Consider the following 57,099-nt stretch of genomic DNA (forward strand, 5'->3'; position numbering starts at 1 on the left):
GGAAGAGTAAAGAAGCGGCCCCTCGCCCTTCAAATCCGCTCGAAGATCGCGGCGATACCCTGGCCGCCGCCGATGCACATCGTCGCGAGGCCGTAGCGCCCGCCGCTGCGAGCCAGTTCGTAGATCGTCTTGACCGCGATGATGGCACCGGTTGCGCCGATCGGATGCCCGAGCGAAATGCCCGAGCCGTTCGGGTTGACCTTGGTCGGATCGAAGTCGAGCTCGGCCGATACCGCGCAGGCCTGTGCCGCGAACGCCTCGTTTGCTTCGATCACATCGAGATCGCTCACTTGCAGCCCGGCGCGCTCGAGCGCCTGGCGTGTGGCCGGCACAGGTCCGATGCCCATGTAGGCGGGGTCGACACCCGCGTGCCCGTACCCGACGAGCCGCGCGAGCGGCGCGATCCCGCGCGCCTTGGCCGTGCCATGCTCCATCAGCACGAGCGCGCCGGCGCCATCATTGATACCCGATGCGTTGCCGGCCGTCACCGTTCCGCCATCTTTCTGATAGACGGGCCTCAGGCGCGCGAGATCGGCGGCCGACGTGTCATGACGGACGTGCTCGTCCGTATCGAAGATCGTTTCGCCTTTCTTGCCCTGCGATGCGATGGGCAGGATTTGATCGCGGAAGTAGCCTTCGCGGATGGCGCGCGAAGCGCGCCGGTGCGATTCGACCGCGAGCGCGTCCTGCATTTCACGCGTGATTCCGTACCGGCGGGCCACGTTTTCGGCGGTCACACCCATATGAAACGACTCGAACGGATCGTGCAGCGCGCCGAGCATCATGTCGACGAAGCGCGCGTCGCCCATGCGCTGTCCGAAGCGGGCAGCCGGCGCGATATAGGGCGCCCGGCTCATGCTTTCGGCGCCGCCTGCAACGGCAATCTCGGCGTCGCCGAGCAAGATGCTTTGCGCGGCGGATACGATCGCCTGCAGGCCCGAACCGCATAGCCGGTTGACCGTCATGGCCGGTGCATGCTGCGCCACACCGGCGTTGAGCGCCGCCACGCGCGCGAGATACATGTCCTTCGGCTCGGTTTGAATCACGTTGCCGAAAACGACGTGTCCAACGTCCTCGCCCGATACTCCCGCACGGCGAAGCGCTTCCTTGACGACGCGCGCGCCGAGCTCGGTCGGCGCAAAGTCCTTGAGGCTGCCGCCGAAATCGCCGATCGCCGTGCGTACACCGCTCACTATCACCACTTCACGTTGCATTGCTGTCTCCGTAGTCGAGGTTGTCGGTACGATGCCGATACATCAAGGCAGCGAAGTGCGGCGAATGTCGGGGATCGGCGGGGAGCCGCCGCTCAGACCTCTCCCCATAGATCGTGGCTGTCGGCGCCCGTGATCCGGACCGACACGAACTCGCCGACCTTGTAGCGCTTCGACGCCTTCGTAGCCGGCGCGACGTAGACGACGCCGTCGATCTCCGGCGCGTCGGCAGCCGTACGGCCGATCCCGCCTTCGGCATGAACTTCGTCTATGAGCACCTTGACCGTCTTGCCGACCTTGCGCGTCATACGCTTGGCCGACACTTCCTCGGCCACTTCCATGAAACGCGCGCGGCGCGCCTCGCGGACTTCGTCGGGCAGCGCGCCATCGAGCTCGTTCGCACTTGCACCCTCGACAGGAGAGTACGCGAAGCAGCCGACGCGATCGAGCTCCGCGGCCCGAATGAATTCGAGGAGCGTCTCGAATTGCGCTTCCGTCTCGCCGGGGAATCCTGCGATGAACGTGCTGCGGATCGTGAGATCGGGGCACATCCGCCGCCAGGCCGCCACACGCTCCAATGTGCGCTCGGCGTTGGCGGGGCGCTTCATGCGCTTGAGCACCTGCGGATCGGCATGCTGGAACGGCACATCGAGGTAGGGCAGCAAATGGCCCTGGTAGGGCCCCTCGGCCATCATCGGAATGATCTCGTCGACATGCGGGTACGGGTAGACGTAGTGCAGACGCACCCAGGCGCCGTACTGTGCGGCCAGTTCGCCGAGGGCGCCGACGAGCTCGGTCATGCGCGTCTTGAGGGGGCGGCCGTTCCAGAAGCCCGTGCGGAATTTGACGTCGACCCCGTAGGCGCTCGTGTCCTGCGAGATGACGAGCAGCTCCTTCACTCCCGACTTGAAGAGATTTTCGGCCTCGAGCATGACTTCGGCGACCGGACGCGATACCAGATCCCCGCGCATCGACGGGATGATGCAAAAGCTGCAGCGATGATTGCAGCCTTCGGAAATCTTCAGATAGGCATAGTGCCGCGGTGTCAGCTTGATACCGGCCGGCGGAACGAGGTCGACGAACGGATCGTGCGGTTTCGGCAAATGGCTGTGCACCGCCTGCATGACCTCGCCCAGCGCGTGCGGTCCCGTCACGGCCAGGACTTTCGGATGAACCTCTTCGATGAGGCCCGAGCCGCTCGCGCTCTTTTTCGCGCCGAGGCAACCGGTCACGATGACCTTACCGTTTTCCGTCAGCGCTTCGCCGATGGCGTCGAGGCTTTCCTGCACCGCCTCGTCGATGAAACCGCAGGTGTTGACTACTACGAGATCGGCTCCGTCGTAGGTGCCGGAAATCTCGTAGCCCTCCGCCCGCAGCTGCGTAATGATCTGCTCGGAGTCGACGAGGGCCTTCGGGCAGCCGAGCGAGACGAAACCGACCTTGGGGGCCGCAGGCGTAGGCATAGCCGCGACGGGAGAAGAACTCTGGGGCATGTGATGGATCCAGCGATAACAGGAACGAATGGCGCGTAGCGGGGAAAGGCTGCGAACGACGCGCGTTCCGGCCCGTTGTCCGATATGACGGAAAACCGCGTATTGTACCGCGTCGCACCGGCGCCGGCTCGGCCCGACGCAAGGCACTCATGCGCGCTCTGCGGTAACCTTTCTGAACCGCGCGGCCCCGGCCCGCCCCATCCTGCACGATTTTCCGCGGAGAAAAGCGATGCTCGATCATCCACGTCACGTTCGAACCGCCAAACTCGATATCGCCTACACGGACACGGGCCCGACCGACGGTCCGCCGGTTCTGCTGCTGCACGGCTGGCCCGATTCCGCGCGCGCCTGGCTCGGCATCGCCCCGCGGCTCAACGCCGCGGGATGGCGCACCATCGTGCCCGAATTACGCGGGTTCGGCGCGACGCGTTTCCTGCGCAACGACACGATGCGCGACGGCACTGGCGTCGCATTGGCACAGGACGCCATCGATCTGGCCGACGCGCTCGGTATCGCGCGTTTCGATGTGATCGGCCACGATTGGGGCGCTCGCGTGGCCTACACGCTCGCGGCGCTCCTTCCGGAACGCGTGAAGCGTATCGCGGCAATCGCCCTGGCCTTTCAGCCGAAAGGCGCTTTCGAGCTGCCGGACACGTTCGCTCAGGCGCGCCGCTTCTGGTATCAATGGTTCATGACGCTCGACGATGGCCCGGCCGCGGTGCGACGGGACCCGAAAGGCTTCGCCCGGATCCAGTGGGAAACGTGGTCCCCGCCGGGCTGGTTCGACGACGCGGAATTCGAGGCGACCGCACGCGCCTTCGACAATCCCGACTGGGCGGAAATCACGCTCAACGGCTACCGCACGCGCTGGTGCACGGGCGACCTGACCGACCCCGATTACGAGCCGCTACGGTTGCGGCTGCATGCAATCGAAACGCTGTCGACACCTACGCTGATGATCCAGGGCGGCGCGGACGGGTGCGACGAACCGGAGCTTTCCGCCGGCCAGGAGCGCCATTTCACAGGGGGCTACCGACGCCTCGTGCTCGACGGAGTCGGGCATTTTCCGCCGCGCGAAGCGCCCGAAGCCGTCGCCGATGCACTCCTGGGACATCTGGGCTGAGGCTGGCCGGACGTTCGGGCGTCGAGCGCGGGTTACTTTTTCTCGGGCTCGGGCCCGGCGCTGCCCGGCTTGTTGAACGGAAAGGTGCTGAACATGGTCTTCGCCTGGTTCTGCATCTGCTCTTGCAGCTGGACGAACATGTTCTTCGACTGTTCGATATAGCTCGTCATCATGCCCTGCATCATCGGCGCCTGCATGTTCATGAACTGGGACCAGACTTCGGGGTTGAGCGCGTTGCCTTCGTAAAGGTTTTTCGATTGCTCGGTGAGCTTGTTCTGAATATCGATGAAGGCCTGGATGTTCTTTTCCAGGTAGGTCCCCATCATGCCCTGCATCGCGTGCCCGTAAAAACGGATGATCTGCGAGAGCATCGATGACGAGAACATCGGTACGCCGCCGCTTTCCTCCTCGAGGATGATCTGCAGCAAAATGCTGCGCGTCAGATCTTCGTTGGTCTTGGCGTCGATGACCTTGAACTCCTCCTGCTCGAGCACGAGTTGCTTCACGTCACTCAACGTGATGTAGGTGCTCGTCTCCGTGTCATAGAGCCGGCGGTTCGGATATTTTTTGATGAATCGCTCGGCTGTTTTCTTTGTAGTCGACATGTACGCCTTCTTTATGAACGCAAACGCAAACGCAGCGCTGTAATGGCGCCCGCGCGCCTGCCCGCGCAACGCGGGCAGGCCGGACCCCCGAAACCGAAACGCTCTGATGCGAAAAGCGGCCGGGGCATGAAAGCCTGCCAGCCGCCCCCGCGTCAGCCCATGTGCAAACCGCCATTCAACGAGAAGTCGGCACCCGTGGCAAAGCCGGACTCGTCCGATGCGAGCCACGCGACGATCGACGCGATCTCGTCCGGCGTGCCGAGCCGGCGCACGGGAATCGTCGCAATGATCTTCTCGAGCACGTCCGAGCGAATCGACTTGACCATATCCGTTCCGATATAGCCCGGCGAAACCGTATTGACAGTCACGCCCTTGGTCGCCACTTCCTGCGCGAGCGCCATCGTAAAGCCGTGGATGCCGGCCTTCGCCGTCGAATAGTTGGTCTGGCCGAACTGCCCTTTCTGGCCGTTGACCGACGAAATGTTGATGACACGCCCGAATCCGCGCTCGACCATTCCGTCGATGACCTGCTTCGTCACGTTGAAAAGGCTCGTGAGGTTCGTGTCGATGACCGCGGTCCAGTCTTCATGCGTCATCTTGCGAAACACGACATCGCGCGTAATGCCCGCATTGTTGACGAGGATGTCGACTTCGCCGACTTCGGCCTTGACCTTGTCGAACGCATCCTTGGTCGATTCCCAATCGCCGACATTGCCCTCCGAGGCGACGAACTCGAAGCCGAGCGCCTTTTGCTGCTCGAGCCATGTCACGCGGCGCGGCGAGTTCGGCCCGCAGCCGGCGACCACCTTGAAGCCCTGTTTGTGAAGGCGCTGACAAATACCGGTGCCGATGCCACCCATTCCGCCGGTTACGTATGCAATTCGCTGACTCATGAATCACGCTCCATTTTCGTTTTCTGCGGGGCCCATGCGAGCCCCTCGTCTTCGCCGCCCGCCCAGGCGCGGCGCGCCGGCGGCCCTCATGCCGCCCGGCGTCAGACTCGCTCGACGGCCAGCGCGACGCCCATTCCACCGCCGATACACAGCGACGCGAGGCCCCGCTTCGCGTCACGCTTTTTCATCTCGTGCAGCAGCGTGACGAGAATACGGCAGCCGGACGCTCCGATCGGGTGACCGATCGCGATCGCACCGCCGTTCACATTGATCTTCGACGTATCCCAGCCCATTTGCTTGTGAACCGCAAGCGCCTGAGCCGCGAATGCCTCGTTGATCTCCATGAGGTCGAGATCGCCGACCGACCAGCCGGCGCGCTCGAGGCACCGACGCGATGCCGGCACCGGACCCATGCCCATTACCTTCGGATCCACGCCCGCGTTGGCATAGGCCTTGATGCGCGCAAGCGGCGTGAGCCCGAGCGCCTCGGCTTTTTTGGCCGACATGACGAGCACCGCGGCCGCGCCGTCGTTCAGGCCCGATGCATTCGCGGCCGTCACCGTGCCTTCCTTCGAAAACGCCGGCTTCAGGCCCGCGAGCGACTCCGCCGTGACGCCGTGACGCACGAACTCGTCGGTCGCGAAGCGCACGGGCTCGCCCTTACGCTGAGGGATGTCGACCGGCACGATCTCGTCGTCGAACCGACCCGCCTTCTGGGCCGCCTCGGCCTTGTTTTGCGAGAGCGCCGCGAACTTGTCCTGCTCCTCACGCGTGATCCCGTGTTCCTTGGCGACATTCTCCGCGGTGACACCCATGTGGTACTGGTTATACACGTCCCAGAGGCCGTCGACGATCATGGAATCCACGAGCTTCGCATCGCCCATGCGAAAACCGTCGCGCGAGCCCGGCAGCACATGCGGCGCGGCACTCATGTTTTCCTGGCCGCCGGCCACAACGATGTCCGCGTCGCCCGCGATGACCGCGTTGGCGGCGAGCATCACCGCCTTGAGTCCCGAGCCGCAGACCTTGTTGATCGTCATGCCGGGCACCGCGGAGGGTAGTCCCGCCTTGATGAGCGACTGGCGCGCCGGGTTTTGACCCGAGCCAGCCGCCAGTACCTGCCCCATGATCACTTCGCTGATCTGCTCCGGCTTCACCCCCGCGCGCTCCAGCACCGCGCGGATCACCGTTGCGCCGAGCTCCGGCGCCGCGATGCGCGCCAACGAGCCGCCGAATTTGCCGACCGCCGTGCGGGCAGCCGATACGATCACTACGTCTGTCATTTGAAGCTCCTTCGAGCGAGGCGGCTCAAAGAACCGCACCTCGTCCAGTTGAAAACGATCGCGCCGAACATGACGCGATACCCGTCGTCGAGTGCGCGTCAGTCGCGCTGTTGCACATAGCGCCCCGGCGCCGGCTCGATGACCGGATAACCGGCCGAGCCGAGCTGCGCACGGGGCTTCACTTTCTTGCCGCCGTATTGATCGAGCCAGGAGATCCATTCCGGCCACCAACTACCGGGCTTTTCGACGGCGGCACCGAGCCATGCATCGGGATCGGCATCGAGCTCGCGCTCCTTCGTCTCGTGCGCCCAGTAGCTGCGCTTGCCCTTCGCGGGCGGATTGATGACACCGGCGATGTGGCCCGACGCACCGAGCACGAACCGCTTCGGACCCGTGAGCAGCGGCGCGGACGCATAAGCGGTCCGCCACGGCACGATATGGTCGTCTCGCGAACCATAGATGAACGTGGGTACGTCGATGCGCGACAGATCGAGCGCCTCGCCGCATACGGTCAGCGCCCCGGGCTCGCGCATCTTGTTTTCCAGATACGTGTTGCGCAGGTACCAGACATACATCGGCCCCGGCAAATTCGTCGAGTCGCTGTTCCAATAAAGCAGATCGAACGAGGTCGGCGTGCGGCCCTTCAGATAGTTATCGACGACATAGTTCCAGACCAGGTCGTTCGGCCGCAGAAACGAGAATGCGTTGGCAAACTCGATGCCGCGCATCAGGCCCGGCGGCGTGCCGTTCGCCCCGCCGATCGTCTGCTCGCGCATGCGCACATGCGCTTCGTCGACGAAGACGTCGAGCACGCCCGTGTCGCAGAAATCGAGCATCGCCGTGAGCAGCGTCATCGACGCCGCGGGGTGCTCGCCGCGTGCCGCCAGCACGGCGAGCGCGGACGCAATCATCGTCCCGCCGATGCAAAAACCGAACGTATTGATCTGCTCGCGCCCGCTGACGGCCTTCACCACCTCGATCGCGGCGAGCACGCCGTCCGTCATGTAGTCGTCCCAGGTCTTCGCCGCGAGCGTCGTATCCGGATTGCGCCACGAGATCATATAGACCTGGTGTCCGCACTCGAGCGCATGGGCCACGAGCGAGCTCTCGGGCTGCAGATCGAGGATGTAGTACTTGTTGATGCACGGCGGCACCATCAAGAGCGGCCGCTCGAAAACGCTTTCGGTACGCGGCTTGTACTGGATGAGCTGCATCAGCTCGTTTTCGAAGATGACGGCACCTTCCGTCGAGGCGAGATTCTTGCCGACCACGAAGCGCGATTCGTCGCTTTGCGAGATCTTCCCGCGCCGCAGATCGGACAACAGGTTCATCACGCCCTGGCGAAGGCTCTCGCCGTGGCTCTCGAGCAGCGTCTTTTGTGCTTCGGGATTGAGCGCGAGAAAGTTGCTCGGCGAGGTGGCCGCGGTCCACTGCTGGACTGCGAAGCGAATGCGCTCGCGGGTCTTCGGATCGGTATCGAGCGCCTCGGCAAGCTCCTGCAGATAGCGTGCGTTGAGCAAATACCAGGCAGCCATGTACGCGAACGCCGGCGACGATTTCCATGCGTCGGACGAAAAACGCCGATCGGGCAATTCGGGCGCGGCCAGACCGGGCGCGCCGAATTGCTTCATGAGTTCGAGGCACTCGCGCGAATAGTCGGCCTGCAGTTGCTGCAATCGCTCCGGCGGCACCGAAGCGACAGGCACCTTCAGCGTATCGAATGCCGGCGCGGCCGCACTGCCCATTCCGGGCGCCGCCCCAGGCATCGGCGGCATCATGAACGGGAACGGCATCGCGGTGCCGTTCATGGCCGCGCCCGCTGGGCCCGCGCCCGGCCGCGGCATCTTCTCGGCGAACGCGCGCCACGCGTTCATCCATGCATCGAACATTCGCTGGGCCTCGGCGGGGCCGGTTCCGGCCTGCTGCTCGCTCGTCGAGGAGGGATCGGGATGAGAGGAAGCTGATGGACGTTTTGATGCAGACATACCCGCTTATGACCGGTGAGTCTCGGAAGACTGGTTGAAAGGCGGGTGTGAAGCGCGGTCGGGGCGAACCCTCATGACCTTCATGCGCTCACCCTTGCGAGCGGCCATTCTGTCTCCCAGGCGCAAAATATGTCAATGCTTGGGCCGATTTTGCCGCACCGCGATAAGTTTTTTATTATCGTTTTCCCGATATCGATTGATCGGGCCGAGCCTCCGGCCCGGCTTGGCGTTGCATGCGTCGGCCGCTCCCGGCCGTCGCCGGGCGTCCGCCAGCGCACGGACCGCCAGCGGCGTTTGTGCACTACATCTTTGTGCAGCGCATTGCTGCAGCCGTTCCGCTCAATCGGCAAGCCAGATCAACGCGGCCATGCGCCCCGTCCTGCCGTCGCGGCGAAACGAGTAGAACCGCTCGCGCTCGTTGACCGTGCACGCCCCGCCGCCGCCCACTTGCGCCAGACCGAGCCGGGCCAGCCGTAAGCGCGCCAACGCATAAAGATCCGCCCAATACTTGCCCGGCGCGTTCTCGCGGGGTACGAACGCTCGCACCGTGGCCTCCGCGTCTCGGGCATCGCCGGCACCCTGCATGAACGCGTCGCGCACCTCGGCGCCAACCTCGAAAGCCCGCGGGCCGATGGCCGGACCGAGCCAGGCCTGCAGCGAAGCCGTGGGAACCCCGGCCAGCTGGGCCACGCGCTCAGCCGCCTTTTCGACTACACCGGCCGCCAGACCCCGCCACCCCGCGTGTGCCGCACCGACCGCGCGGCCTGCCGGATCGCAAAGCAGCACCGGCAGACAATCGGCCACCATCACCGTACACGCCAGCCCCGTCGCAGCCGTGACGCACGCATCGGCGCGCAAGGGCTGCGCCGCTGCCACCGCGTCCTGCGCGCTCGCCACCGCATCGCCGTGGACCTGATCGAGCCAGGCCACGCGCGCGCCGGTCAGCGCCGCCAGCCGCGCGCGATTTTCCGCGACCCGCGCCGGATCGTCGCCGGTATGCAACCCAAGGTTGAGGCCGCCAGGCTGCTCGACGCCTTCGGCGAAGCGTCCATAGGGCGGCAGACTGACGCCGCCCGCGCGCGTCGTCACGAGTGCCCGCACACGCGGAGATACTTGCCACGAGGGCACCACGCAATCGGCCTGCGTCAATTCCGCGCGATTCATTGTGAGCCTTCCCTTGTCGTTTTCGTTAGCGATTGCGCATGGCGGGACCTCACTCGAGGTCATCGTCGGCGTCATCGAACTCGAACGCGCCGGACTCGCCCGCTTGCCAGGCCTCGTCGAATCCGGCGTCCGTTGCATCGAGCGGCACCTCGGCCTCGGCGCCGAATCCCAGTTCCCGTGCGAGCTCCGCCATATCGGCCGGCACTTCGGCGCGCCACTGCATTGCGCGCCCTGTTGCCGGATGAATGAGCCCGAGACGCCACGCATGCAGCGCCTGGCGCGCAAAACCACCCGGCAACGGAATGGTCGAACGCCTGCCGCGCGCGTTGCCGTAAATCGGATCGCCCAGCAGCGGATGCCCGATATGCGCGCAATGCACGCGAATCTGATGTGTGCGCCCCGTCTCGAGATCGCAATGCACCGCGGAGATGGGCTGCCGGTTCCAGAGCGTTTCATCGATGCGGCGAAAATGCGTGCGCGCGGGCTTGCCCGCCGCACCCGCAACCACGGCCATTCGCGTGCGCTCGCGCGGATCGCGTCCGATCGGCGCGTCGATCGTACCTTCGTCCGGGGTTGCGCCCCAGACCAACGCGACGTAACGCCGCTTGACCGTGCGCGCCTGCAGTTGGCGAACGAGGTCGGTCTGCGCTTCGAGCGTGCGCGCGACGACCATCAGTCCCGAGGTGTCCTTGTCGAGCCGGTGCACGATCCCCGCCCGGGGCAGCCCGGCCGCGGCCTCGCCGTAGCGATGCAGCAATCCGTTCAGGATCGTGCCGCTCCAATTGCCGGCGGCCGGATGAACGACGAGTCCAGCCGGTTTGTCGATGACGACGAGCGCATCGTCCTCGTAGACGATATCGAGTTCGAGCGGCTCGGGCGCAAAAGCCAGTTGCTCGGGCAGCAGATCGGGCTCGAGCTCGATCACCGCATCGAGCGGCACCGCTTGGCGCACCTTCGACGGCATTCCGTTCACGCGTACGCGACCGGCCTCCACCCACGTTTGCAACCGGCTGCGGGAAAACTCGGGGAATACCCGGGCGAGCACTTTATCGAGCCGTTCGCCGGCCAGCGCGGCCGGCACGCAGGCGCTGCGCGGGGCCGGCGCGGCGACGCTCGCCATCGGCTGCGTGCGCTCGCCGTCGGTGAGCGCCCCGCCGAGGGCGTCGGCGCGGTCAATGCTTCGGCTATAATCGGCGCTTCGATCTTTGGAGCCGGGCTCGGCGCCTGAAGGACTTTTGCGGGTCATTAAAACTGGGTCACTGAGTGAGACTGATAGCTAGGAAGCATGGAGAAATGCGGCAAGCCTCGAACACCATGATGCGATCGGCCATTCGCGCGGCCGGGCACGCACTCGAAAGCACCGCCCGGCGCGTCGTCCGGCCCGCGGCAGCGAGCCTCTCGCTGGCGGCTGCCGCATTGATCGTGACAGGTTGCCACGGCCTGCCCCAAAAGACCGACGAGACGGTGACCTGGTCGAACAACAAATTATACTCGGAGGCGCAAGACGCCCTCACGGGTGGCGACTGGGGCAAGTGCGCGAAATACTTCGAAGCGCTGCAAGGCCGCGATCCGTTCGGCCACTTCGCGCAACAAGCTCAGATCAACGTTGCGTACTGCAACTGGAAGGACAACGAAGCGGCGGCGGCCGATCAGGCCATCGACCGCTTCATCAAGCTGCACCCCGATCATCCCGATATCGCCTACGCGTACTACCTGAAAGGGATGATCCACTTCAATGACGATCTCGGCCTCTTCGGACGATTCTCCGGGCAGGACATGAGCGAGCGCGATCCGAAATCGCTGCGCGAGTCGTATGACGCGTTCAAGATCGTCGTCGACAAATATCCGGATAGCAAATACGCCCCCGATGCGGCGGCGCGCATGCGTTATATCGTCAATGCGCTCGCCTCGTACGAAGTCCATGCGGCCGACTACTACTACCGGCGCGGCGCCTATGTCGCTTCGATCAACCGTGCTCAGCGGGCGATCAAGGAATACAAGAACGCGCCGGCGATCGAAGATGCGCTGCATTTGATGATGCTGTCGTACACCAAGCTCAATGAGCCGCAGCTCGCCGAAGATTCGCGCCGGGTGCTGGCGGCAACGTTCCCCGACAGCCCCTACATCACGGGTCGCCCGCGTCCGGGTACGAAGAAGGCCTGGTGGCAAATCTGGTGAGATTCACGCGGGGATGAAACGAGCGCCGCCGCGCCCGCCGACTCAACGCGGCGCGCTCCCCTGCGTATATCGGATGGATGCAACCGAGCGATCCGGCAATGCCGGCAGAGCTATGACGCTTCGGCGTCGCGTACGGCATCCTGCGTTCGCTCGGCAAAGAACTCCCGCACGACTTCGATTTCACGCGTACGCTTGAACGGCGGAAGACTCTGCCAGATGCGTTTGCCATAGGGCTTCTCGACGAGGCGCGTGTCGCAGATCATCAACACGCCCCGATCGGTTTCCGCCCGAATGAGCCGCCCCGCCCCTTGCTTCAGGGTAATCACGGCCTGCGGTACCTGATGGACCGCGAACGGGCTCAAACCTTTCTTCGTCAGGACATCGAGCCGCGCCGACAACACCGGATCGTCGGGTGGCGCGAAAGGCAACTTATCGATGACGACGAGCGACAGCGCATCGCCGCGCACATCGACGCCCTCCCAGAAGCTTTGACTTCCCACGAGAATCGCATTGCCGTACGCACGGAAACGGTCGAGCAGTTCCGTACGGCTCGCATCCCCCTGAGTCAATAGCGGCGTCGACCAGCCACGTGTCTCGATGACGTCGCGCAGCTTCGCCGCGATGCGATCTACGGCGCGCAGCGTCGTGCAAAGCACGAAGACGCCGCCGCCGGCCGCTTCGATGGCTGGCAGCGCCGCATCGAAGACGGCATCGGTAAACGCCGGCGACGACGGTTGCGGCAAATTGCGCGGCACATAAAGCAGCCCTTGCGTGCCGTAGTCGAACGGACTCGGCAACGTCATCGAGCGCTTGGCATCGAGACCCATCTGCGCCGCATAGTGGGTGAAATCGCCGCGTACGGAAAGCGTCGCCGACGTAAAGATCCATGCCCTCGGCACCCCTGCGCGCTGCTTCGCGAAAATGGGCGCAACCGAAAGCGGGGTCTCGTGCAATTGAACGCTGTGCGAGAACACCTCGACCCAGTGAATACGATCGTCGGTATTCTCGGACGCGGCTCTCGGCTCAGGGCTCGCCGAAGCGGCTCGTTCGGCGTCGGCTGCAGGCCTCGGCGCCGCGATCCAGCGCGCCAATTGATCCTGCAATTCACGGGCGCGCCGCAGGCAGGCACCGAGCGATTCGGCGCGCTCGGCCTGTGCAGCCAGCGCCTGAGCCAGCGTCTCGAGCGCCGCATCCAGTGCATCGAGCGCCGCATAAAGCGGATGGGTCTCGCCGAGCTGGGCTGCCGAGACTCGCAGCGAATCTTCCCTGAAGGTTAGCCGGACGTCGCGCGCTGCGCGCTCGAGTGCGGCGCCGAGCTTGACCCATTCCACGGCATCGCGCGCATGGACGAGCCCTTCGGCGACCGTGTCGCGCGCGAGCTCGAGCAATTGCGCCGTGGAAAGCGTTTCGCCGAAAAACAAGGTGGCCGTCTCCGGCAATTGATGCGCTTCGTCGAAGACGATCGTATTGGCTGTCGGCAACAGCTCGGCCATGCCGGTATCGCGCAACATGATGTCGGCGAAAAACAGATGGTGGTTCACGACGACGATATCGGCCTGCTGCGCCTCGCGGCGCGCCTGCATGACGAAGCAGTCCTTGTAATTCGGACACTCCTGCCCGAGGCAGTTTTCGCGCGTGGAAGTCACCATCGACCAGACCTGAGCCGTCTCCGGCACGCTCGCGAGCTCCGCCTTGTCGCCGGACTTCGTGATCTTCGCGAAGCGGACGATGTCCTGCAAATAGGTCGTCTCCTGCCGCGAAGGCAGCCGCCCGTTATCGGCGGTACGCTGCAGGTAGTAGTGGCACAGGTAGTTGGCGCGCCCCTTGAGCATGGCGACGCTGACCGGTACCGCGAGCGCGTCGCGGACGGTCGGAATGTCGCGCGCGAAGAGCTGGTCTTGCAAGTGCTTCGTACCGGTCGAAATGACGACCTTGCCGCCCCAGAGCATCGCGGGGACGAGGTAGGCGAAGGTCTTCCCGGTACCCGTGCCCGCCTCGACGATCAGCGTATTCTCGCCGCTGTCTTCTCCGTGCGAAACGCTGCCGGTCTCGTCGACTTTGCCTGGGTCTTGGCCTTGCTGGTAGCCCTCGCCCGAGAGCCGCCTCGCCGGCCGGCGCTGCAACTCGAACATCGCCGGCTCGGGCAGCGCGCGAGCCGACGCTTCCATCGTCGCCGCCACGGCGCGCGCCATTTCGATCTGGGATGCTCGCGGCCTATAGCCGTCGATGGCGCGGGCGAGCACACCGTCGGCCGCGAAAATCGCGTCCAGCTCGGTCCCGCGCTTCGCGCTCAATGCGATGGAAGTGTCTCGCTGCGGTGCACCGGTGCGCCCCGCGGCGTTCGAAGATTGATCCGGCGATGAATTCAAGGCAAGCGATTCCTGCTCCGTCCGGCGTCAAGTCGCAGCGCCGGCGCCCGCCCGACGGTCGCTCATGCGTGCTTGTCCGGTTCAAGCTGCAATTGCAGCAGCATGATGTTGTCTTTGACCTTGAGCTTGCGCTTTTTCAGGCGCCGCAGCTCGAGGTCCGAAATATCCGATGAGTCCGACAGTCTGTCGATCATGCGATCGAGTTCACTATGCTCCCACTCCAACTGCACGATGCGGTCGCGTAAAGCGTTCGTGGTGATCGCGTGATGGCCGCGCATGGTCCGCCTCCTCGGTCGATAGGCGCTCGCCCGCCTCGCGGCGGTCTTCACCTGAGGTTGCCGTCCAGCAAAAACGCGTCGCGTCAGTCGCTCTCCTGCTGCTCCTTTTGCAACTGCTTTTGCTGCTCCTGCTGCTGCAACTGCTCCTGCTGTTTTTCCTGCGCTTTTTGCGCCGCCTGCTTCTGGCGCGCCTCGACGTCCGCCTTGTGCTGCGCGGCATCCGTCTGCTTCTGTTCGAAGCGCTGCGCGCGCTCGGCGCGCTCGCGCGCATCTTGCGCCGCCTGACGCCGCGCATCGTCGAGCTTGCGCTGATAGTCGGCCTGTTTGCGATCGTAGGCAGCCTGATTCGCGGTGCGCTCCGGCGCCTGCGCTCCGCGGCGCGCCTCGTCGAGCGCATGCTGGCGCTGCCTTTCCTCGAACGCCTGCGCATTGCGCGCATCCGCCGCGGCCCGTTGCGGCGCGTCGGCGGCGTCGCTCGCCGCCTTCAAGGCCTCGCGCTGATCCCGCTCCTGCGCGTGCGCCGCGCGCCGCTCGCCGTTGAGCGCGAGCTGCTCGGCCTGGATGCGGGCCTGCACGGCGCGCATCTTGTCGCGCGCGCGCCCGAGGCACGCGTTCACGAAGAATTTCGAATAGCAATCGTGCACGGCCACGCCGTACGCGTAATCGTTCTGAGCCCCGCGTTCATCGAGCGCCTTCTGACGCGCGTCGAAATCGCTCGTGGCCGCGGCATTCGCCGAGGCTTGCGCCTCGGGCTTGCCTGCCGTCCCATCGGCGCGTTGCGCCGAAGCACCCGCGGAAGGCCCTTCGGCCACCGACGGTTGCGCCGCCAGCGCCAGCGGACAAACGACGATCGCCGCGGCCAATCCGGCAGCGCGCACGAAGGCGGGAAAACGGGAGGTCTGCAACGTGTTGGACAGGGACTGGAACATGAGCGAAATTCTAACACTCGGGGATTCGCCGCCGATCATTTATGGCAAAATGCGCCGCTCCAGCAACCCGGCTTCGCATCCGCCTCGCAGCTGCTTCGGACCTATTTCGGCCCCGTTTCACGCGGCTCGGCGCGGCGCGCACGGCCCTGCAGCCCAACGCCTCTATGACGGACACCGTAGCACTCAAGATCGTACAGCGCATCGCCACCGAATTGACTGTTCAGCCGCGCCAGGTCGCGGCTGCCGTACAACTGCTCGACGAAGGCGCAACCGTCCCGTTCATCGCGCGCTACCGCAAGGAAGTCACCGGCAATCTCGACGATACGCAGCTTCGTCACCTCGAAGAGCGGCTGCTTTACCTGCGCGAGATGGAAGAGCGCCGCGCCACCATCCTCGCGAGCATCGAAGAGCAAGGCAAGCTGACCGACGAGTTGCACACCGCGATCGTCGCGGCCGACAGCAAGCAAGCGCTCGAAGACCTGTATCTGCCCTATAAGCCGAAGCGCCGCACGCGCGCGCAAATTGCGCGCGAAGCCGGGCTGGAGCCGCTCGCGCAGGCGCTGCTCGAGGACCCGCGGCTCGATCCGCAACAGGAAGCCGCCCGGTATGTCGATGCCGAAAAAGGCGTGGCGGACGTCAAGGCCGCACTCGACGGCGCGCGCGACATTCTGTCCGAGCAGTTCGGAGAGCGCGCCGAGCTGCTCGGCAGGCTGCGTGAATACCTGCAAGAGCGCGGCATCGTTTCGTCGACGGTCGTCGCCGGCAAGGAGAACGAAGAAGGCGAGAAGTTCCGCGACTACTACGACTACTCCGAGACGCTGAAAACTGTGCCGTCGCACCGCGCGCTGGCGCTTTTCCGCGGGCGCAACGCCGGCATCCTGATGGTCAAGCTCGGGCTCGGCGCTGAACTCGACGCCGAAGTGCCGCACCCATGCGAAGCCATGATCGCGCGTCACGTCGGCATCGCGAACCAGGGGCGCGCGGCCGACAAATGGCTCGCCGATGTCTGCCGCTGGTGCTGGCGCGTGAAAGTCCAGCCCCATCTCGAGAACGAACTGCTGACCCAGCTGCGCGAAACCGCGGAGCATGAAGCCATTCGCGTTTTCGCCCGCAATCTCAAAGACCTGTTGCTGGCCGCGCCGGCCGGCCCCAAGGCTGTGATCGGGCTCGATCCGGGTCTGCGTACGGGCGTGAAAGTCGCGGTCGTCGACCGGACCGGCAAGGTACTCGCAACGGATACGATCTACCCGCACGAGCCGCGCCGGGACTGGGACGGCTCGCTCGCGAAACTTGCGCGCCTTGCCGCCCAAACGCAAGCGGAGCTGATCAGCATCGGTAATGGCACGGCGTCGCGCGAGACCGATAAATTGGCGAGCGAGCTCATCAGCCGTCATCCCGAGCTGAAGCTTCAGAAAATCGTCGTATCCGAGGCGGGTGCGTCGGTCTACTCGGCCTCGGAGCTGGCGGCCAAGGAATTCCCCGATCTCGATGTCTCGCTGCGCGGTGCCGTCTCGATTGCCCGCCGTCTGCAGGATCCGCTCGCCGAACTCGTCAAGATCGAGCCGAAAGCGATCGGAGTCGGCCAATACCAGCATGACGTCAATCAGCGCGAACTCGCCCGCTCGCTCGATGCCGTTGTCGAAGACTGCGTGAACGCGGTCGGGGTCGATGCGAATACCGCCTCGATCGCCCTGCTCGCTCGTGTCTCGGGCCTGAATGCCACGCTCGCTCGCAACATCGTCGAGTTCCGCGATGCCAACGGTCCCTTTGCATCGCGAGAGCATCTGCGCAAGGTTCCGCGTCTTGGCGACAAGACCTACGAGCTGGCAGCCGGTTTTCTGCGTATCAACGGTGGCGAAAATCCGCTCGATCGATCGTCGGTGCACCCCGAGGCCTACCCCGTCGTCGAACGGATTTTGGCGAAGATTCGCAAGGACATCGACGTGGTGCTCGGCAATCGCGAGGCCCTCGCCGGTCTAAGCCCGACCGAGTTCGTCGACGAGCGCTTCGGCTTGCCGACCATACGCGATATCCTCGCTGAGCTCGAGAAGCCCGGCCGCGACCCGCGTCCCGAGTTCAAGACCGCCACCTTCCGCGAAGGCGTCGAGAAGATCTCCGATCTCGCACCGGGCATGGTCCTCGAAGGCGTCGTGACGAACGTCGCGGCGTTTGGGGCGTTCGTCGACATCGGCGTGCATCAGGACGGCCTCGTGCACGTCTCGGCCCTGTCGACCAGATTCGTGAAGGATCCGCACGAAGTCGTAAAAGCCGGCCAGGTCGTGAAGGTCAAGGTCCTCGATGTGGATGTGAAGCGTCAGCGCATCGCGCTGACGATGCGGCTGGCCGACAATGCGGCTCCCGTGCGCAGCGGCGGCCCGAGCGGCGAGCGCGGCGCAGGCCAGGCGAACGGCAACGGACGCAACGCGGGCGTGCGTGGCCAGCGTACGCGCGACGAGCAACCGGCCGGCGCGATGGCGGCCGCATTCGCGAAATTGAAGCCGCGCTGACGCGCTCAGGAAAAGCGCCGCGTCCCGCGCGGCGCCTAACGGAAAATGCCCGTGTCGAAGCCAGACACGGGCATTTTTGCATGACGAGCCCGCGCCGCCTTCGGCGTCGGGCAAGCCGCCGCTCAAATCTCGATCTTCGTGCCCAATTCGACGACCCGATTGGCCGGAATACTGAAGAAGTCCGTGGGCTTCGCCGCGTTCTGGTGCATCCAGGCGAACACGCGCTCGCGCAGAATCGACATACCGGGCAACTGTGTCGGCACAACCGTTTCACGGGCGAGGAAAAACGACGTATCCATGAGTTCGAACGTCATTCCATACAGCCTGCTGATTTCCGACAGCACCGCTTTCACGTCGGGCGTTTCGTTGAACCCGTAAGCGGCCTTCACCAAGAACAAGCCGCCGCCCTCGTCTTTGATCGCGACACGCTCGTCGTCCTTGACGTATGGGATGTCGCGCGTGACGAATGTCAGAAACAGCGTGCGCTCATGCAGCACCTTGTTGTGCTTGAGGTTGTGCAGCAGGCTGACGGGCACGAGCGTATCGCTGCCCGTCAAGTAGATCGCCGTGCCCGAGACCCGATGCGGCGGGTGCGCAAGCAAGCCCTGCAGGAACGGCGCGAGCGGGATGCCGTCCGCGGCGGTACGCTCCTTGACGAGCAACCGCCCCTTGTGCCAGGTCATCAGCAGGAAGAAGAGCAATGCGCCGATGCCGAGCGGCAGCCAGCCGCCCTCTGCCACCTTCAGCAGGTTCGCACCGAAAAACGCGAGGTCGACCACGATGAAGGTTGCGATGATGAGCGCAACGAGCAGCTTGTTCCAGTTCCACACTTTGACCATCACGACGCAAGCCAGCACCGTCGTAATGACCATCGTCGTCGTGACGGCGATGCCGTATGCCGCCGCGAGATTATCGGAGCTCTTGAACCCGATGACGATCATCAGAATCACGAAGAGCAGCATCCAGTTCACGACGGGAACATAAATCTGACCGATCGCAAGATCCGAAGTATGGAGGATCTTCATGCGAGGAACGTAGCCGAGCTGAATAGCCTGGCTCGTAAGCGAATAAGCACCTGAGATGACGGCCTGCGAAGCAATGACCGTTGCGATGGTGGAGAGTACGACGAGCGGCAGCGTGGCCCAGTCGGGCGCCATGAGAAAGAACGGATTCGCGAGCGCACTATGATCGTGCATGAGCAGCGCGCCCTGCCCAAAGTAGTTCAGTACGAGCGAAGGCATGACGATGCAATACCAGCCCACGCGGATCGGCTTCGCGCCGAAATGGCCCATATCGGCATACAGTGCCTCGGCACCCGTCAGCACGAGAAACACCGAGCCGAGCACCACATAGGCCTGCAGAAGATGGCGGCTCATGAATGTCATCGCGTAGTACGGATTGAGCGCGGCGATGATGCCGGGTTCGCGAATCACATGCGCCACACCGAGCACGGCAAGCGTGATGAACCAAACGATCATGATCGGCCCGAAGAGCTTGCCGACCAGCGAGGTGCCGTGCCGCTGAATCCAGAAGAGTGCGATGAGGATCACGATCGTGATCGGTATGACGAGATGCGAAAGCTGCGGTGTGGCAACCTCGAGGCCTTCGACCGCGGACATGACCGAAATAGCCGGCGTGATGACCGCATCGCCATAGAACATGCAAGCGCCGAAGATGCCGAGCATCAACAAGGTGGACGATGTCCGTCCCTTGCTCGTAAACGGGCGAAGCGAGAGCGCCATCAGCGCGAGCACACCGCCCTCGCCGTTGTTATCGGCCCGCATGACGAACAGGACGTATTTGATCGAGACGACAACGACTATCGCCCAGAAAAGCAGCGAAATAACGCCAAGAATCGACGCATCGGTCAATGGAATGCCATGCGACTCGCTGAATGCTTCTTTGAGCGCATACAGCGGGCTCGTGCCGATGTCGCCAAATACGACGCCAATGGCGGCCAGAGCAAGCGCAGGTAGGGAGTGCTGGCGGATATGATCGTGGCCGTTATCAGTCATAGGCGAAGAAATGTAGAGCGGATCAGCGGGCAGCGAGCGCTATTCTAGCGGTGCTTGCACGGCGCGCACATACAAAAAAGCGGAGTCGGTCGACTCCGCCGCCATGCGACTCGTCCGCATCCGCGATTTTTCGCCGCCGGGCACGTTATGTGCCGGATGGCGACCCGGCCGTGCCGCGTTTGATCCACGCGGCAAGATTATGGGGGCGCACGGTGTCCCACTCCTCGAACGGCTGATGGATCCACGGGTTCGTTGGCAGGTACTGCACGAAGTAATCGGGCTTCACCTGCGAGCAGCCCTTGTACCAGAGCACGGCCGAGCGCACGGCCGCCACGGCGGGATACCGCTCTTTCAGGTGTTGCTGAACCCGGGCAAGCGTCACGCCCGAATCGACGAGATCGTCAACGAGCAGCACGTTGCCCGACAATTCGCCGCGCGTCATCGTGATGTACTGCGCGATGTCGAGTTCGCCTTGCTGCGTACCCGCTGCCTCGCGGTACGAGCTCGTCGCAAGAATGGCCAGCGGCAAATCGTAGATGCGGGAGAGCTGATCGCCCACACGCAAGCCGCCACGCGCGAGACACAGAATCTTGTCGAATGTCCATCCTGAATCGTGCACCGCGAGCGCGAGCGTCTCGATCAGCCGGTGGTATTCGTCCCAGCTGACCCAAAGGTTCTTCTCGTCGTTGCGCGCATCCGCCATCGAGAATGTCGTCATGTCCCGCACCGCCCGTTACACCTTGAACGGATGACGCAGCAGGATCGTTTCGTCGCGGTCCGGACCCGTCGAGACCATATCGATCGGCACGCCCGCCACTTCCTGAACACGCGTCAGATACGCCTGCGCGGTCGCCGGCAGCTCGCTCCACTGCGTGATCCCGATCGTGCTCTCCTTCCAGCCGCCGAACGTCTCGTAGACCGGCTCGCAGCGCGCCACCTCGGCGGCACCCCGCGGAAGCAGATCGACATCCTTGCCGTCGATCTTGTAGCCGACACACAACTTCACTTCGTCAAGCCCGTCGAGCACATCGAGCTTCGTCATGCACAGCCCCGACACGCCGTTGATCTGGATCGAGCGGCGCAGCGCGGCGGCGTCCAGCCAGCCGGTGCGACGCGGCCGTCCCGTCACCGAGCCGAATTCCTTGCCGACGTTCGCGAGCGTCAGACCGACCGTCTCCTGCCGATTCGGATTGTCCGCATCGTAGAGTTCGCTCGGGAATGGCCCCGCGCCGACGCGCGTGCAGTACGCTTTCGTGATCCCGAGGATGTAATGAAGCTTTTGCGGCCCGACACCTGCGCCAGCGGCGGCGGCACCGGCCACGCAATTGCTCGATGTCACGAACGGATAAGTACCGTGATCGATGTCGAGCAACGTGCCTTGCGCACCCTCGAACAGCAGGTTGCGCCCCGCGGCGTTTTCGTCGTACAAGCGACGCGATACGTCGGTAACCATGGGCCCGATGCGTTCGGCGTAGCCGAGCATCGTATCGAGCGTTTGCTGGAAATCGACCGCCTGAGCACCCAGATACTGGGTCAGCACGAAATTATGGAAATCGAGGTTGTCCCGCAGACGTTCGGCGAAAGCCGCCGGGGCGAACAAATCTTGAACGCGCAACGCGCGCCGGCCCACCTTGTCTTCGTACGCGGGGCCGATGCCACGGCCCGTCGTGCCAATCTTGCCGGCGCCTCGGCGCGCCTCGCGCCCCTGGTCGATGGCAACGTGGTACGGCAGGATCAGGGTGGCGGCTTCGGAGATGAAGAGGCGCCGCCGCACATCGAGGCCGACTGCTTCGAGCTCTTCGATTTCCTTGAAGAGCGCCTCCGGCGAGAGCACGACACCGTTGCCGATATAGCAGGCCACGTCCGCACGCATGATGCCCGACGGGATCAGACGCAGGATGGTTTTTTTGCCACCGATGATGAGCGTATGGCCGGCGTTGTGACCGCCCTGGAAACGCACGACGCCTTGCGCGTGGTCCGTCAGCCAGTCGACGATCTTGCCTTTGCCTTCATCACCCCATTGAGTCCCGACGACGACGACGTTGCGTCCCTGGGCTGCGTTCACTGCACTGGCAGACATGTTGATTCTTGAGCTGGTTAAAAACGTATTCTACCCATGTTCGCCGGGCGTTCCGACTTTTTCGTTTCGCGTCAACGGCATGGGATTCCTGGACGATGCGGCACCGGTCGCGGTGCGCGCGACTTACGGCCGTCGCACCTCGACTACCCACGCGCCGTCGCGCTCGATGAGCACGCGATCGCAGGCGAATTCGTCGAGGTCGTGATCGTGGCCCGGCAACGCCTGAATGACGATTTCTCCCGCATCGCGCAGAGCGGCGACGCTGGCACGTAACGCGTCGTCATGCCGCCACGGTGCCAGGATCGCACTGCTGCGCGCCTGGGCCGGCAAAATCCGGGCAAGCTCGCGCAGATCGAGCGAAAAACCGGTGGCCGCGCGGGCGCGCCCATACGCCTGACCGACATGGTCGTAGCGCCCGCCCCGCGCAACGGCATTCGATACGCCATCCACGTAGGAGGAAAACATGACACCGCTGTGATAGGCATAGCCACGCAGATCGGCCAGATCGATCGTCACTTCGGCTCCCTCGACTTGCGCCGCGAGGAACGTCAGGTCATCGAGCGCCTGCGCAATATCGGGCCATTGCGGCAGACGCTGCCGCGCTAGCTCGAGCACCGATGCGTCGCCATAGAGCGAAGGCAACAGCCGCAGCGCGTCGCGGATGGGTGCGTCGAGCCCTTGCGTGAGTTCGTCGAGGCGCGCGACGTCCTTGCCCGCGAGCGCCTCGTAAAGCGTCTCGCCCATGGCCGCCGCGGCCGGTTCGCGCGCGAACAACGCGGCGAGTACGCCGGCATGGCAAAGATCGAGCCGGACCTTGTCGAACCCGGCCAGCCGCATGGCATCGAGCATCAACTGCTGAACTTCGACATCGGCTTCCAACCCCGCGTGGCCGTAGAGCTCGGCACCGACCTGAATCTGCTCGCGCGTCGCGTGGAGTCCGCGCGGCCGGGTATGCAACACACTGCCCGCGTAACAAAGCCGCGTAACGCCCTGCCGATTCAGCAGATGCGCATCGATGCGCGCCACCTGGGGTGTCGTATCGGCTCTGAGTCCCAGCGTGCGACCCGATAACTGGTCGACAAGCTTGAACGTGCGCAGATTGAGGTCCGCGCCGCCGCTCGTGAGAAGCGATTCGAGATATTCCAGCAGCGGCGGCATCACCAGCTCATAGCCGTAGGCGCGAAAGCGATCGAGCAGCGCGCGGCGCAACTCCTCGATCTTTCGCGCTTCCGACGGCAGCACATCGGCAATATTCTCGGGAAGCAGCCAGGTCGACATTCAGGTGAGTCCTACGACATTAATGGATAACGCACGGCCTCATGTGGCCACGAGAAGCAACACGAGACCCAACGCCATGACGATGAGCCCGCCGACGCGAATATGATGCGTCGGGCGTGCCGCAATTTTACGAAACGTCTCCCGCCACGCGGTCGGGAATACGAACGGGAACATGCCCTCGATAATGAGCATCAACGCGACCGCAAGCAGTAACGAGCCAGCCATGTCCATACGCTTTCAGCCGCGGCCCGATGAGCGCGGCGTCCCCTCTTGTCAGTGTTTTTTCGGCGCAGCCTCGGCGCGGGTGGCCGTATCGGCATTGCCGCCGGAGCTGCGCATGAAGCGGAAAAACTGGCTGTCCGGATCGACGACGATCACGTCGTTCGGCTTGAACACCGCCCGGTAGGCCTGCATGCTCTGATAAAACTGATAGAAACCCGGGTCCCGGCTGAACGCGTCCGCAGCGATTTCCGCGGCTTTTGCATCGCCTTGACCCTTGATCGTCTGGGCCTGTTTGTAGGCGTCGGCCAGCACGGTCTGGCGCTGCCGGTCGGCGTCCGCCTTGATCGCCTCCGCCTGCGCGGCACCGTCCGCGCGTGCCGCGCTCGCCGCCTGCTCGCGCTCCGCCGCCATGCGTTTGTAGACGGTGTCGGACATGTTCCCAGCGAAATCGACGCGCACGAGTTGCAGATCGACGACATCGATACCGAGCGAACGGGCACCGTTCGCCATCGCCTCGCGGGCACTCGCCGCAATCTGAGTCTGATGCGAAAGGGTATCGGTCAGCGTGCGCTTGCCGAGCGCATCGGCGAGCGCCTCGCGCGCGAGCGCGCTCAGACGCTCGGGTGCGCTTTGCAGGTCGCCCCCGGTCGTCGCAAACAGCTTGAGCGGTTCGACGACGCGATACTTCAGGAGCGGACTGACGAGCAGATCGCTTTTGTCCGACGTCGTGTAGCGATCGGGATTGCCGGCATCGACAGTCTGGATGCGCATATCCATGCGCGCCGCCGCTTGAAGGGGGGTGGGCAGCTTGAAATGCAGGCCTGGGCCGACGACCGTCGGGTCCGCGTGGCCGCGCGAATAGACGATGGCGACATGCCGCTGATCGACGACCACGAGCGTGGATGCGCCCGCGAACAGCAGCAAGACGACGACGATGACGAGCGCAACGATACGGTTCATGATCAGGCGCCCCTCATTGCTGCAAATCGTCTTCGCGCGAGCGGCTTCGGAACCCGTCGCGTGAACGTACCGCGTCGCTCGCGGCGGCCGCGCGGCTTGCGGGAGAGGCGACGGCCGGGGCGGCCGCCGAAGCGCCCTGCGCGGGCGCCGCGGCAGACGATGCGGGGGCTGGCGCCCCCGGCGCCGCCTGAGCATCGCCCGCGCCACGTCCCTTCGCCTCGATCAGCTTGTCGAGCTGTAACTGGACGACGCTCGACCCCGCTTTCGTGTCGACGAAAACCTTGGTCGTGTTCGAATAGATGTCACGCATGGTATCGAGATACATTCGCTCGCGCACGATGGCGGGCGCCTTGGCGTACTGCGCATAAACCTGAGAGAAACGATCCGCGTCGCCTTGGGCCTGCGTCACCACGCGCTCGGCATAAGCCTTCGCATCGTCGATCGAGCGGGCGGCATCGGCTTGCGCGCGCGGCAGAATTTCGTTCGCGTACGCCTGCGCTTCGCGCTTCATGCGCTCACGGTCGTCTTTCGCCCGAAGCGCATCGTCGAACGCCGCTTGCACCTGCTGTGGCGGCTCGATGCTCTGAATCGTCACGCCGGCAACGGTCAGCCCCGCGCGATACAGGTCGAGCGAGCGCTGAATCGCGGTGGCCAATTGCTGGCTCAGCTGATCGCGATTCTGATCGAGCAGGGCCTGCGTGCCGCTCGCGCCGACAATCGCGCGCGCCGCCGCCTGAGCGGCCTGCGTCACGCTGCGATCGGGGTCGACCGCGTGAAAGAGGTAGTCGGTCGGCGATTTGACCTGGTATTGCACACTGAAGCGCACGTTGAGGATGTCGCCATCCCGCGTGAGCATCGAGGCATCCATCAGGTTGCCGTCGTTCACGGCATTGCGCCGGCCCACTTCGACCGAGCGGATCTCCGATACGTTGACGATTTCGCTCGTCTCGAACGGATACGGCGAGCGCAGATGGACACCAGGCCCCACCGTCCTGCGCAATTTCCCGAACTGCAGCACGACGCCGGTTTGGCCGTCTTGTACGACGAAAACGCCACTGCCGATGTAGATCGCCACGAGTACGCCGATGACGATGCCGACACCCACGCGCGCTGCACGCCCATTATCGGGCCGGCGTTCGCCCGGCCCGGGGCCGCCGCCCTTGCCACCGAAAAGCCGCGAAAGACGCCGATTGAATTCGCGCCACATCTCGTCGAGATCCGGCGGCCCTTCGCCGTTGCCGCGCCCACGGTTCGGCTCGTTCGGACGCTGCCGGTCGCCGTTGCCGTCGCTGCGCCCCCAACGCGGATCGTTGATGGAAAGAATGGCGCGCGCACGCATCCAGAAACTCCGCTCGTTGTATTCGTTCACCTGTGTTCGTTCGCTCGAGTTGGGAGAGCCGGTCAATGCAGATCGGAACGGCGCACAACCGCCATTCCGTCCAGCCGCGGTACGTCGAAATCTTTGTGCTCGTCCGCCGCTGCCTGGGGTTCCGGCAGCGCCCGCCCGGTGTCTGGGAGATGTTCTGAGGTGGCGATCTCGGCGATGGCTGCGCGCAGAGAATCGAGTCCTTGCCCCGTGCGCGCGCTCAAAAAGACGCGCGAGATATTACCATACTCGTCGCGCTCGACCGCGTCCTTGCGAGCCTCGAGTTCCGGCACCGCATCGATCTTGTTGAAGACGAGGACTTGCCGCACGGTATCCGCGCCGATCTCGCGCAAGACCTCGTTCACTTGATCGATCTGATCGAGCCGCACGCCGCTCGACGCGTCGACGACATGCAGCAGCACATCCGCATGGATCGTCTCCTCCAGCGTCGCGCGAAACGCAGCCACGAGTTGGTGCGGCAACTCGCGAATGAACCCGACCGTATCGGACACCACGACCTGGCCGGCCTCGTCGCCGAGGAACACGCGCCGCGATGTCGTATCGAGCGTGGCGAACAGTTGATCGGCCGCATACGCCTGCGCCTTCGTCAACGCATTGAAGAGCGTGGATTTGCCTGCGTTCGTGTAGCCCACGAGCGAGACCGACAGTGTGCGGTTACGCTGGCGCTGGCGGCGCTGCGTGCCATGCTGGCGCTGCAGCTTCGCGAGGCGCGTCTTGAGCATCTTGATACGGTCGCCGATGAGCCGCCGGTCCGTCTCGAGCTGCGTTTCGCCGGGCCCGCGCAGGCCGATACCGCCTTTTTGCCGCTCGAGGTGAGTCCAGGCGCGCACGAGCCGCGTTGCGATGTACTGCAGCTGAGCAAGCTCCACTTGCAGCTTGCCCTCGTGGCTGCGGGCGCGCTGGGCGAAGATGTCGAGAATCAGGCTTGTCCGGTCGATCACGCGCCGATTAAGCGCCCGCTCCAGATTGCGTTGCTGTGCCGGTGCGAGCGAATGGTTGAAGATGACGATTTCGATATCGTTCGCCTCGCAGGCGAGGCGCAACTCCTCGGCCTTGCCGCTGCCGACGAACAGCGCGGCATCGGGGCTGGACCTGCGCCCCGTCAACATCACGGCGGGATGGGCGCCCGCGCTTTGCGCGAGCAGGCTGAGTTCTTCGAGACTGGCTTCGAAGTCGATCTTGCCGAAATCGATGCCGACGAGCGCTGCGTTGATCAAATTGGTGGACGTCAAATTGGAGGGGCCGGCACGGCGGCGCGGTGCGAACGCCGCCATGCCGGCCGCAATGATGGGTTCAGGACGTCTCGGCGTCCGGATGGAAATTGACCGGACGGGCGGGAACGACCGTCGAAATAGCGTGCTTGTAAACCATCTGAGTAACGGTATTCCGGAGCAACACGACGTACTGGTCGAACGATTCGATGTTCCCTTGCAGCTTGATGCCGTTGACCAGATAAATCGAGACAGGCACGTGCTCTTTGCGCAGTGCGTTCAAAAACGGGTCTTGTAACAATTGCCCTTTGTTGCTCATAGCAAACTCCGTCGTTTTTTTGCAGGTTGGATCCACATCGACGCCGAAGAAAAAGAGATCCGGCGTCAATCGCTACACTATAGCCGATTTTCGTTGGCGCACGCGGTGCCCGGCCGTCCGGCCGATCCTTCGTCGGAGCCGGTCAGCTCTTGTCCGCGTAGGGGTTCGCCGATGAGCGAAACTCTATGCGCAATGGAGTTCCGGTCAGCGAGAAAGTTTCTCTGAAGCGGTTCTCGAGGTACCGTTTATAGGTATCCGTCACCGCATCGAGCGCATTACCGTGAATCACGATGATCGGGGGATTCTGCCCCCCCTGGTGCGCGTAACGCAGTTTCGGGCGCACGGGTCCGCGACGCCGCGGCTGCTGGAACTCGACCGCTTCGATGAGCGCACGCGTGAGCTTCGGCGTCGGCAGTTTTGCCATGGCCGCGGCATACGCCGCGTCGACGGAGCGCATCAACGCGCCAATGCCGGACTTCTCCGTGGCGGAAACGAAATGGAATTTGGCGAATTCCAGGAATTTCAGCTTGCGCTTCAGATCGGCCTTCGTGCGTTCGCGCACGTGTTCGTCGAGTCCGTCCCATTTGTTGACACCGACCACGAGCGCGCGCCCCTGCTCGACGACGAATCCCGCAATATGCGCGTCCTGATCGGAGATATCCTGACGCGCATCGAGCAGCAAAATGACGACGTTTGCATCGGCAATCGATTGCAGTGTCTTGACGACCGAGAACTTCTCGACGGCCTCGAATACCTTGCCCCGACGGCGTAACCCAGCCGTGTCGATGAGCGTGTAGTGGCGGCCCTGTCGCTCGAAGTCCACATAGATCGAATCGCGCGTCGTGCCGGGCATGTCGAACGCAATGACGCGATCCTCCCCGATCAGTGCATTGACCAGGGTGGACTTGCCCACGTTCGGGCGCCCGACGATGGCGATCTTGACGCCGTGCGCAGCCTGGTCCGCCTCCGCTTCGTCAGGATGGCCCGAATACGCGATCTCGAGCGCATCGTTGATCATTTCGGTGACACCGTCGCCGTGCGCGGACGAAATCGCCCGCGGATCGCCGAGTCCGAGCTCGTAGAAATCCGCCGCGACGGCGGTGTACTTCATGCCTTCCGCCTTGTTGACGACGAGCATGATCGGCCGCCCCGTCTTGCGCAGGTATTCGGCGATCGACTTGTCCTGCGGTGCCAGGCCGTTGCGGCCGTCGACGATGAAAACCACGACGTCGGATTCCTCGACCGCTTGCCGCGTCTGGCGAGCCATCTCGTGAAGGATGCCGTCCTTCGCCACGGGCTCGAAGCCTCCGGTGTCGACGACGAGATAAGGTCTGTCGCCCGCGCGCCCTTCACCGTAATGGCGATCGCGCGTGAGACCCGGCAAGTCGGCGACGAGAGCGTCCCGTGAGCGAGTGAGCCGATTGAACAGCGTGGATTTCCCCACATTGGGGCGCCCAACGAGGGCAATAACGGGTTTCATGAGATGTCATCAAAGTAAAGCGCCGGTGCCGTGATCGGCACCGGATGGCGCGCGCGTTGCCTGAAGCGCCGGCGCCCGGGCAGCGCGGCTTCGCACGGCGCGCGCCGTAAAAGGCCTGTCGTCTTGCCGCACGTTATCACGATCGCGTCATGACGCCCATGCGGGGCGCGACCGACGGGCCGCGCCGTGCGAAACCGGCGGCTGCCTCATCGATAGGGAAAGGCCGACACGGAGCGGCCCAGGGCGGCTAGCCAGGCGCCGCCCGCTTTTGCGCTCAGCGCGGGCGGAAACCGAATAAGTTGCCGTCCTTCGTCTGAACGACCAGCGTATCGCCCGCTACCACGGGCGGCGCGCTGATACGACTGCCGTCGGTCGGTACGCGCGCCACGAACGAGCCGTCGTCGCGCGAGAGGAAATGCACAAAGCCCTTGTAATCGCCAAAGACGGCCGACGGCCCGAGCAACAGCGGTGCGCTCAGATCGCGATTCTTGAGCTTGTCGTTACGCCAGAGCACGTGGCCGTCGCTGGCGCCGAATGCCTCCGCGACGGACCAATCGTCGCTCGAGATCACCGTGGTGCCGTCTTGCGCCACCCCGGTCGTGCTCGAGAACGGCTGTTCCCAAATCGGCCGTCCCGAATTCGCATCGAAGCAGCCGATGCGCCCCTGGAACGTCGCGGCGCAAGCTTCGGCGCCCACGAGAACCGGCGCGCCCGTCACGTCGTTGATCCGCTCGACTTCGGTGACGCCCTTCGGGAACGACACGGGCGCCTGCCAGTAATCGTCGCCCGTCTTCAAGTCGATCGCGGCCAGCCCGCCGCCCGGGAATCCGGCCAGCACCGCCGCGTCGCCCGCGAAGGTCATTCCGGCCGACACGCGCAGATTGAGCGGCACCGCCCGGTTGTGATAGACCCACTTGAGCTCGCCGGTCTGCGCATTGAACGCATTGATCTGTCCGTCGATCGTGCGCACGAGCACGAGCCCGTTGCCGACGAGCGGCGGCGAGATGACCTCGCCCGGTACATCGGATTTCCAGAGTTGCTTGCCGTTCGCATCGAGCACATAGACGCCGCCGCGCACCGCGCCGACCGCCGTCAACGTGCCGTCGCTGCCGACGCCGGCCGTCAGATCGGTGTGAAGCTTGGTGTGCCAGATTTCCTTGCCCGTCTTGGCGTCGATCTTCGCCACGGCGCCGCCCGCGCCAGCCGCATAGACCGCGTCGCCGACCGCAATCGGAGAAAACAGGTAGCGCCCCGCCTTGCCGACGCTCGCGCGCCAGACGCGCTCGACCGTGAGGGCGGGCTTGAACTCCGTGAGCGGTGTCGGCACGCGACGCTCGTCCTTGGAAGACGAGCAGGCTGTCATCGCGAGGACGGTCATCGCACAAGCAACGGGCACGGCGAAACGTTTCAGCAAATTCATTGGAGGGCGAAGCATCGTCTAGGGTTGATCAATCGAGGCGAGCGGCGCTGCCTATGCGGCAACCGCCCGACGGCGAACCGGCGCCATCGCTGAGCCGGCTCAGCTGCCCAGCGCGTCGAGCTTGAATTGAATCAGCTGACGCGCGGACGTGTCGCTCTTCGCCAGTGAATCGAGTGCGACCTGATAGGCGGCACGCGCGTCGTCGCGTTTGCCGCCAGCGGCCAGCAGATCGCCGCGACGGTCGGCTACGACGCCCTTGAACCCCTCGGGTGGCGTGCCGGCCAGTAATGCAAGCCCCGCATCGTACGACTTCTCGTCGAGCAGGACGCCCGCGAGCCGCAGCTTCGCGATTTCCTTGTATTCGTCGTCCTTCGCGTGGTCGATCGCCCATTGCAGCTGGGTTTTTGCCGCCGCGATATCGCCGGCCTCGTACAACGCCTTGGCCGCGGCGAGCGCGGTCATTTGGGCATACGCCGTGCCGTCGTACCGCGATTCCATGTCGGCGGCATCCCGCACCACGTTCGCCTTGTTCTTCGAGGAAACCGCCTGCTGAACTTGCTCGTACAACACGGCCGCTTGAGCCGCCTCGCGGCGTTGCCAGAAATTCCAACCGTTCCAGGCGGCAGCGGCGAGAAGCGCAACGAGGACGATCCAGGTCGCCGCGTTACCCCACTGCGCCCACCAGGCCTTGAAGCTCTCTATCGATTCTTGTTCGTCGTGATAACTCATCGCCAAGCGATTCCTTCTTTCCTGCGTCTTGTGAGTGTCGGGTCGCCGTCATGCGCCGCACGGGGCGTGCATCAATCCTCGCCGTCTTCGGCGGTTGCAACCATCGCATTGATTAGAAATTCGGTCAAGTTTTCGACCTGAACGCTGCGTTGTTCGCTTTTCTCGCCCGCAGCGCCCGTTTCGCGCAACGGCTTGACCGCCACCGTCCCGCTTGCGACCTCGTCTTCGCCGAGGATGACGGCGAACGCGGCTCCGCTCGCATCGGCGCGTTTCATCTGCGATTTGAAGCTCGCCGACGCGCCGTCGGCGCTGCAGTGCAAGACGACGTCGAGGCCCGTATCGCGCAACCGCTCGGCGATCACGAACGCCTGCTCGCGCGCGGCGTCGCCCTGGTGGACGACATAGACATCGCAACCTTCTTCCTGCGGCACGAGCCCGTCTTCCTTCAGCAGCTCGAGAATGCGCTCCACGCCCATCGCCCATCCGCACGCTGCCGTCGGCTTGCCGCCCAGTTGCTCGATGAGCGGATCGTAGCGGCCACCGGCGGCCACGGTGCCTTGCGCGCCGAGCTTGTCGGTGACCCACTCGAATACGGTCAGGTTGTAATAGTCGAGCCCGCGTACAAGCCGCGGATTGATCGAGAACGGTAGGTTGTTGGCCTTCAAGAGCCGCTGCAGTCCTTCGAAGTGCGCACGCGAGCCCTCGCCGAGGAAGTCGATGAGCTTCGGCGCATTTTGCGCGATTTCCTGCAGCGCGGGGTTCTTCGTATCGAGCACGCGCAGCGGGTTCGTGTAGAGGCGGCGTTTCGCGTCCTCATCGAGCGCATCGACATGCTGTTCGAGATACCGGATCAGTTCGACGCGATGCGCGGCACGCTCTTCGGCCAGGCCGAGCGAATTGATTTCCAGCCGGATGCCGGTCAAGCCGAGGTCATCCCACAAGCGCTGGCACATGAGGATGATCTCGGCATCGGTGTCGGGGCCCACGAAGCCCAGCGCTTCCACGCCGACCTGGTGAAACTGCCGGTAACGCCCGCGCTGAGGCCGCTCGTGACGAAACATCGGACCGACGTACCAAAGCCGCTTCGGACCGTCGTAAAGCAGATTGTGCTCGATGCAGGCGCGCACGACGGCCGCGGTGTTTTCCGGGCGCAGCGTCAGATTTTCGCCGTTCAGCGCGTCGACGAAGCTGTACATCTCCTTCTCGACGATATCGGTCACCTCGCCGATACCGCGTGTGAACAGCTGCGTGTGCTCGACGATGGGGGTACGGATGTTCTGATAGCCGTACGCACGCAGCATCGACTTCACGGTGGACTCGAAAAACTCCCAGAGAGCGGCATCCTGCGGGAGGATGTCGTTCATGCCTTTCACGCCGGTCAGTTTCTCGAGCTTCTTTTTCGGTTCAGTCATTCTGGATTGTGTTGGCGATTGACGCTCAGTTCGCGACGGCAGCGCGGCCATACCGGCGCTCGACGTAGTCGCTCACGATTTGCTGGAATTCCTCGGCGATGCGCTCTCCGCGCAGCGTCTTGACCTTTTCCCCGTCGATGAAGACAGGCGCGGCGGGGTTTTCGCCCGAGCCCGGCAGGCTGATGCCGATATTCGCCTGCTTCGATTCGCCCGGACCGTTGACGATGCATCCCATCACGGCGACATGCATCTTCTCGACGCCGGGGTACTGCTCGCGCCAAACGGGCATCTGCGCGCGCAGATAGGACTGGATCTGCGCGGCCAGTTCCTGGAACAGCGTGCTCGTTGTACGTCCGCACCCCGGGCACGCGATGACCATCGGCGTGAACGAACGCAGTCCCATGGTCTGCAGAATCTCCTGGCCCACGATGACTTCGCCGGTACGCGACGCACCGGGCTCGGGCGTGAGCGAGATGCGGATCGTATCGCCGATGCCTTGCTGCAGCAGCACGCCCAGCGCGGCTGTCGAAGCGACGATGCCTTTCGAACCCATCCCGGCCTCCGTCAGCCCGAGATGCAGCGCGAAACGACAGCGGCGCGCAAGCTCGCGATAGACGGCGATCAGATCCTGCACGCCGCTCACTTTGCACGACAGAATGATTTTCTCGCGCGCGAGGCCGAGTTCCACGGCGCGCTCCGCGGAGCCGATGGCCGATTGGATCAGCGCCTCGTACATGACGCTTTGCGCATCCCAGGGTGAGCTGCGCGCCGCGTTTTCATCCATCATCCGCGCGAGCAGATCCTGGTCGAGGCTGCCCCAATTGACGCCGATGCGCACGGGCTTGTCGTAACGGATCGCGGCCTCGATCATCTGCGCGAACTGCGTGTCGCGCTTGGCGCCCTGCCCGACGTTGCCGGGGTTGATCCGATATTTCGACAGCGCCTCGGCGCAACCCGGATAGTCACGCAGCAACAAATGGCCGTTGTAATGGAAATCGCCGACGAGCGGCACGAACACACCCATGCGATCGAGCTGCTCGCGAATGGCCGGTACCTCCCGTGCGGCTTCCGGCGTATTCACGGTGATACGGACGAGCTCGGAGCCGGCCTGCGCCAGCTCTTTCACCTGGATTGCCGTGCCGATCGCGTCGGCCGTATCCGTGTTCGTCATCGATTGAATGCGCACGGGAGCATCCCCGCCGATCGTCACCAGCTGACCGCCCCACCGGACGTCCACGGCATGCGAGACGCGGCGCGGAGCGGGGCCGCCGAAAATCGGCTCGGACGAACAAATCTGGCTGCTGCTGTCGGATTGCATCGAAAGACCTATTGTTGCTGATTACGCTACGTGCCCCGCCGCGCTCGTGAGCGGCGGTTCACCCATGTAAGAGGCGCCACGGCGGCGGCGCCGGCGCCCACGCTCATACTCATGGCAGCGTGAAGCGCGCGACATTGCCTTTGATCGGACCGTACTTCGCGGCCTCGACAGGCTTGCCATCAACCGTGACGGACTGAAGGCCCGCCCGATTGCCCGCGATCACCTTCAAAGGCGCTTGGCCCGTCACTTGTTTGGTATCGCCGGCGTGCACGATACCCGAGAACACTTCCTTGCCTGCCTTGTCGCGTACGCTGAACCAGCTGTCCTGCGTCACGGCGAACGAAAGCGTCGTGGCACCCGCCGGAACGGCCGACGCCTCGGCCGGCGTTGCCGCGCTCGCCGCGGCGAGCGCTGGCGCTTGCGCGGCCGGTGCCGGTGTTACCGCGGCAGCCGAAGCCGGCGCCTCCCCCGGCGGCAAGGGCTGCTGCTGCGCCGAAGCCGGAGTGGCGGCGGAAAGCGATGCAAGCGGGGTGGGCGTGAGCGCCTGTCCTTCGCTTGCCGCGCCGGCAACCGCGGCCGGCGCGCTGGCCGGCGCGAATCCCGTATCCGCGGCGGCCGCGGTACCCGAAGCGATCGTCTGTCCTTGCGCGGTCGTCGTCGACGGACCGCTCGAATTCGCCGCCGCACCGTTCGCGCTCGCTTTCAGGCGCGCGAGCCAGGCCGGCGGTTGACCGCCGCTATGCCACATGACGAGCGCAACGAGCCCGACGGCGACCGCGGCAACACCCCACCACCACGAGCGGTGCCTCGGCGTGCCGCCCAACGAAACCGAGACGCGACCGCGCGGCAAATCGGTGCCCGTCGATGCCGGCATCGAAAGATCGGGCTCCGGCTCGCCTTTCTCGCGGCGCAACGCCTGCACGAACGGCGCCGCGTCTACGCCCAGCATCTTGGCGTAGCTGCGCACGACCCCGAGCGCGAACGTCGTGCCCGGAAAATGGCTGACGTCGCCCGACTCGAGCGCCCGCATCTTGGCCGGCGGTACCTTCAACCGTGCCGACACATCGTCGATCGACCATCCCTTCGCCTCGCGCAGTTGCGCGAGGCATGCCCCCGCCGCTGCAAGCGAGCCGAACGAGGCCGCGATTGCCGCCTGCCCCGATTGTGACGCGGCACGATGCCCGGTCGAAACCGGCCCCGATTGTCCCTCGCCCGTCTGAGTGCCCTCTGTATGCGGATGCTGCGGCTCACTCATCCCTGATCCTCGCGTCGATTCTTTTTCACCTGTGCGCCCCGGTTCGACTTTTCGTCCGCCGGATTCGCAGACCGTTTATAACAAAATGCGCTGCACCACGTATCGCTTCCGTGCTTCTTGCTGCTTTCTGCCGCTTCCTGCCGCTTCTTGACACTTCGTGTCCCGTCGTGCCGACAGGGGTGTTGCCGCTTCGTATTGCCGCCCCGTATCGCCGCCCCCCCCCCTCCGCTCGCATGCGCCCGATACGGGCATTCACTGAGCGCGCCGCAGCTCGATGACCCGGCTTGACCGCCCCATCCGCTCGGCTACGCGCGTGCGATCCTTGACGGCCCCCGCGAGCTGACCGCAGGCGGCATCGATGTCGTCTCCGCGCGTCTTGCGCACGGTCGTCACGACCCCCGCATCGATGAGAATCTGAGCGAACCGTTTGATGCGCTCGGCTTTCGAGCGCAGGAGCCCCGACTCCGGAAACGGATTGAACGGAATGAGGTTGAACTTGCACGGCACGTCGGCGGTCAGCGCGAGGAGCTCCCTTGCGTGGGTCTCGCTGTCGTTGACGCCGTCGAGCATGCAGTACTCGAATGTGATGAAATCGCGCGGCGCCACGGTCAGATAGCGCCGGCACGCGGCCATCAACTCGGCGAGCGGGTATTTCTTGTTCAGCGGCACCAGTTCGTCGCGCAATGCGTCGTTCGGTGCGTGCAACGATACAGCGAGCGCCACCGGCACATCGGCGCCGAGCCGGTCCATCATCGGCACGACTCCCGAAGTGGAGACCGTGACGCGCCGGCGCGACAACCCGTAGGCGTTATCGTCGAGCATCAGCCGCAACGCCGGCACGAGCGCATCGTAATTGAGCAGCGGCTCGCCCATGCCCATCATCACCACATTGGTGATGACGCGCTCGCCCTTGCCCGTTTCGGCGCCGCCCGAGGCCGCGCGCAACGCGAACTCGGCCATGCGCAACTGCCCGATGATCTCGCCTGTCGTCAGATTACGCGAAAAACCCTGCTTCCCAGTGGAACAAAAACGGCAGTTGACGGCGCATCCCGCCTGTGACGACACGCACAGCGTGCCGCGCGTTTCCTCCGGAATGAAAACGGTCTCTACCGCGTTCCCGTTGCCGACGTCGACGAGCCATTTGCGCGTGCCGTCGGCCGAGACGTGATCGCTGACGACGGCCGGCATCGTAATCGTCGCACGGCCCTTGAGCTTTTCGCGCAGCGACTTCGCGAGGTCGGTCATGCCGTCGAAGTCGGCGGCGTTGTATTGATGGATCCAACGCTGCAACTGCTTGGCGCGAAACGCCTTCTCGCCCAGGCTGCCGCAATAGGCGACGAGACCCTCGGCGTCGAGATCGAGAAGGTTGACGGATGAACTGCTCGTCATATCGAATCCTGCTGTTTCACTGCGTCAGCACCGGTCGTGCCAGCGCCCGCATCGCGTGCGAAGCCGACCGGTGCCGTTCGCGCCCTATCGGGCATTGCGCCCGAGCGCGCTCGTCAGCGCGAATAAACGTTGATCTCGGGGAAGAAGAAACCGATTTCCACGCGAGCGGTTTCCGCCGCATCCGAGCCGTGCACCGCATTGGCGTCGATGCTGTCGGCGAAGTCCGCGCGAATCGTTCCCTTGTCGGCCTTCTTCGGATCCGTTGCGCCCATCAGATCGCGGTTCTTGAGAATCGCGTCTTCGCCTTCGAGCACTTGCACCATGACGGGGCCCGAAATCATGAATTCCACGAGATCCTTGAAAAAGGGACGCGCGGCGTGCACGGCGTAGAATTTCTCAGCATCGGCGCGCGAAAGCTGCGCCATCCGGGCCGCCACGATCTTGAGGCCCGCATTCTCAAAGCGGCTGTAGATCTGCCCGATCACGTTTTTTGCCACTGCGTCAGGCTTGATAATCGACAGGGTACGCTCGATCGCCATAAAAACTCCAAAAAATTAAGGGGTTACGATTTCTAACGAATCTGCAATTGTAGCATGTTCCGGTGTATGATTGCGATTGAACCCTTACGAGGGTGAAAGGTTCGAATGAATAGGATGCCGGGCGCATGCGCGGCCGTTGAAACTCGCGGCGCCCGTACCTATCTTAGTGTCGGGATGGCCTGGAAAAACGCCCTGTCGCGTGTTCGAGCCTGCCCAACGTCACTGCGTCTTACGCAAGGAGAAAGCATGAACGACTATCCGTACAACTTCGGCCGCGGCGGCGCCATCGCCACGGCGGAAACCCGCAACCGCGTGCTACGGAACACTTATTGGCTGCTCGCGCTGTCGATGGTGCCGACGGTGCTCGGGGCTTGGGTCGGCGTCGTGTCGGGCTTCTCGCTCTTTGCCGCGACGAGCCCCGCCATGAGCCTGCTCGCGTTTTTCGCGATCGCATTCGGCTTCATGTTCGCGATCGAGCGGACGAAAAACAGCGGCGTCGGCGTTGTCGTGCTGCTCGGCTTCACGTTCTTCATGGGCCTCATGCTGTCGCGACTGCTGAGCTTCATCCTCGGCTTCTCGAACGGCCCTTCGCTGATCATGCTGGCCTTCGGCGGTACCGGCGTCATCTTTACGGCCATGGCAACGATCGCCACGGTCAGCAAGCGCGATTTCTCCGGCCTGGGCAAGTGGCTCTTCATGGGCGTGATCGTCTTGTTGCTCGCAATGGTCGCGAACATGTTCCTGCACCTGCCCGCACTGATGCTGACCGTCTCGGTGCTCGCCATCGCGATCTTTTCGGCCTACATGCTGTTCGATGTGCAGCGCGTCGTGAACGGCGGCGAGACGAATTACATCACGGCCACGCTGGCGATCTACCTGGATCTTTACAACGTGTTCGTCAACCTGCTCTCGCTGCTCGGAATTTTCGGCGGTAACCGCAACTGATCGAGCGCTGCCAGCCACAAAAAAACCGGCCCTCGGCCGGTTTTTTTTCGCCTGGTCTATTCGGGCTCAGTCCCGCTCGAAAAGCGCGATCGATTCGACGTGCGAAGTGTGCGGAAACATGTTGACGACGCCGGCGCCCTTGAGCCGATATCCGGCTTCATGCACGAGGAGCCCCGCATCGCGCGCGAGCGTCGCCGGGTTGCAGGACACGTAGACGATCCGGCTCGGCAGCGGTCCTTGTCCGCTTTGCGCAATCTCGGCGAGCCCCTTCGCAACAGCCAGCGCGCCCTCGCGCGGCGGGTCGACGAGGAATTTGTCGAATGGCCCGAGCACGCGCAGATCATCGGCAGTGATCTCGAAGAGGTTACGGCAGGCGAATGACGTATGGGCATCGACGCCGTTCGAGCGCGCGTTCTCGAGCGCTCGGGCCGTCAGCGTCTCGCTGCCCTCGATGCCCACGACTTCGCGTGCGCGACGTGCCAGCGGCAGCGTGAAATTGCCGAGTCCGCAAAAGAGATCGAGCACGCGATCGCTCGGTGACGGCGCGAGCAAACGTACCGCACGACCGACGAGCACGCGATTGATCGCATGATTGACCTGAGTGAAGTCCGTCGGCTTGAACGGCATGCGGATGCCGAACTCGGGGAGCGTGTAATCGAGCGCGACGTCGAGCGGGTAAAACGGCACGGCGGTGTCCGGACCTTTCGGCTGCACCCAGAACTGGACACCATGCTGATCCGCGAACTGCCGCACCTGCGCTTCGTCCTCGGCATTCATCGGTTCGAGCACGCGTAGCACGAGTGCGGTCACGCTCGAGCCCACGGCCACTTCGATCTGCGGCAGCCGCTCGCGAATCGACAGGCTTTCGACGAGCCGACGCAGCGGCACGAGCAGCGCCGAGACGTGCGGGGGCAGCACTTCGCAGCTCGTCATATCGGCGACATAGCTGCTTTTTCTTTCATGGAAACCGACGAGCACCCCGCCCTTTTTCACCACATGGCGCACCGTGAGCCGCGCCCGGTAGCGGTAGCCCCACGTCGGCCCGTGGATCGGCCGGAACACCGTTTCCGGGCGAAGCTTCGCCAGATGCCATAGATTGTCCTCGAGTACGCGTTGCTTCACGGCCACCTGCGCGCGGGCATCGAGGTGCTGCATCGAGCAGCCACCGCAGGTGCCGAAAAACGCGCAGCGCGGCGAGGTACGCATCACGCTTTCGCGCAGAACGTCGACGACCTGGGCCTGCTCGTAGCTCGGCTTTCTCCGATAGCTCGAGTAGGTGACACGCTCGCCAGGCAAGGCCCCTTCGACAAAAATAACTTTCCCGGGCTCGCCGTTCTCATCGACGAGGCGTCCGACGCCTCGCGCATCCATGTCGAGCGAGTCGATCTCGATCATTGGGGCGGGAGCAGAAACAGTATCCGGTCTGGCAGACTTGATGCGCGGCACGATGGGGCGGGAAGATTCAGACACCGGCTTTTTCCTGGCGGAAATCGAATGAAAGGCGAGATTGTAGACGAACGACGGGGGCGAACGGCACACCGAAGGAGTCCATGATGCGGTTACTCAGCTGGAACATTCAATGGGGACGCGACGCACACGGCGTGGTCGATCTTGCGCGCACCGTCGATGAAGCCCGCAAGCTCGCGGATTTCGACATCCTTGCCCTCCAGGAGGTCACGCGCGGCTTTCGCGCCTTACCGGGCGGCCCGTCGGACGATCAATTCGCCGAACTCGCGGCCGCACTGCCCGGTTTTACCGTGCTCGATGCGATCGGCGCAGACCTGCCGCCCACCGCCGAGGGCCTTCCCCGTCGTCAATTCGGAAACGCGCTGGCCACCCGCTTGCCCGTCGAAAAGGTCATTCGCCACAGCTTGCCGTGGCCGGCCGACGCGAGCGCACCGTCGATGCAGCGCGTCGCGCTCGAGGCCGTGTTGCAGGCACCGCGCGGCCCGTTGCGCGTTATCGTCACGCATCTTGAATTCTATTCGCTCAGTCAACGCCTCGCCCAAGTCGACGAACTGCGACGCCTGCAGCGCGAAGCGGCCGACCATGCACGCCATCCGGCACCGGCCGAAAATGCCACCGGTCCGTTCGCTCCCTCAGGCCGGCCAGTCAGCGCGATCGTCTGCGGCGACTTCAACAGCGAATTCGGATCGCCCGCGTATCGGCGCTTCATCGAACCGATCGATGACGGACCGGGCTTCGTCGATGCATGGACGTTTCTTCATCCCGGCCGTACGCCGCCGCCCACGGCGGGTGTCTATGACAAAGCGCAGTGGTCTTCGGGCGCGATTCCCTGCGACTTCGTATTCGTGACCGCCGATCTGTGCGATCGCCTCGTGCGATGCGAGATCGATGGCGCTACGCAGGCTTCGGATCATCAGCCGATCGTTCTCGAGCTGCGCTAGGCGCCGCGCCATGAACGGCCAAACCGCGGACTAGGTGCTTTCGAATGCCGCCAGGTACTCGGGCCACTGCGCGCCCGGTTCCTGCGCGAGCGCATTCTTGACGAATGCGATCTCGTCGGCGTACTCGTCAGCCGAAAATGCGCCGCGCATCAATTGAAAGCGGCAATAAAGCAAGTAGGTGTTGACCACATCCGTCTCGCAATATTGGCGGATCTCCTCGATACGCCCGTCACGGAAGGCCGTCCAGACCTGAGCACCGTCCATCCCGAGCTTGCCCGGGAATCCGCACAGCTTGGCGAGCGCGTCGAGCGGTGCATTCGCGCGGGCCTGATACATTGCGAGCACGTCCATCAAATCGGTGTGACGCGCGTGGTAGCGGCTGATGTAGTTATTCCATTTGAACTCGCGATCGTCTTCGCCCAGATCCCAATAGCGCGGAGCCGAGACGCCGTGCACGAGTGCGCGATAGTGCAGGACCGGCAGATCGAAGCCTCCGCCGTTCCATGAAACGAGTTGCGGCGTGTACTTTTCGATGACGCGATAGAAGGACTGAACCAACGCGGCTTCGCCGTCCTCGGGCGTACCGAGCGAGCGCACCCGAAAACCGCCGCGGTCGCGAAACACGCAGGAGATCGCTGCGACACGCTGGAGGTAGTGCGGTAGGAAATCGGTGCCGGTTTTTTCGCGGCGGGCTGCGAAGGCGTGCTCCGCCACCTCGACGTCGCTCATCGACTCGGGAAGGCCATCGAGCCGGCGAATGCCGGCGACATCGGGAATGGTCTCGATGTCGAAAACGAGAATCGGTGTCATCCAGGTCTGAGTCTTGTCTAGAGCACGGCGTCCTTGCGCACGCCGTTGGAAGCGAAAAAGCGTTTGAGCCTGACGAGCGCCTCTTGCTGGATCTGTCGGACGCGTTCCCGCGTGAGTCCCATTTCGTCGGCCAGTTCTTCGAGCGTGGCGGGTTCGATGTGGTTGAGTCCGAAACGGCGCTCGATGACGTGCCGGTGCTTGTCGGACAGACGAGAAAGCCAGGCGCGGGTCAGCGTTTCGAGTTCCCGGTGCTGAACCTCCGCGTCGGGAGACTGGCTCTGCTCGTCCGAGAGCAGATCGAGCAAGCTGCTCGCGGGGTCGAGGTCGAGCGGAGCATCGAGGGAAGCCGTATGCTCGTTCAACGCCAGAATGTCGGTGACTTCGTCGGTCGTCTTTCCGGTCAGATAGGCGATATCGTCGATGCTCGCGTCGCGCCGCTCGCTCGCGTCGCCCGAATTCATCGAATTTTTTTCCAGATGGCGCTTCGCGCGCAGCACCTGATTCAATTCGCGGATCACGTGCACCGGTAAGCGCACCGTGCGCGCTTGATTCATGATCGCGCGTTCGATGCTTTGCCTGATCCACCACGTCGCGTAGGTGGAGAAACGGAACCCGCGCGTGGGATCGAATTTCTCGATCGCATGCATCAAGCCCAGATTGCCTTCTTCGATCAGATCGAGCAGCGGCACGCCGCGATTCAGATAGCCCTTGGCAATGCTGACGACGAGCCGCAAATTGCGCTCGATCATGACCTGCCGCGCTTCGAACTCCCCCGCCTTCGCGAGCCTGGAGTAGCGCTGCTCCTCCTCCACCGTGAGAAGCGGCTTGACGCTGATGCGATTCAGGTAATGCTGAATGGTATCGGCCGTCAGCTCGGCCTGCAGCAACGCACGGAAATCATCGGGGTCGGGGGCGGCCGCCCCCTCCCGCGCCTCGGGTTCGGCATCGTCCGCCTCGCCCTCGCCCGCCGCTCCCTGCGCCTCGAATTCCGCTTCGGCTTCGGGGGTGTCGTCATCCGGCTCGCTCGTCGAAGCGCCCGTCTCCGGTGCTACTTCCTCCGCGATACGGGTAAGCGTTTCCGTCTCGGCTTGTTGCTTGCGGCGCTTCGATTTCGGCATGGTCGTATCGCTTATTGCGGCGGCAAGTATTTCATCGGGTCAACAGGTTTGCCTTGCTGGCGGACTTCGAAGTGAAGCATGACTCGGGGTGCATCGGTCGAGCCCATCTCGGCGATCTTCTGGCCTCTGGTCACCGAGTCCCCCTCTTTTACCATCAAAGCGCGGTTGTGTGCATATGCGGTCAAATACGTTGCGTCGTGCTTGATGATAATGAGATTGCCGTATCCGCGCAGCCCATTTCCTGCATAAACCACGCGACCGTCGGCAGCGGCCCTGACCGGATCGCCCGCGGCACCGCTGATATTGATGCCCTTGTTGGTCGAATCGTTGAACGACGCGATGACGGGCCCCTTCACGGGCCATGCGAAACTGATTGCACCGCCGGCGGGTGCGGGAACGCTCGAAGAACTCGGCGCGGCCGGCTGCGGCGGGATCGTCGTGGCCGCCGAGGCGCCTCCGACCATCGGCGGCATCGCGCCGCCGGCACTTGCGCCATTGCCTCCGCTCGGCGTGTTCGGGTTGGCCGGCGACGGCGGATTGCTCGAAAGCGGTGCGGCCTGAACCGCCCCGCCCGTGATCGGTGCCGTCGCGACGCCCGGCGTGACGGCCGCGGCATTGGCGCCCGGCGGCACGACACGCAGCAGTTGATCGACTTCGATCTGGCTCGGATTCGCGAGATTGTTCCAGGCCGCTATATCGCGGTAGTTTTGGCCGTTTTCGAGCGCGATACGATAAAGCGTATCGCCCGGCTTCACGCGGTAGTAGCCGGGCGGCGGCGGCCCGAGCGGCACGGCCGGTTGCGCTGCCTGCGCCGATGATTGAGTAGCGAGCGTGCCGGAACGGTCGACGACCGGTGCCTGATCCATCCTTGTCGCGCAGGCTGCAAGCGACGCAAGGGCCACCGCACACATCACGCGTTGGGCGGCAACCAGCCCGCCGTTTCTGTTGATTGTTCGCATCGCGCTCAACGTAAACATCGGTGTCAAATCACTCCGGATTTTAAGGGGACAAAGAAAACGCTATCAAGCTGCGACTCCCGCCATTGGCTCGGCCCGAGCCGCTCGACGAGCGTGAGCACCTGCGAGTGCCCGCCCAGCGCGGCGACAGGCGCGACGAGGCGTCCGCCGACCGCAAGTTGCTCGGCGAGCGCCTGCGGCACGTCGAAGCCCGCCGCGGCGATCACGATCGCATCGAAAGGCGCGGCCGCCGGCAAGCCGAGTCGGCCGTCGCCATAATGCAGGCGGATATTCGGTACCCGCAGCGGCCGTAGATTCTGCTTGGCGCGCTCATAAAGCGGCTTGACCCGTTCGATCGAATAGACGTCGCGCGCGATCTGGCTCAGCACCGTTGCCTGGTAACCGCACCCCGTTCCAATCTCGAGCACCCGGTCGAGCGTTCGCCCGGCCGCGGCGAGCTCGAGCATGCGAGCCACCACCGATGGTTTCGAAATCGTCTGCTGATGACCGATCGGCAGCGCCGCATCTTCGTAAGCCTGAGGCGCCAGCCCCGGATCCACGAACAGGTGGCGCGGAACCGCCGCCATCGCATTGAGCACGCGCGCATCGCGGATTCCGTTCGTTCGAAGGCGTTCGACCATGCGCTCGCGCACCCGTTCCGAAGTCAGCGCGTGCGCGCCCGAAAACGGCACATTGGGCGCGCCCATTTTGTCGACACCTTGCGACGGCTGCGTGTCAGTGCGCCGGGCACCCGGCTCGGTCGAACGCAGCGGCGCCTTGCCGTCGGCGCGCGCGCGCGGCTTGCGCTCGAGATCGGCGAGCCCGAGCGGAAAACGCCTGGCGCGCTCGCTCGTCATGAGGCGCCGCGCCCCGCAAGCGACCATTCGCGCGTGGCGGCGAGCATCTGAGTATGCGTGAGATCGAGTTGCAGCGGCGTAATGGAGACGCGCCCATTGGCAAGCGCGTAAAAGTCCGTGCCCTCGCTCGCATCGAGCGCCTCGCCGGACGGACCGATCCAATAAATCGGCTCGCCTCGGGGATTCGTTTGCCGAATCACCGGCTGCGACGGGTGACGCTTGCCGAGCCGGGTCACCTCCCATCCGCGCATCTCGTCGTAGGGCAGATTGGGAATGTTCACGTTCAGCAGCGGATGGCCGGGAAGCGGATTCGACAGGAAGTGCTCGACGATATCGAACGCGACACGCGCGGCATCGTCGAGGTGAGCCCAGCCTTTGTCGACGAGCGAGAACGCAATCGCCGGCACCCCGAACATCACGCCCTCCGTCGCGGCCGCCACCGTACCCGAATAGAGCGTGTCTTCGCCCACGTTCTGGCCATTGTTGATGCCCGAGACCACCAGGTCGGGCTTGTCGTCGAGCATGCCGGTGAGCGCGATATGCACCGAATCGGTCGGCGTTCCGTTCACGTAGTAAAAACCGTTAGCCGAGCGCAGTACGGACAGCGGACGCGCCAGCGTAAGAGAATTTGATGCGCCGCTGCAATTTTGCTCGGGTGCCATCACGGTGATGTCGCCGAGCGGCTTCAGGGCGCCATAAAGCGCGGCGAGACCCGGCGCCAGATAGCCGTCGTCGTTGCTCAGTAAGATTCGCATGCGGCGATTGTAACCGAGGAGTCCGCGCCGCTGATCGCCTGGGCCGGCGTATTCGCGCCCAATTCCCACGTCACGCCGTTAGACGATCTTACGCTCACGCAGGCTCGCAATCGCTTCGTCGTCATAGCCGAGCCCGTGCAGCACTTCATCCGTGTGTTCCCCGAGCTCGGGGCCGAGCCAGCGCGTGCCGCCCGGTGTAACCGAGAGTTTGGGCGTCACGTTCGGCAAAGCGATGTCGAGCGCCCCTTGCCACTTGAAACGCTGAATCATCTCTCGCGCCGCGTATTGCGGATCGTCGAACATGTCGGCCACGCTGTATATCCGGCCGACGGGCACGTCGGCCGCATTGAGCACCTCGAGCGCTTCGTCGATCGTGCGCCCGGCCAGCCACGCGCCGATCGCCTCGTCGATTTCCTGTGTGCGCGGAACCCGGCCGTCGTTTTGCGCAAGCGCGGGATCGTTCGCCAAGTCGCTGCGCCCGATGGCCGTCATGAGGCGCTTGAAGATCGGATCGCTGTTGCCGCCGATCACGATCTGGCCGTCCCTGCATGCATAGGTGTTCGAGGGCACGATGCCCGGCAGCGCAGCCCCGGTGCGCTCGCGCACGGCGCCATATACGCCATACTCCGGCACGACGCTTTCCATCATGTTGAAAACCGCTTCGTAAAGCGCGACGTCGACGACCTGCCCTTTACCGCCCGATGCCTGCCGATGATGCAGCGCCATCATTGCACCGATGACCGCATGCAGCGCCGCGATGGAATCGCCGATCGAAATACCGATCCGTGGCGGGGGAAGATCGGGAAAACCCGTGATGTGCCGCAAGCCTCCCATCGCTTCGGCGATCGAGCCAAAGCCCGGCCGGTCACGGTATGGACCGGTTTGCCCATAGCCGGAAAGGCGGACCATGACGAGGCCCGGGTTCTCGGCGCTCAGCACGTCGTAGCCGAGCCCGAGCTTCTCGAGCAGGCCGGGCCGAAAATTCTCGACGACGACATCGGCATCGCGCGCAAGCTCGCAGACGATTTTTTTGCCTTCCGGTGCCTTCAGGTTGACCGTCACCGATTTCTTGTTGCGCGCCTGCACTGCCCACCATAGCGAGGTACCGCCCGCTTCGGGGTAGAGCATGCGCCACTTGCGCAGCGGATCGCCCCCGTTCGGGTCTTCCACTTTGATGACCTCGGCGCCGAATTCGCCGAGAAACCGGGCGGCAAACGGGCCAGCGATCAGGGTGCCGAGTTCGAGCACCTTGATGCCCGCAAGCGGGCCAGGAGTTGCGGTCATAGCGTTCCTTTCAGAAAGGCGGCGAGCGCCGCCCGGTCAAAGCGAGCGCCGGTCGAGCATGGCACGGGCGATCGTTCCGGCATCGACATATTCGAGTTCGCCGCCGACCGGCACGCCGCGCGCGAGCCGCGTGACCGCAAGCTGGCGCGCCTTGAGCATTTGCGCAAGGTAGTGTGCCGTGGCTTCTCCCTCGTTCGTGAAGTTCGTGGCCAGCACGACCTCCTTGACGACCCCATCCGAGGCGCGTTTCACGAGACGGTCGAAATGGATCTCTTTCGGACCGATTCCGTCGAGCGGACTCAAGCGCCCCATGAGGACGAAGTAAAGACCGCGATACGTCATCGTCTGCTCGAGCATGATCTGATCGGCGGGCGTTTCGACGACGCACAGCAGCGTCGGGTCGCGCGCTTCGTCGCTGCATACGTCGCAGATGCGAGCCTCGGTGAATGTATTGCACTTTTCGCAGTGTTGCAGATGCTCCACCGCGAACAGCAGCGAGCGTCCGAGCCGCTCGGCGCCCTGCCGATCGTGCTGCATCAGGTGGTACGCCATGCGCTGCGCCGACTTCGGACCGATGCCGGGCAACGCGCGCAGCGCCTCCACGAGCGCGACGAGCGCGGAAGGCTGTTTCATGGCGATAGCGCGAGTCGTGCGCTCGGCATGTGCATGAACGGCTCCGGCCTCAGAACGGCAGCTTGAAACCCGGCGGCAACGGCAAGCCGGATGTCATACCACTCATTTTCTCCTGCGCCGTGGCCTCCGCCTTGCGGACCGCATCGTTGAATGCGGCGGCAACGAGGTCTTCGAGCATGTCCTTGTCGTCGGCGAGCAGGCTCGGGTCGATCGCCACGCGACGGACCTCGTTCTTGCAAGTCATCGTGACCTTGACGAGACCGGCGCCGGACTGCCCTTCCACTTCCATCTGGGCGAGTTGCTCCTGCATCTTCTTCATGTTTTCCTGCATCTGCTGGGCTTGCTTCATCAACCCGGCGAGTTGGCCTTTCATCATGGACATGCTCCTTGATCGTGTGGATAGGTGGACGACGTGCGGCTCAGCCGGGCGTCGTCGATGTGCGTGGCTGCCCGGGATGCGCTCAGTGGACCGTCGCCCCCGCGTCGGGCGCGATGGGCCTGATCGAGCCGGGTACGATGCTCGCGCCGAAATCGCGAATCAGCGAGCGCACGAACGGATCGGCGCCAATTTCCCGTTCCGCGTCGCGCTGACGTTGCGCGCGTGCGGCCGCTTCGATTGCCGCAGCGGTACGCCGCGCGGGGCCGACCTCGACGCGCACGTCGACAGGCCTGCCCAACCGCTCGTGCAGGGCGGACTTCAGCTTCGCGACCTGCGCGGTGTCGGCATATTGCGGCACCGGCACGACCAGCTTCAGGGTCTCGCCGTCGAGCATCGTCAATTCGCTATTGAATGCGAGCTGATGCGCCACGCCTTTGAGCGGAAGCTCGGCGGCAAGCGCCGGCCAATCGCCGGCATAACCGAGCGCGTCGAGCATGACGGGCGGCGGCAGCGAGGCGAGATCGATGGCGGGCGCAGCTTCCGACGCCGCTTGGCTCCCATTGCGGGTATCGGCTTGCGCATCGTCGAAACGCTCCGCGGCGAAATACGCGTCTTCGGCGCAAAAGGGCGCGCCATCGTCGAACGGTGCGTCGGCAAGCGGTGCATCATCCCAGGGCGGCGATTCGGTCGCCGGCGCGCTTGCCGCGCTGGCGTCCGCACCGCGGGCACGCGGCACCGGGACGACGACGGGTGTGCGTGGTGCGGCCGGTTTCGCCGCCGGCGTGGGCGTCGAAGACTTTGCCGCGCCGGCCGGGCGATTGCGATCCGCCGATACGCGCAACCCCGCGCCGCGCAGCACTTCGAGCGCGGCGCTCGCGCCCGTGGCGCGAGACTGGGCAGCCGGCTCGGGCGCCGATCGTGGTGGCGCGCCACGCGCCGACGCAGCGCTCTCGCGCGCGACGGGCGGAGAACGGTCTGGCGGCGAAGCCTCCAACGGGGCGGGCGGGCGGGCGGGCGCCGCAAATGCTTCGCGATGCGGTGCCGGCTCGCCGCTAATAGCTTGCGTTTCACGTTCGGGCGGCGCCTCTTTCATCACCGCGCTGTCCTGCGCAGTCGCGTCGGTGCGAGCCAGAATGCCGGCCGTTGCGCGCCGGCTCCCCGCCGATGCGGCGGGCGCAGCCGAACGCTCGCCGGGGCCGGGCGCACCGCCGGCGCCCCGAACCGTCGGCTCGAATGCCAGCATGCGAAGCAGCGTCATCGTGAAGCCGGCATACTCGTCCGGCGCGAGGCCGAGTTCGTTGCGTCCGATCGTTGCGATCTGATAGAAAAGCTGGACTTCTTCCGGCGTGAGGGCATCGGCGAAACGCCGCACGTCGTTCGCTTCGGGCCAATCGTCGAGCACCGAGGCCGGCGCGAACTGCGCCCAGGCGATGCGGTGCATGAGGCTCGCCAGGTCTTGCAGCGCCGTCGAGAACGAGAGACTGCGCAGCGCCATTTCGTCGGCGATTTCGAGCACTTGCGCGCCGTCACCGGCAACGAGCGCATCGACGAGCCGGATCAGATAGCTCTGGTCGAGCGCGCCCAGCATGCCGCGCACCGCCTCCTCGGAAACCTGATTGGCCGAATAGGCGATCGCCTGATCGGTCAGCGACAGCGCATCGCGCATGCTGCCGTCCGCCGCGCGCGCCAAAAGCCGCAATGCCTGCGGCTCGAACGCAACGCCTTCCGCGCCGAGAATGCGCTCGAGGTGCCCGACGATGTGGCCCGCCGGCATCTGCTTCAGATTGAATTGGAGACAGCGCGAGAGCACCGTCACCGGGATTTTCTGAGGATCGGTCGTCGCAAGGATGAACTTGACGTGTGGCGGCGGCTCTTCCAGCGTTTTCAACATCGCGTTGAACGCATGGTTCGTGAGCATGTGCACTTCGTCGATCATGTACACCTTGAAGCGGGCGTCGACCGGCGCATAGACGGCGCGTTCGAGCAACGCCGCCATTTCGTCGACGCCGCGGTTGCTCGCGGCATCCATTTCGACATAGTCGATGAAGCGTCCCTCATCGATTTCGCGGCATGCACGGCACACGCCGCAAGGCGTCGCCGTGATGCCGGTCTCGCAGTTCAGGGCCTTGGCGAAGATGCGCGAAAGCGTGGTCTTGCCGACCCCGCGCGTACCGGTGAACAGGTAGGCGTGGTGCAGACGTGCGCCGTCGAGCGCGTGCGTGAGAGCACGCACGACGTGCTCCTGGCCGACGAGCGAAGCGAAATCCTTCGGCCGCCACTTGCGTGCGAGAACTTGATAGGTCATCGCCAAATTGTATCAGCAACGATGCGGCGCAAGACGAGGCGAGTAGCGGCGCGGAGCGACTACACGAAACCGCTTGGCGGGGGAGAGAAAGAGAACAACGAGAACAACGAGAACAAAAGGAAGGTGACGAGCCTGACCCTCGGCACTGGCGGAAAACGGCTGTGGCTGCTTCGTTCCCGACCTGACCAGGTTGACCGCCCCTCCATGCGAGGAGGCCCGTCACGGCGCATTCTATCATCGTCGCGCGCACGGCGCGACCCTTCTTGCGCCCCACTCTTCTTCTTGTCCCGCCGCGGCGATCGAACGGGGGCCGCGGTGCCGGGCCGAACGCCCGTGACCGCTTGGCTATCGGCCTCGTACGACAGATAGCGATTTGGGCTAATATGGCATTCGGACGACTCGCCGCCGAAAGCGCTGCCGCACCTGGCTCATGCGATCCGTGCGGCTCGCTCGACTAGTTGCATGCAGTGGACGCAGCGCATCGCGCCAGCCGCATTTGCGCATCGGCACCAACAGTGCGTTTCCCCGTTTTGGTGTATCGTGGCGGGCAATTGAGGCTCGGGTCCCGGAACCCGATGAGGTAAATCTAAATGAGCGAACAAATCAAGCACATCAGTGACGCATCGTTCGAGCAGGATGTCGTGAAGTCCGACAAGCCCGTATTGCTCGATTTCTGGGCCGAATGGTGCGGCCCCTGCAAGATGATTGCCCCCATCCTCGACGAGGTGGCCAAGGATTACGGCGACCGTCTGCAGATCGCGAAGATCAACGTCGATGAAAACCAGGCTACCCCGACGAAGTTCGGCGTGCGCGGCATTCCCACGCTGATCCTGTTCAAGAATGGCGCTGTGTCCGCGCAGAAGGTCGGCGCACTGTCGAAGTCGCAACTGACCGCATTCCTCGACAGCAACCTGTGATCGTCATGCCAGGCCTGTTGTCCTCGTGCAACAGGCCTTTCAGCCGCGCGAGCGTCCGCTGAACGGTAGCTGGCGTGTGCTATGCTAGAATGACAAGACGTCAAGAAAACGTATAAGTCCTTGAGCGGTTCCGCTCATCCTCCTCCCAGATTCTTTCGTCGCACCTTCTCTTCCCCGGCGGGATTTCCGTATGCATTTATCCGAGCTCAAGTCTCTGCACGTTTCTCAATTGATCGAAATGGCCAACGGCCTCGAGATCGAAAGCGCGAACCGCCTGCGCAAGCAGGAACTGATGTTCGCCATCCTCAAGAAGCGCGCCAAAACCGGCGAGACCATTTTCGGCGACGGCACGCTCGAAGTCCTGCCCGACGGATTCGGCTTCCTGCGCTCGCCGGAAATGTCGTATCTCGCGAGCACGGATGACATTTACATCAGCCCCTCGCAGATCCGGCGTTTCAATCTGCACACGGGCGACACGATCGAAGGCGAAGTCCGCACGCCGAAAGACGGGGAGCGGTACTTCGCACTCGTGAAGGTCGACAAAGTCAACGGGCAGCCGCCCGAGGCCTCGAAACACAAGATCATGTTCGAGAACCTCACGCCGCTGCACCCGAACAAGCCGCTGTTGCTCGAACGTGAAATGCGCGGCGAGGAAAACGTCACGGGCCGCATCATCGACATGATCGCGCCGATCGGCAAAGGCCAGCGGGGCCTGCTCGTCGCGTCGCCGAAGTCGGGCAAAACGGTGATGCTTCAGCACATCGCGCATGCGATCAAGCAGAACCATCCCGATGTCGTCCTCTTCGTGCTGCTCATCGACGAGCGTCCAGAAGAAGTGACGGAAATGCAGCGCTCGGTCGCGGGCGAAGTCGTCGCCTCGACGTTCGACGAGCCGGCCACGCGCCACGTGCAGGTGGCCGAGATGGTGATCGAAAAGGCCAAGCGCCTCGTGGAGATGAAGCACGACGTCGTCATCCTGCTCGATTCGATCACGCGTCTCGCGCGCGCTTACAACACCGTCATTCCCGCGTCGGGCAAGGTGTTGACGGGCGGCGTGGACGCCAATGCGCTGCAACGTCCGAAGCGCTTTTTCGGCGCGGCGCGCAATATCGAGGAAGGTGGCTCGCTTACGATCATCGGCACAGCCCTGATCGAAACGGGTAGCCGCATGGACGACGTGATCTACGAAGAGTTCAAGGGCACCGGCAATATGGAAGTGCACCTGGAACGCCGTCTGGCTGAAAAGCGGGTCTATCCGTCCCTCAATCTGAACAAGTCGGGTACCCGGCGCGAAGAGTTGCTCATCAAGCCCGAGATCCTTCAGAAAGTCTGGGTACTGCGCAAGTTCATCCACGATATGGATGAAGTCGAAGCGATGGAATTCCTGCTCGACAAGGTCCGCCAGACGAAGAGCAATTCCGAGTTCTTCGATATGATGCGACGCGGCGGCTGAGCTCAGATTGGCATAACGTTGCGCAAAGCGCGCCGACTGGGCGCGCCGGCAGCCGATGCCGGCGCGGATCGGTCCCGGCGCCAATCCGTCCCGCCCCGCCCAACCGGGCACTGCATCATGCTCACGAAGCTCTCCCGCTGGCTCGACACGCGCCGCCGCGAACGCGCACTGCGTGAGTACGGTATTGCCGACGATGTCTGGCAAGCGACGCTCGACGGCCTGCCGTTCCTCGGTTATCTCGATGCGGCCGATCTCGCTCGCCTGCGAGAAACCGCTAGCCTCTTCATCGCTCAAAAATCGTTCTCCACGGCCCACGGCCTCGAGTTGACCGATCGGATGATCGCCGGCATCGCCGTGCAAGCCTCGCTGCCCGTGCTCAATTTGGGCCTCGAGTTGTATCGCGGATGGGTCGGCATCGTCGTCTACCCCGGCGAATTCGTCATTCGCAAAACCGTCGAGGATGAAGACGGCGTGGTGCACGAAGTGGAGCACGACGCGAGCGGCGAAGCGTGGGAGGGCGGCCCCGTCATCCTCTCGTGGGAAGATGCGCAGATGACCGATGCGCGTGACGCCTACAACGTCGTCATCCACGAGTTCGCCCACAAGATCGACATGCTGAGCGGCGAAACCGATGGCCACCCGCCGCTCTTCAAGCGCTGGCACGCGCCGCTCACCGCCGACGAATGGGCCAGCGTCTTCGATTCCGCCTACGACCGGTTCTGTGCGCAGGTCGATGCCGTGCCGACGCGGCGCTGGGCGCGTTTCGAACGCGAATCGCTGATCGATCCCTATGCGGCAGACCATCCATCCGAATTTTTCGCGGTCTGCAGCGAGGCGCTCTTCGTCCAGCCGCGTGCATTCGAGGCCGAATATCCGGAACTCTATCGTCTGCTCGCGCGTTATTACCGCCAGGATCCTGCGCGCACGGGCGTACTCCTCGAAACGCAGAGCGGCGGGCCCGATTGATTGGCGATTGGCGATTGGCGCGGCCCGACGACGAGCAAATCTTTTCGCCAACAGCATGATTTTCTGGCATAATCGCCGTCTTTCGACCTTGGGCAAGTGGCTCGCGGTTCGATGGCGTCGCGACTACGGCGGCGGCCGTATCGGCATCGCAGCGGGCTGGCTACCGCCACATTAAAGGAAGCACCATGAAGGAAAATACTCACCCCAATTACCGCGAAGTCGTTTTTCAAGACGTGTCGAACGGCTTCACGTTTGTAACGCGCTCGACGATCCAGACGCGCGAAACCATCGATTTCGAGGGCAAGTCGTACCCGCTCGCCAAGATCGAAGTGTCGTCGGAGTCGCACCCGTTCTATACGGGTCAGCAAAAGATCATGGACACGGCGGGTCGTGTCGAGAAGTTCAACAAGAAGTTCGGTGCACGCGCAGCCGGCAAGGCCGCCGCAAAGTAAGTCGCCGCGCCTTTGTACGAGCGTGCAAAGGTACTGCAAGAAAAAGGGCAGCCCGCGCTGCCCTTTTTTCATCGTCATGCCGATCGGCCAGCGGCGTGGCGTCACGCGCCGCATGAGCGCGGCTACAATGCCGATTCGCTGCGATGGCGATCGCCCCCGCCATTAGCCGAATAACGATAACGATCGCCGTTCATCCGCATGAGACCCGTCGTCCGACTCACCGCCTCCGCCACGCGTGCGCTGCCCCGCTGGCTGCTGCTGACGATCTGCATCGTCTATGCGGCGTTCGGCCTGTTCGGCCGCGACCCGTGGAAGAACGAAGATGCGGCTGGATTCGGCGTCATGTGGACGATGGCTGGTGGCGACGCCCGGGATTGGCTGCTGCCGAACCTCGTCGGCAAGTACGTCACTGACACCGGCCCGCTCGGCTACTGGCTCGGCGCGGGGTGCATCCGGCTGCTCACACCATGGGTCGACGCGGCCGATGCGTCGCGGCTGTCGACCGGCATACTCTTTTGCGTGACCTGTGCGTTGGTCTGGTATACGGCCTATCTGCTCGGGCGCCGTGCCGAAGTTCAACCGTTCAAGTATGCCTTCGGCGGCGAACCCGCGCCGCGCGACTACGGACGGGTGCTCGGCGACGGCGCCTTGCTGATTTTGCTCGCGTCGTTCGGACTCGCCGAGCGAGGCCACGAAACGACACCCCAGCTCGGCCAGTTGATGAGCATCGCGCTCATCGTGTACGGACTCGTGCGCACGCTCGACAAGCCATTGCAAGGGGCCGTCTGTTGGGGCCTCGGGCTCGGACTCGTCGCGCTGAGCGGCAATCCGCTGCTGGTTGCCGCCCTCTTCGCCGGTACGCTCGTTCTGCTGGCGCTGGTACCGGAAGCGCGCTCGATCTGGCTGCTCGTCGTCGGCATGCCGATCGCGGCGGCGTTGTCGGTGGCGTGGCCGCTCGCGGTGCTCAAACTCTACGGCGACGACGCGCGGTGGTTCATCCAACAGTGGGTCAACGGCAGCATCAATCGTTTTTCGGCGCCGCCGGGGCACGTCGTGCGTTACGCCTTCAAGAACCTGCCGCTTTTCACTTGGCCCGCGTGGCCCCTGGCGGTGTGGGCCTGGCTCAGTTGGGGCGGTCTGCGCCGCAAGCCGCATATTGCAGTGCCGCTTTCGGTCGTCGCACCTGTGCTGGTCCTCGTCGTGTTGCAAAGCCACCAAACGAACCGGCTTTACATGCTGCTGTTGCCGCCGCTCGCCGTGCTGGCAACGTTCGCCTTACCGACGCTCAAACGTGGCGCCATCAACGCGATCGACTGGTTCGCGCTGCTCAGCTTCACGATTCTCGGCACATTCGTCTGGCTGGTCTGGCTGGCGTCGCAAACGGGTTTCCCCGCCCCGCTCGCGCGCAACCTCGCGCGGCTCGTGCCGGGCTTCGTGCCGCATTTCGATGTGCTCTCCTTCGTCTGCGCCATCGGCGTCACCGCGTGCTGGCTTGCGCTCGCGCGCTGGCGTCTGGCACGGCATCCGAACGTGCTCTGGCGCAGTGTGGTGCTCTCTAGCGCCGGCACGACGTTGATGTGGGTGCTGCTGATGACGCTGTGGCTGCCGATCGTCAACTACAGCCGGACCTATCGCGATGTCGCGATGCAGATCGCCGAGCATCTGCCCGACGACTACCGCTGCATTTCGCCGGTTCGCCTCGGCGACGCACAGCTCGCATCGTTCGCTTACTTTGGCGACATGCAATTCTCGTTCAGCGGGGACTGCGACGTGTTGCTGCGCCAGGATGCGCAAGACTTCATCGCGCCGAGCCCGATGCCGAGCTACGTTTGGAAGCTCGTATGGGAAGGCCGCCGCGCAGCGGACCGTGACGAACGCTTCCGCCTCTATGTGCGCGTCGATCGTCCGACGCCGCCCGCACCGCGGCGCAAGCATCCGATTCACCGGCGGTAGCCATGTTCGCGGACATCCGCAATATCGCGGGGCTCGCATGGCCGGTGCTCGTCGGGCAACTCGCCATCATCGCATTCGGAGTCATCGATACCGCCATGGTGGGCCGCTTCTCCGCGGTCGATCTTGCCGCGCTCGGACTCGGCTCATCCATCTATGTGTCGGTCTACGTCGGTCTGACGGGCGTCGTGCTCGCGCTGCAGCCCATCGCCGGTCAGCTTTTCGGCGCGCGCCGTCACGCCGAAATCGGCGAGGAGGTTCGCCAGGCACTCTGGCTTGCGGCGGGACTTGCCGTGCTCGGCTTCGCGGTCATGTACTTCCCCGCGCCGTTGCTCGCCATTGCGCGCGTTCCCGCGGCGCTCTACGAACGAACCGAGCTTTACCTGCGCATCGCCGCGTTCGGTCTGCCAGCCAGCCTCGCCTTTCGCGTCTATTCGGCACTCGCCAACGCGGTGGGCAAGCCACGGCTCGTCATGATGCTGCAAGTCGCAGCGCTCCTGGCTAAAGTCGCGTTGAACCTCTGGTTCATCTTCGGCGGCTTGGGGCTCCCGCCGTTGGGCGGCCCGGGCTGCGCACTCGCCAGCACACTGATCAACTTCGCGCTCGCGGGCATTGCTCTGACCTTGCTCGCCAGGCTGGAGCTTTTCGCCCCGTTCGGAATCTTCGCGCGCTTTTGCTGGCCCAGCGTCCAGCGGCTCGCGGCGCTCCTCAAGCTGGGGCTGCCCATGGGGCTCTCGTATCTGATCGAGGTCACCTCATACACGTTCATGGCGCTTTTTATCGCGCGCTTCGGCACGACCACCCTCGCCGGGCATCAGATCGTCGGCAACTTCGGCGCAGTGCTCTACATGACACCGATGTCCATCGGCATCGCCACCTCCACGCTCGTGGCCCATGCCCTCGGCGGCGGGCGCCACGATGCCGCGCGGGCGCTCGCACGGCACGGCATCGCCCTGGCCTGCGCGATCGGATGCGGCTACGCCGCTGTCTCCTGGCTGCTCCGCCCGTTGATCCTCGCGGGCTACACGCCCGACGCGGCCGTCATCGCTGCGGCCATGCCGCTTTTGCCGATCATGCTCGTCTACCACATCTTCGATACCTTTCAGACGGCCACGGCGTTCGTGCTGCGAGCCTATAAGGTTGCCGTTGTACCAACCGTGATCTACGCCGTGGCGCTTTGGGGGGTTGGACTCGGCGGCGGTTATCTGCTCGGCTTCGATATCGGCGGCGCCGTACCCGAATGGCTGAGAGGCGCGCGCGGATTCTGGGCGGCCAATGCCGCGAGTCTCGCGGCGGCCGGCGCGAGCCTCTTCGTCCATTGGCGCTCGGTCAGCGCGCGCCTCGCGCGTAATGCTCAGGCCACCTCAGGCGCATCGACCGGGTCCTGACGGCCCTCGAACACCTCCCGGGCCGCGAAGAGCGCGTTGAGCGCCGCTGGAAAACCGGCATAGACCGCCATCTGCATGAAGACTTCGACGATCTCGGTCTGGGTCACACCGACATTGAGCGCGCCTTCGATGTGTACTTTCAATTGCGCCGTCGCATTGCCGAGCGCCGCAAGCGCCGCGATGGTCGCAATCTCCCGCGACTTCAGATCGAGCCCCGGGCGGCTATAGATATCGCCGAACGGGAATTCGATCAAGAGACGCGCGAAGTCAGGCGCGATCGGCGCCAGCGCGGCAATCACGCGCTCACCGGCTTGCCCGTCGATTTCCCTCAGCTTGTTCCATCCCCGCGCGTAGCGTTGTTCGGCGGCCGGGGCGTTCGTTTCGGTGTTTTGCATGGCAAGTCCTTTCGTCGTTGAGTCGTCATGGCCCGGCTGGCATCGTCGGCCGACCGGATCCGCGTCATGTCGTGCGCGAGTACCTCGTAGTGGCGA

51 protein-coding genes and 1 other RNA gene (1 of these 52 only partly in view) are annotated in these 57,099 nt (G+C 64.2%); 11 read left to right on the forward strand and 41 right to left on the reverse strand.

Translation table 11 applies throughout. The features are described from left to right. Positions 1 to 29: 29 nt before the first annotated feature. Together bktB and rimO are read right to left on the reverse strand one after the other, a co-directional pair. Positions 30 to 1,214 (reverse strand): beta-ketothiolase BktB, encoded by a 1,185-nt coding sequence (gene bktB / locus ACO1XS_RS16000; RefSeq protein ID WP_486391161.1) that lies wholly within the window; start codon positions 1,212 to 1,214, stop codon positions 30 to 32. Positions 1,215 to 1,306: 92 nt separating this feature from the next. Further along, a complete protein-coding gene (gene rimO / locus ACO1XS_RS16005) occupies positions 1,307 to 2,704 on the reverse strand; it encodes a 30S ribosomal protein S12 methylthiotransferase RimO (protein WP_331569748.1) in 1,398 nt (465 codons plus the stop codon). A 229-nt stretch (positions 2,705 to 2,933) separates the two neighbouring features. On the opposite strand from rimO, the gene ACO1XS_RS16010 reads away from it, so the two are divergent. Next, positions 2,934 to 3,827 (forward strand): alpha/beta fold hydrolase, encoded by an 894-nt coding sequence (locus tag ACO1XS_RS16010; RefSeq protein WP_331569750.1) that lies wholly within the window; start codon positions 2,934 to 2,936, stop codon positions 3,825 to 3,827. 32 nt (positions 3,828 to 3,859) lie between these two features. Here the strand turns inward: ACO1XS_RS16010 and phaR are convergent, their stop codons facing one another. From phaR to ACO1XS_RS16040, 6 genes are all read right to left on the reverse strand, one after another. After that, complete coding sequence (gene phaR, locus ACO1XS_RS16015) at positions 3,860 to 4,432, reverse strand: polyhydroxyalkanoate synthesis repressor PhaR (RefSeq protein WP_331569752.1); 573 nt, start codon at positions 4,430 to 4,432, stop codon at positions 3,860 to 3,862. Positions 4,433 to 4,584: 152 nt separating this feature from the next. After that, positions 4,585 to 5,325, reverse strand: coding sequence for a 3-ketoacyl-ACP reductase (locus tag ACO1XS_RS16020; protein WP_331569754.1), 741 nt, complete (start codon positions 5,323 to 5,325; stop codon positions 4,585 to 4,587). Positions 5,326 to 5,426: 101 nt separating this feature from the next. Then, entirely contained in the window at positions 5,427 to 6,608 is a 1,182-nt protein-coding gene (locus ACO1XS_RS16025) for an acetyl-CoA C-acetyltransferase (protein WP_331569756.1), read from the reverse strand. 98 nt (positions 6,609 to 6,706) lie between these two features. Further along, complete coding sequence (gene phaC / locus ACO1XS_RS16030) at positions 6,707 to 8,593, reverse strand: class I poly(R)-hydroxyalkanoic acid synthase (protein WP_486391162.1); 1,887 nt, start codon at positions 8,591 to 8,593, stop codon at positions 6,707 to 6,709. 339 nt (positions 8,594 to 8,932) lie between these two features. Next, positions 8,933 to 9,757, reverse strand: coding sequence for a peptidoglycan editing factor PgeF (pgeF, locus tag ACO1XS_RS16035; protein ID WP_331569760.1), 825 nt, complete (start codon positions 9,755 to 9,757; stop codon positions 8,933 to 8,935). 49 nt (positions 9,758 to 9,806) lie between these two features. After that, positions 9,807 to 11,003, reverse strand: coding sequence for an RluA family pseudouridine synthase (locus ACO1XS_RS16040; protein ID WP_331569762.1), 1,197 nt, complete (start codon positions 11,001 to 11,003; stop codon positions 9,807 to 9,809). A gap of 71 nt (positions 11,004 to 11,074) precedes the next feature. On the opposite strand from ACO1XS_RS16040, the gene ACO1XS_RS16045 reads away from it, so the two are divergent. Next, positions 11,075 to 11,935, forward strand: a complete 861-nt coding sequence (locus tag ACO1XS_RS16045) for an outer membrane protein assembly factor BamD (RefSeq protein WP_414720245.1) — start codon at positions 11,075 to 11,077, stop codon at positions 11,933 to 11,935. Positions 11,936 to 12,045: 110 nt separating this feature from the next. On the opposite strand, the gene yoaA is transcribed toward ACO1XS_RS16045, so the two are convergent. The 3 genes from yoaA to ACO1XS_RS16060 form a co-directional block, all read right to left on the reverse strand. Then, positions 12,046 to 14,304 (reverse strand): DNA repair helicase YoaA, encoded by a 2,259-nt coding sequence (yoaA, locus tag ACO1XS_RS16050; protein ID WP_486391163.1) that lies wholly within the window; start codon positions 14,302 to 14,304, stop codon positions 12,046 to 12,048. Between the two features lie 62 nt (positions 14,305 to 14,366). Continuing rightward, a complete protein-coding gene (locus ACO1XS_RS16055; RefSeq protein ID WP_331569766.1) occupies positions 14,367 to 14,582 on the reverse strand; it encodes a DUF465 domain-containing protein in 216 nt (71 codons plus the stop codon). An 83-nt stretch (positions 14,583 to 14,665) separates the two neighbouring features. Further along, positions 14,666 to 15,511, reverse strand: coding sequence for a colicin transporter (locus tag ACO1XS_RS16060; RefSeq protein WP_486391164.1), 846 nt, complete (start codon positions 15,509 to 15,511; stop codon positions 14,666 to 14,668). A 164-nt stretch (positions 15,512 to 15,675) separates the two neighbouring features. On the opposite strand from ACO1XS_RS16060, the gene ACO1XS_RS16065 reads away from it, so the two are divergent. Next, positions 15,676 to 18,018 carry a Tex family protein gene (locus tag ACO1XS_RS16065; RefSeq protein WP_331569770.1) on the forward strand — a complete coding sequence of 781 codons (2,343 nt, stop codon included), beginning with the start codon at positions 15,676 to 15,678 and terminating at the stop codon, positions 18,016 to 18,018. A 122-nt stretch (positions 18,019 to 18,140) separates the two neighbouring features. Here ACO1XS_RS16065 and ACO1XS_RS16070 read toward each other — a convergent pair whose 3' ends face one another. The 17 genes from ACO1XS_RS16070 to ndk form a co-directional block, all read right to left on the reverse strand. Then, complete coding sequence (locus tag ACO1XS_RS16070) at positions 18,141 to 20,033, reverse strand: potassium transporter Kup (RefSeq protein WP_331569772.1); 1,893 nt, start codon at positions 20,031 to 20,033, stop codon at positions 18,141 to 18,143. Between the two features lie 145 nt (positions 20,034 to 20,178). Continuing rightward, positions 20,179 to 20,751 carry a phosphoribosyltransferase gene (locus tag ACO1XS_RS16075; RefSeq protein ID WP_486391165.1) on the reverse strand — a complete coding sequence of 191 codons (573 nt, stop codon included), beginning with the start codon at positions 20,749 to 20,751 and terminating at the stop codon, positions 20,179 to 20,181. A gap of 15 nt (positions 20,752 to 20,766) precedes the next feature. Next, the gene (locus ACO1XS_RS16080; protein ID WP_331569776.1) at positions 20,767 to 22,113 is read right to left on the reverse strand and encodes an adenylosuccinate synthase; all 1,347 of its coding nucleotides are present in this window, start codon (positions 22,111 to 22,113) and stop codon (positions 20,767 to 20,769) included. 123 nt (positions 22,114 to 22,236) lie between these two features. Further along, on the reverse strand, positions 22,237 to 23,391 hold the full coding sequence (locus ACO1XS_RS16085) for an ATP phosphoribosyltransferase regulatory subunit (protein WP_486391166.1): 1,155 nt from the start codon (positions 23,389 to 23,391) through the stop codon (positions 22,237 to 22,239). A 39-nt stretch (positions 23,392 to 23,430) separates the two neighbouring features. Next, positions 23,431 to 23,622: a DUF2065 domain-containing protein gene (locus ACO1XS_RS16090; RefSeq protein WP_331569780.1), complete on the reverse strand. Its 192-nt coding sequence runs from the start codon at positions 23,620 to 23,622 to the stop codon at positions 23,431 to 23,433. A 42-nt stretch (positions 23,623 to 23,664) separates the two neighbouring features. Continuing rightward, complete coding sequence (gene hflC / locus ACO1XS_RS16095) at positions 23,665 to 24,573, reverse strand: protease modulator HflC (RefSeq protein WP_440561110.1); 909 nt, start codon at positions 24,571 to 24,573, stop codon at positions 23,665 to 23,667. A gap of 13 nt (positions 24,574 to 24,586) precedes the next feature. Then, the gene (gene hflK, locus ACO1XS_RS16100) at positions 24,587 to 25,942 is read right to left on the reverse strand and encodes an FtsH protease activity modulator HflK (protein ID WP_486391167.1); all 1,356 of its coding nucleotides are present in this window, start codon (positions 25,940 to 25,942) and stop codon (positions 24,587 to 24,589) included. Between the two features lie 32 nt (positions 25,943 to 25,974). After that, positions 25,975 to 27,177 (reverse strand): GTPase HflX, encoded by a 1,203-nt coding sequence (hflX, locus tag ACO1XS_RS16105; RefSeq protein WP_331569923.1) that lies wholly within the window; start codon positions 27,175 to 27,177, stop codon positions 25,975 to 25,977. Positions 27,178 to 27,253: 76 nt separating this feature from the next. After that, on the reverse strand, positions 27,254 to 27,490 hold the full coding sequence (gene hfq, locus ACO1XS_RS16110) for an RNA chaperone Hfq (RefSeq protein ID WP_035930711.1): 237 nt from the start codon (positions 27,488 to 27,490) through the stop codon (positions 27,254 to 27,256). A gap of 142 nt (positions 27,491 to 27,632) precedes the next feature. Beyond that, complete coding sequence (der, locus tag ACO1XS_RS16115; protein ID WP_331569786.1) at positions 27,633 to 28,970, reverse strand: ribosome biogenesis GTPase Der; 1,338 nt, start codon at positions 28,968 to 28,970, stop codon at positions 27,633 to 27,635. 274 nt (positions 28,971 to 29,244) lie between these two features. Then, positions 29,245 to 30,390, reverse strand: a complete 1,146-nt coding sequence (bamB, locus tag ACO1XS_RS16120; protein WP_331569788.1) for an outer membrane protein assembly factor BamB — start codon at positions 30,388 to 30,390, stop codon at positions 29,245 to 29,247. A 99-nt stretch (positions 30,391 to 30,489) separates the two neighbouring features. Continuing rightward, positions 30,490 to 31,119 carry a tetratricopeptide repeat protein gene (locus ACO1XS_RS16125; RefSeq protein WP_331569790.1) on the reverse strand — a complete coding sequence of 210 codons (630 nt, stop codon included), beginning with the start codon at positions 31,117 to 31,119 and terminating at the stop codon, positions 30,490 to 30,492. Positions 31,120 to 31,190: 71 nt separating this feature from the next. Next, the gene (hisS, locus tag ACO1XS_RS16130) at positions 31,191 to 32,531 is read right to left on the reverse strand and encodes a histidine--tRNA ligase (RefSeq protein WP_331569792.1); all 1,341 of its coding nucleotides are present in this window, start codon (positions 32,529 to 32,531) and stop codon (positions 31,191 to 31,193) included. Between the two features lie 25 nt (positions 32,532 to 32,556). Beyond that, a complete protein-coding gene (gene ispG / locus ACO1XS_RS16135; RefSeq protein ID WP_486391197.1) occupies positions 32,557 to 33,861 on the reverse strand; it encodes a flavodoxin-dependent (E)-4-hydroxy-3-methylbut-2-enyl-diphosphate synthase in 1,305 nt (434 codons plus the stop codon). Positions 33,862 to 33,958: 97 nt separating this feature from the next. Then, positions 33,959 to 35,104, reverse strand: a complete 1,146-nt coding sequence (locus tag ACO1XS_RS16140; RefSeq protein ID WP_440561104.1) for a RodZ domain-containing protein — start codon at positions 35,102 to 35,104, stop codon at positions 33,959 to 33,961. Between the two features lie 252 nt (positions 35,105 to 35,356). Continuing rightward, positions 35,357 to 36,493, reverse strand: coding sequence for a dual-specificity RNA methyltransferase RlmN (rlmN, locus tag ACO1XS_RS16145; RefSeq protein ID WP_331569798.1), 1,137 nt, complete (start codon positions 36,491 to 36,493; stop codon positions 35,357 to 35,359). A 113-nt stretch (positions 36,494 to 36,606) separates the two neighbouring features. After that, a complete protein-coding gene (ndk, locus tag ACO1XS_RS16150; RefSeq protein ID WP_331569800.1) occupies positions 36,607 to 37,032 on the reverse strand; it encodes a nucleoside-diphosphate kinase in 426 nt (141 codons plus the stop codon). A gap of 246 nt (positions 37,033 to 37,278) precedes the next feature. On the opposite strand from ndk, the gene ACO1XS_RS16155 reads away from it, so the two are divergent. Further along, the gene (locus ACO1XS_RS16155; RefSeq protein WP_173257213.1) at positions 37,279 to 37,977 is read left to right on the forward strand and encodes a Bax inhibitor-1/YccA family protein; all 699 of its coding nucleotides are present in this window, start codon (positions 37,279 to 37,281) and stop codon (positions 37,975 to 37,977) included. Positions 37,978 to 38,043: 66 nt separating this feature from the next. Here ACO1XS_RS16155 and rlmD read toward each other — a convergent pair whose 3' ends face one another. Beyond that, entirely contained in the window at positions 38,044 to 39,423 is a 1,380-nt protein-coding gene (gene rlmD, locus ACO1XS_RS16160) for a 23S rRNA (uracil(1939)-C(5))-methyltransferase RlmD (RefSeq protein WP_414720246.1), read from the reverse strand. A gap of 107 nt (positions 39,424 to 39,530) precedes the next feature. Between rlmD and ACO1XS_RS16165 the strand changes: the two genes are divergently transcribed. Continuing rightward, on the forward strand, positions 39,531 to 40,385 hold the full coding sequence (locus ACO1XS_RS16165) for an endonuclease/exonuclease/phosphatase family protein (RefSeq protein ID WP_331569926.1): 855 nt from the start codon (positions 39,531 to 39,533) through the stop codon (positions 40,383 to 40,385). 30 nt (positions 40,386 to 40,415) lie between these two features. On the opposite strand, the gene ACO1XS_RS16170 is transcribed toward ACO1XS_RS16165, so the two are convergent. The 10 genes from ACO1XS_RS16170 to ffs all read right to left on the reverse strand — a co-directional run bounded on the left by ACO1XS_RS16170 (position 40,416) and on the right by ffs (position 49,703). Then, entirely contained in the window at positions 40,416 to 41,195 is a 780-nt protein-coding gene (locus ACO1XS_RS16170) for a 3'-5' exonuclease (RefSeq protein WP_331569804.1), read from the reverse strand. Positions 41,196 to 41,212: 17 nt separating this feature from the next. After that, positions 41,213 to 42,313 (reverse strand): RNA polymerase sigma factor RpoS, encoded by a 1,101-nt coding sequence (gene rpoS / locus ACO1XS_RS16175; RefSeq protein ID WP_331569806.1) that lies wholly within the window; start codon positions 42,311 to 42,313, stop codon positions 41,213 to 41,215. 11 nt (positions 42,314 to 42,324) lie between these two features. Continuing rightward, a complete protein-coding gene (locus ACO1XS_RS16180; RefSeq protein ID WP_331569808.1) occupies positions 42,325 to 43,290 on the reverse strand; it encodes a peptidoglycan DD-metalloendopeptidase family protein in 966 nt (321 codons plus the stop codon). A gap of 5 nt (positions 43,291 to 43,295) precedes the next feature. Then, positions 43,296 to 44,126 carry a protein-L-isoaspartate(D-aspartate) O-methyltransferase gene (locus tag ACO1XS_RS16185; RefSeq protein ID WP_486391168.1) on the reverse strand — a complete coding sequence of 277 codons (831 nt, stop codon included), beginning with the start codon at positions 44,124 to 44,126 and terminating at the stop codon, positions 43,296 to 43,298. Continuing rightward, positions 44,123 to 44,881, reverse strand: a complete 759-nt coding sequence (gene surE, locus ACO1XS_RS16190; RefSeq protein WP_331569812.1) for a 5'/3'-nucleotidase SurE — start codon at positions 44,879 to 44,881, stop codon at positions 44,123 to 44,125. Before surE ends, ACO1XS_RS16185 begins: the two co-directional genes overlap by 4 nt. Before the next feature lie 78 nt (positions 44,882 to 44,959). After that, positions 44,960 to 46,165 carry a CaiB/BaiF CoA transferase family protein gene (locus ACO1XS_RS16195; protein WP_486391169.1) on the reverse strand — a complete coding sequence of 402 codons (1,206 nt, stop codon included), beginning with the start codon at positions 46,163 to 46,165 and terminating at the stop codon, positions 44,960 to 44,962. Positions 46,166 to 46,201: 36 nt separating this feature from the next. After that, on the reverse strand, positions 46,202 to 46,798 hold the full coding sequence (gene recR / locus ACO1XS_RS16200) for a recombination mediator RecR (RefSeq protein ID WP_331569816.1): 597 nt from the start codon (positions 46,796 to 46,798) through the stop codon (positions 46,202 to 46,204). A 49-nt stretch (positions 46,799 to 46,847) separates the two neighbouring features. Next, complete coding sequence (locus ACO1XS_RS16205) at positions 46,848 to 47,174, reverse strand: YbaB/EbfC family nucleoid-associated protein (protein WP_331569818.1); 327 nt, start codon at positions 47,172 to 47,174, stop codon at positions 46,848 to 46,850. 85 nt (positions 47,175 to 47,259) lie between these two features. After that, on the reverse strand, positions 47,260 to 49,482 hold the full coding sequence (locus ACO1XS_RS16210; protein WP_486391170.1) for a DNA polymerase III subunit gamma/tau: 2,223 nt from the start codon (positions 49,480 to 49,482) through the stop codon (positions 47,260 to 47,262). A gap of 122 nt (positions 49,483 to 49,604) precedes the next feature. Then, an RNA gene (ffs, locus tag ACO1XS_RS16215) (signal recognition particle sRNA small type) lies at positions 49,605 to 49,703 on the reverse strand. Positions 49,704 to 50,072: 369 nt separating this feature from the next. On the opposite strand from ffs, the gene trxA reads away from it, so the two are divergent. The 6 genes from trxA (at position 50,073) to ACO1XS_RS16245 (ending at position 56,608) form a co-directional block, all read left to right on the forward strand. Then, positions 50,073 to 50,399, forward strand: coding sequence for a thioredoxin TrxA (gene trxA / locus ACO1XS_RS16220; protein ID WP_173257202.1), 327 nt, complete (start codon positions 50,073 to 50,075; stop codon positions 50,397 to 50,399). A gap of 190 nt (positions 50,400 to 50,589) precedes the next feature. Next, positions 50,590 to 51,852 (forward strand): transcription termination factor Rho, encoded by a 1,263-nt coding sequence (rho, locus tag ACO1XS_RS16225; protein ID WP_331569822.1) that lies wholly within the window; start codon positions 50,590 to 50,592, stop codon positions 51,850 to 51,852. 117 nt (positions 51,853 to 51,969) lie between these two features. Further along, positions 51,970 to 52,818: a M90 family metallopeptidase gene (locus ACO1XS_RS16230; protein ID WP_486391171.1), complete on the forward strand. Its 849-nt coding sequence runs from the start codon at positions 51,970 to 51,972 to the stop codon at positions 52,816 to 52,818. 185 nt (positions 52,819 to 53,003) lie between these two features. Beyond that, positions 53,004 to 53,270 (forward strand): type B 50S ribosomal protein L31, encoded by a 267-nt coding sequence (locus ACO1XS_RS16235; RefSeq protein WP_331569826.1) that lies wholly within the window; start codon positions 53,004 to 53,006, stop codon positions 53,268 to 53,270. Between the two features lie 198 nt (positions 53,271 to 53,468). Continuing rightward, complete coding sequence (locus ACO1XS_RS16240) at positions 53,469 to 55,223, forward strand: ArnT family glycosyltransferase (RefSeq protein WP_486391172.1); 1,755 nt, start codon at positions 53,469 to 53,471, stop codon at positions 55,221 to 55,223. A gap of 2 nt (positions 55,224 to 55,225) precedes the next feature. Continuing rightward, positions 55,226 to 56,608, forward strand: a complete 1,383-nt coding sequence (locus tag ACO1XS_RS16245) for an MATE family efflux transporter (protein ID WP_486391173.1) — start codon at positions 55,226 to 55,228, stop codon at positions 56,606 to 56,608. On the opposite strand, the gene ACO1XS_RS16250 is transcribed toward ACO1XS_RS16245, so the two are convergent. After that, the gene (locus ACO1XS_RS16250; protein WP_331569832.1) at positions 56,575 to 57,003 is read right to left on the reverse strand and encodes a carboxymuconolactone decarboxylase family protein; all 429 of its coding nucleotides are present in this window, start codon (positions 57,001 to 57,003) and stop codon (positions 56,575 to 56,577) included. The two genes, ACO1XS_RS16245 and ACO1XS_RS16250, sit on opposite strands and share 34 nt — an antisense overlap. Then, on the reverse strand, positions 56,937 to 57,099 hold the 3' portion of the coding sequence (locus ACO1XS_RS16255) for a MerR family transcriptional regulator (protein ID WP_486391174.1). It continues 338 nt past the right edge of the window; only the last 163 of its 501 coding nucleotides appear in the window; the start codon falls outside the window, past its right edge — the gene reads right to left on this strand; the stop codon is at positions 56,937 to 56,939. Before ACO1XS_RS16255 ends, ACO1XS_RS16250 begins: the two co-directional genes overlap by 67 nt.

Source organism: Trinickia sp. (assembly GCF_057351765.1).

Excerpts from the sequence above, each read along its gene's own strand:
- hisS (WP_331569792.1), bottom strand. The coding sequence starts at position 32,531 with ATGACTGAACCGAAAAAGAAGCTCGAGAAACTGACCGGCGTGAAAGGC.
- rlmN (WP_331569798.1), bottom strand. The coding sequence starts at position 36,493 with ATGACGAGCAGTTCATCCGTCAACCTTCTCGATCTCGACGCCGAGGGT.
- surE (WP_331569812.1), bottom strand. The coding sequence starts at position 44,881 with ATGCGAATCTTACTGAGCAACGACGACGGCTATCTGGCGCCGGGTCTC.
- ACO1XS_RS16075 (WP_486391165.1), bottom strand. The coding sequence starts at position 20,751 with ATGACGACATTCTCGATGGCGGATGCGCGCAACGACGAGAAGAACCTT.
- pgeF (WP_331569760.1), bottom strand. The coding sequence starts at position 9,757 with ATGAATCGCGCGGAATTGACGCAGGCCGATTGCGTGGTGCCCTCGTGG.
- ACO1XS_RS16040 (WP_331569762.1), bottom strand. The coding sequence starts at position 11,003 with ATGACCCGCAAAAGTCCTTCAGGCGCCGAGCCCGGCTCCAAAGATCGA.
- phaR (WP_331569752.1), bottom strand. The coding sequence starts at position 4,432 with ATGTCGACTACAAAGAAAACAGCCGAGCGATTCATCAAAAAATATCCG.
- ACO1XS_RS16070 (WP_331569772.1), bottom strand. The coding sequence starts at position 20,033 with ATGACTGATAACGGCCACGATCATATCCGCCAGCACTCCCTACCTGCG.
- ACO1XS_RS16165 (WP_331569926.1), top strand. The coding sequence starts at position 39,531 with ATGCGGTTACTCAGCTGGAACATTCAATGGGGACGCGACGCACACGGC.
- recR (WP_331569816.1), bottom strand. The coding sequence starts at position 46,798 with ATGAAACAGCCTTCCGCGCTCGTCGCGCTCGTGGAGGCGCTGCGCGCG.
- trxA (WP_173257202.1), top strand. The coding sequence starts at position 50,073 with ATGAGCGAACAAATCAAGCACATCAGTGACGCATCGTTCGAGCAGGAT.
- ACO1XS_RS16125 (WP_331569790.1), bottom strand. The coding sequence starts at position 31,119 with ATGAGTTATCACGACGAACAAGAATCGATAGAGAGCTTCAAGGCCTGG.
- ACO1XS_RS16195 (WP_486391169.1), bottom strand. The coding sequence starts at position 46,165 with ATGACCGCAACTCCTGGCCCGCTTGCGGGCATCAAGGTGCTCGAACTC.
- hfq (WP_035930711.1), bottom strand. The coding sequence starts at position 27,490 with ATGAGCAACAAAGGGCAATTGTTACAAGACCCGTTTTTGAACGCACTG.
- ACO1XS_RS16025 (WP_331569756.1), bottom strand. The coding sequence starts at position 6,608 with ATGACAGACGTAGTGATCGTATCGGCTGCCCGCACGGCGGTCGGCAAA.
- rpoS (WP_331569806.1), bottom strand. The coding sequence starts at position 42,313 with ATGCCGAAATCGAAGCGCCGCAAGCAACAAGCCGAGACGGAAACGCTT.
- ACO1XS_RS16090 (WP_331569780.1), bottom strand. The coding sequence starts at position 23,622 with ATGGACATGGCTGGCTCGTTACTGCTTGCGGTCGCGTTGATGCTCATT.
- ACO1XS_RS16185 (WP_486391168.1), bottom strand. The coding sequence starts at position 44,126 with ATGACGAGCGAGCGCGCCAGGCGTTTTCCGCTCGGGCTCGCCGATCTC.
- rho (WP_331569822.1), top strand. The coding sequence starts at position 50,590 with ATGCATTTATCCGAGCTCAAGTCTCTGCACGTTTCTCAATTGATCGAA.
- ACO1XS_RS16065 (WP_331569770.1), top strand. The coding sequence starts at position 15,676 with ATGACGGACACCGTAGCACTCAAGATCGTACAGCGCATCGCCACCGAA.
- ACO1XS_RS16045 (WP_414720245.1), top strand. The coding sequence starts at position 11,075 with ATGCGATCGGCCATTCGCGCGGCCGGGCACGCACTCGAAAGCACCGCC.
- hflC (WP_440561110.1), bottom strand. The coding sequence starts at position 24,573 with ATGAACCGTATCGTTGCGCTCGTCATCGTCGTCGTCTTGCTGCTGTTC.
- ACO1XS_RS16170 (WP_331569804.1), bottom strand. The coding sequence starts at position 41,195 with ATGACACCGATTCTCGTTTTCGACATCGAGACCATTCCCGATGTCGCC.
- ACO1XS_RS16250 (WP_331569832.1), bottom strand. The coding sequence starts at position 57,003 with ATGCAAAACACCGAAACGAACGCCCCGGCCGCCGAACAACGCTACGCG.
- bamB (WP_331569788.1), bottom strand. The coding sequence starts at position 30,390 with ATGAATTTGCTGAAACGTTTCGCCGTGCCCGTTGCTTGTGCGATGACC.
- ACO1XS_RS16010 (WP_331569750.1), top strand. The coding sequence starts at position 2,934 with ATGCTCGATCATCCACGTCACGTTCGAACCGCCAAACTCGATATCGCC.
- ACO1XS_RS16080 (WP_331569776.1), bottom strand. The coding sequence starts at position 22,113 with ATGTCTGCCAGTGCAGTGAACGCAGCCCAGGGACGCAACGTCGTCGTC.
- ACO1XS_RS16245 (WP_486391173.1), top strand. The coding sequence starts at position 55,226 with ATGTTCGCGGACATCCGCAATATCGCGGGGCTCGCATGGCCGGTGCTC.
- der (WP_331569786.1), bottom strand. The coding sequence starts at position 28,970 with ATGAAACCCGTTATTGCCCTCGTTGGGCGCCCCAATGTGGGGAAATCC.
- bktB (WP_486391161.1), bottom strand. The coding sequence starts at position 1,214 with ATGCAACGTGAAGTGGTGATAGTGAGCGGTGTACGCACGGCGATCGGC.
- ACO1XS_RS16210 (WP_486391170.1), bottom strand. The coding sequence starts at position 49,482 with ATGACCTATCAAGTTCTCGCACGCAAGTGGCGGCCGAAGGATTTCGCT.
- ACO1XS_RS16060 (WP_486391164.1), bottom strand. The coding sequence starts at position 15,511 with ATGTTCCAGTCCCTGTCCAACACGTTGCAGACCTCCCGTTTTCCCGCC.
- ACO1XS_RS16240 (WP_486391172.1), top strand. The coding sequence starts at position 53,469 with ATGAGACCCGTCGTCCGACTCACCGCCTCCGCCACGCGTGCGCTGCCC.
- ACO1XS_RS16180 (WP_331569808.1), bottom strand. The coding sequence starts at position 43,290 with ATGTTTACGTTGAGCGCGATGCGAACAATCAACAGAAACGGCGGGCTG.
- rimO (WP_331569748.1), bottom strand. The coding sequence starts at position 2,704 with ATGCCCCAGAGTTCTTCTCCCGTCGCGGCTATGCCTACGCCTGCGGCC.
- ACO1XS_RS16155 (WP_173257213.1), top strand. The coding sequence starts at position 37,279 with ATGAACGACTATCCGTACAACTTCGGCCGCGGCGGCGCCATCGCCACG.
- ACO1XS_RS16235 (WP_331569826.1), top strand. The coding sequence starts at position 53,004 with ATGAAGGAAAATACTCACCCCAATTACCGCGAAGTCGTTTTTCAAGAC.
- ACO1XS_RS16020 (WP_331569754.1), bottom strand. The coding sequence starts at position 5,325 with ATGAGTCAGCGAATTGCATACGTAACCGGCGGAATGGGTGGCATCGGC.
- ndk (WP_331569800.1), bottom strand. The coding sequence starts at position 37,032 with ATGGCGATCGAGCGTACCCTGTCGATTATCAAGCCTGACGCAGTGGCA.
- ACO1XS_RS16205 (WP_331569818.1), bottom strand. The coding sequence starts at position 47,174 with ATGATGAAAGGCCAACTCGCCGGGTTGATGAAGCAAGCCCAGCAGATG.
- ACO1XS_RS16055 (WP_331569766.1), bottom strand. The coding sequence starts at position 14,582 with ATGCGCGGCCATCACGCGATCACCACGAACGCTTTACGCGACCGCATC.
- ACO1XS_RS16140 (WP_440561104.1), bottom strand. The coding sequence starts at position 35,104 with ATGAGTGAGCCGCAGCATCCGCATACAGAGGGCACTCAGACGGGCGAG.
- ACO1XS_RS16085 (WP_486391166.1), bottom strand. The coding sequence starts at position 23,391 with ATGTCGACCTGGCTGCTTCCCGAGAATATTGCCGATGTGCTGCCGTCG.
- phaC (WP_486391162.1), bottom strand. The coding sequence starts at position 8,593 with ATGTCTGCATCAAAACGTCCATCAGCTTCCTCTCATCCCGATCCCTCC.
- ACO1XS_RS16230 (WP_486391171.1), top strand. The coding sequence starts at position 51,970 with ATGCTCACGAAGCTCTCCCGCTGGCTCGACACGCGCCGCCGCGAACGC.